This window comes from Nostoc sp., assembly GCF_036918245.1.
In the GTDB taxonomy this organism is placed as follows: domain Bacteria; phylum Cyanobacteriota; class Cyanobacteriia; order Cyanobacteriales; family Nostocaceae; genus Nostoc.
Genome location: NZ_JBALEF010000019.1, coordinates 1 through 52,769, shown reverse-complemented (window position 1 = coordinate 52,769; position 52,769 = coordinate 1). Strand labels below are relative to the sequence as shown.

Sequence of the window (52,769 nt, the reverse complement as noted above, 5' to 3'; positions counted from 1 at the left end):
GCAGGCAGCCAAACCCTACTTCAAAGACATCCTCGACTTCCTCAAAGATAAATCCGTTGAATCTACTGTTCGTTCCAGTGCAGCATCGGCATTGGGAAATCTGGGGCAGGCAGCCAAACCCTACTTCAAAGACATCCTCGACTTCCTCAAAGATAAATCCGTTGAATCTACTGTTCGTTCCAGTGCAGCATCGGCATTGGCAAATCTGGGGCAGGCAGCCAAACCTTACGTCAAAGACATCCTCGACTTCCTCAAGGATAAATCCGTTGACCCCTATGTTCGTTCCGGTGCAGCATCGGCATTGGCAAATCTGGGAGAGGCAGCCAAACCCTACGTCAAAGACATCCTCGACTTCCTCAAAGATAAATCCGTTGACCCCTCTGTTCGTTCCAGTGCAGCATCGGCATTGGCAAATCTGGGGCAGGCAGCCAAACCCTACGTCAAAGACATCCTCGACTTCCTCAAGGATAAATCTGTTGACGACTCTGTTCGTTACAGTGCAGCATCGGCATTGGGAAATCTGGGAGAGGCAGCCAAACCCTACGTTAAAGACATTGCTGACTTCCTCAAGGATAAATCCGTTGACCCCTCTGTTCGTTCCATTGCAGCACAGGCATTGGGAAATCTGGGGGATACAGCCAAACCCTACGTTAAAGACATCCTCGACATCCTCAAGGATAAAACCGTTGACAGTATAGTTCGTTTTGGTGTAGCAGAGGCATTGGGAAATCTGGGGGAGGCAGCCAAACCCTACGTTAAAGACATCCTCGACATCCTCAAGGATAAAACCGTTGACTCAAATGCTCGTTCCGTTGCAGCATCGGTATTGGGAAATCTGGGGGAGGCAGCCAAACCCTACGTCAAAGACATCCTCGACTTCCTCAAGGATAAAACCGTTGACTTCGGTATTCGTTCCGGTGCAGCATCGGCATTGGAAAAGATAGAACAACTCAACCTGAATAATATTGTTGTAATTCTGGATAGCATCTATTACGCAGGTCAATCAGAATTTGCACGGTGGCGATTTTTGACATATTTTCTGGGTGGCGGCACTAATGAAGTAAAAACACTGCTCACATGGCTAGGCAGACCGAAAACAATTCCTGATAAGCTGACACACGCTGAAGGTGTAAAAACACTAGATGTCTTTCGCCAAGCCTGGGAACCCAGCCAAGGACTAGATGAATTAAGAAAAGATTTAGCACAACAAATTTCCGAAGTTGCTGCCAACAAAAAAATTTTTTGGAAAGCCGAGGATATTAACTTACTGCAAAGTCATTACAGCAACCTCAAAAAAATTAACTCTACCCAAGCTGATACACTACAATCGGTAATTAATAATCTGGAATATTGGCAGTGGTTTTTCAAAGCCAGAAACATAATCTTCATTCACATCGTTTTTTGGCTTGCCCTCATCTTCGCTTATCCCAAATTTCCCCAAGTTCAAGCCATCTTCTTCTGGAACCCTTGGGTAAGGCGCATCTTAGGCGTGGGCTACGTCGGCTTTCTCCTCGCCTGGATTCCCTTTTTCCGCCGCAAGTTATTTGAACCCTTCAAGCCTTCCCTACTAGCCGATGCTGGGTTAGATAATTTTAATCCCCAAACATACTTTCCAGAATCTAAAGTGAAAGTTCCCAGTGCAGATGAACCCCAAGCAATTACCCAGGTGCTACCCAGTATCACAGGGCAAATAGTCTTAGAAGGTGATTCTGGCTTGGGTAAGTCGATGTTTCTCCGCCATTTGGTGAAAACCTCCCCGCGTATTGTGGTTTATTTACCCGCCCGCAAGTGTGACAAAGGGGTAATTGAAGCAATTCAAGCCAAGCTGCACGGGCAAGCACAAGATGCTGATTTTCTCAAGAATTTAATTTACAGTGGTGCATTAGATATCTGCATTGACGGACTCAACGAAGTCACAGCCGACACCAGGGCAAAAATCTGCCAGTTTGTCGAAAGCTATTTCCGGGGTAACATCATCATGACTACCCAGCCCCTAGAGTGGACACCACCCTCAACAGCCAAGATATATAAATTACAGTCCCTAGAGCAAGCCCAAATTCAGCAATTTTTGATTTCCCGTCAGCCACGACTGCCCAAAGATGCTAAAGTTCAGGGTAATAATTACGAGCAAGCCTGCACTAGCTATTTAGCAACAGCCCTCAGCAACCAGCAATCACCAGAGGAGTTAACTCCTAACCAAAGGGTTCTCTCTAACCCAATGGATTTAACTGTTGTGGCGTTAATGATCTCCCAAGGTGAATACCCCGATTTGTTTCACCTGCAACAACAGCAATATAATTTGATGGCAGCCGAATACCTGCAAGAGTGGAACCAGGAATTTCCCTTAAAAAAATTCTCGGATGCAGTCTATCAAATGCGGCTAAACGATGAACAGGCGTTACCTGGAGATGAATTTTACCAGGTAGTACAGTCTTTAAAAGATGAGAAATATAAAATGGTTGTCAGTCGTCAGTGGCAAAACGAAGAAGGTGCAGCCAAGAGAGAATGGCTTTTCCGCCACGATAAGATTATGGAATTCTTTTTGGTGCAGAACTTTCTCGGCGAGAAAGATGAAGCTAAAAATCGGCTGATTGACCACATCGGCGACCCCCGTTTTCGCGGTGTCTACTTTTTGCTAGTAAACTTACTGCCTTTAGATGCTGCCAAAGAACTGAAGGAAAAATTAATTCAATACGCCGCCGATACCAAAGACCATACTGTGAGTGATACCTTTGTGCAACTGTTGCGACCAAGGTCGTGATATTAATTCGTAATTGGTAATTGAGAAAGAGACTTCTAGACTGAGGGCAAATTTTTGATTTAATTAAAATCTGACTTTTCACGTCGTGTAGAAAAACTAACGCTAAACCTAATCCCTGAGCAAGCTTCCCTACTAGGGAATGGAAGCGAGGTTTTCTAGATAAGAGTGAAAAGTCAGATATTGGAATGAGTGGAAAAAGAGATTGTGTCTGTCCTACCGCCAAGTAGAATCAATGCTCAGTTCACCTAGAACCAAGCTTAATAAATCAAGGCGGAGGGATTAACCACGACCCCAGTTGCGATCGCGCTCATAGCGATGGTTATTGTCACGAATGTTGCGAAGGTTATTATCGCGCTCATAGCGGCGGTTATTTTCGCGCTCATAGCGATGGTTATTATCACGAATGTTGCGAAGGTTATTATCGCGCTCATAGCGACGGTTATTGTCACGCTCATAGCGACGGTTATTGTCACGCTCATAGCGACGGTTATTGTCACGCTCATAGCGGCGGTTATTTTCGCGCTCATAGCGACGATTATGATCGCGTTCATAGCGGCGGTTATTTTCGCGCTCATAACGACGATTATGATCGCGCTCATAGCGATCATTATTGTCACGAATGTTGCGAAGGTCGTTCTGGCGGTCATAATCACCATTTCTGTGGTGACGACTCTGAAGTTCGTAGTTACGATCATCGTTGTGTTGATAGCCGTAGCTATCTAACCCAGCAAGATAATCCACTGATGTATTAGCATCAGCTTTTGGAGAAATAGCCAAAGCTGACGCAGATGCTATCAAGCCGGCGAGCAAAATAGAGGCAAAGCGGTTCATGATGTCAGTCAAAAATTGTTGATAGTAATTTATGCAAGTCTAGTCTGTTTAGGAAGAGCAGATTCCACAAGTCTTTAAATCAATCCTATCAGTCTTGAATAACTCGAAAAGTTTTCTTGGGTGCGGTGATTCAGAAAAGTTTTGTTGTCTGTGATACTTTCTGACCTTCCAGATCCCGTGAAAATTTAAAATTAAAATGAGTATTTGAACTGGATGAATCCACCTTTGAACTCCGTTCACGAGTATTTGAACTGGATGAATCCACCTTTGAACTCCGTTCACGAGTATTTGAACTGGATGAATCCACCTTTGAACTCCGTTCACGAGTGTTTGAACTGGATGAATCCACCTCTGAACTCCGTTAACGAGTATTTGAACTGGATGAATCCACCTTTGAACTCCGTCAACGAGTATTTGAACTGGATGAATCCACCTTTGAACTCCGTTCACGAGTCTTTGATACTCGTGAATGAGTCTTTGAACTCCATTAATGAGTCCTTGAACTCCGTTAACGAGTCTAATACTCGTGAATAAGTCTTTGAACTCCATTAATGAGTCTTTGATATTAAATATGTTATGAGCGCACCTTTTCCAAAACCTACCAGCTAGCCAATGCTCTAATCTACTAAACAAAACGCACACCAATTATAATTAGTGTGCGTCTGCGGTTAGATTTTAGAAATTCTCGAACTTAGCGATCGCATCCTTCATTTTATCCACCACTTCATCGACAGGGATAACTCCCAATTCCCCAGAAGCGCGGGTACGGATACTCAAGGTGTTGGTTTCCACTTCTTTAGCTCCCACCACAGCCATCACGGGTATCTTTTCTTTCTCTGCATTGCGAATTTGTTTACCCAAGCGATCGCCACTGGTATCAACTTCTGCACGGATGCCTAACGCTCTCATCTTCGTCACCACATCTTTAGCAAAGTCTAGCTGGGTATCACCCACCGGCAGTAATCTAGCTTGCACTGGCGCTAACCACAAAGGGAAATCACCTGCATATTCTTCAATTAAGATCCCAATCAACCGTTCCAGCGAACCAAAAGGCGCACGGTGAATCATCACTGGGCGTTTGCGAACCCCATCTTCGGCGACGTATTCCAACTCAAAGCGTTCTGGCAAATTGTAATCTACCTGCACAGTTCCTAATTGCCACTCTCGATCTAGGGCATCACTAAAGATAAAGTCAAGTTTTGGCCCATAAAAAGCCGCTTCTCCAATCCCTTCAAAGTGTTCCATCCCCAAGGTTTCAACTGCACGGCGAATTGCACCTTCGGCTTTGTCCCAAACTTCATCAGAACCCATGTACTTATCACTAGCAGGATCGCGGAAACTGAGTCTAGCTTTAAAGTTCTTCAGTTGCAGCTTATTGAACACCGACAAAATCAAATCCACCACATTGAGGAATTCGCTATCTAGCTGTTCTGGGGTGACAAACAGGTGAGAATCATCCACAGTAAAACCGCGCACCCGCGTTAAACCGCCCAATTCCCCTGATTGTTCGTAGCGGTAAACAGTACCAAATTCCGCCAGTCGCATCGGTAGTTCCCGATAAGAGCGTAACTCACTCTTATATATTTGGATGTGGAAAGGGCAGTTCATCGGCTTCATAACGAAGCCCTGTTCCTGTGCAGCTGATTCCTGATCATCTGCCATTAAGGGGAACATATCTTCTTTATATTTCTGCCAATGTCCAGAGGTTTTAAATAAATCTACTCTGGCAATGTGAGGCGTTACTACAGATAAATAACCCCGTTTTACCTGTTCTTGCTTGAGGAAGTCTTCTAAAGTACTCCGTAACAGAGTGCCTTTGGGTGTCCACAAAGGTAAACCCGGCCCTACTAGATCGGAAAATATAAATAATCCCAGTTCTTTCCCAAGTTTCCGGTGATCTCGGCGTAGCGCTTCTTCTTTGCGCCGCTTATATTCAGCGAGTTGTTCTGGACTTTCCCAAGCGGTGGCATAGATGCGTTGTAGTTGGGCTTTGGTTTCATCCCCACGCCAATAAGCGCCAGCAACGCTTTCTAGTTCAATTGCTTTCGGGTTTAATTCACTAGTATTTTCCAGATGAGGCCCCGCACACAAATCCCACCATTCATTCCCCACGTGGTAAATTGTGATTGGTTCCTGTTTGATATCTCCCAGGATTTCTAGCTTGTAAGGTTCATTAATTCCTTGAATCCGGCGTTCGGCTTCTTCGCGGCTGACTTCTTCTTGAATTACTGGCAACTTGCGATTGATAATTTTCGCCATCTCTTTCTTGATGGCTTTGAGATCGTTTTCGCTAAATGGTTCTGGATTATCGAAGTCATAGTAAAAACCGTTTTCAATCCAAGGGCCGATTGTAACTTGTGCCTTGGGAAACAGCTTTTGTACTGCCATTGCCATAACATGGGAAGCAGTGTGGCGAATCTTTTTTAAATTCTCCGATTCGCTGGTACGCGGTAAATAAATTTTTTCAACTTGTTCTGACTGTTCGGACTGATTTGATGAATTTGGCGACATTGGCTGCTGAACCGTAGGCGAAGTGATTTACAAAAGTTGATTTATCTGAATCTGTAGGCTTATTCAACTATAACGACTTTGGTTTTTGCCAGTTAAGCTATCAAGAAAGAATTCAGAATGATATTGGAATCCGATGCTTATGAGCATTCGACTGAGCGCTCACGCCGAAGTCTTGTCGAAGTACTGGCGTAATGAATAAAGGGGTTTAAGACTCCGCTAAATATGTTTTCTTTAATGGTGTTTCTAGGTGGCGGGTTTGAATCCCCCACTATTTTGATTCTGAGTTCTGAATTTTGACTCCTGAATTCTTCTTCAATCCAAAGATAAAGATAAATTTTTGACTTGTTACCTGAGTGTCAAATTCAGGATCGCCCGCGATCGCTAAATTATCTTATGAATTGCAACTTGATGTCATATATACCTATAGATGCCTGTCCAAAGGCACTGTACAAACCGGATATCAAGACTCTATAATAAATTATGTGCCCTTTGTTACAAAATTTTACATCAATCAATTATGAGAGAAATCAAAAAAGTATTAAGAAACGTAAATAACGTTAATATTAGTAAGCAAGTTTGAAATATGCCTCTTATTTATGCCAGACTCAAATTTACCAGGGACAGAGTTGCTGAAAACGGTTTTAGATCCGCTGCTGGAAGATTTTCAGCATTGGTTTACGCGATCGCGCCATTTACTCGAAACTGAGGAATTATCATTTATGAGTCACCAAGAGCAATCTGACTTGCTCTTGCGGGTTAAGCAAGCGCAAGATGAACTAAATACGGCGAAGATGCTATTTAATGCAACTGATAAACAAGTCGGGATTGATATGGCAACGTTAATGCCTTGGCATGAATTAGTAACAGAATGCTGGAATGTCGCAATGCGCTTTCGTCAAGGACGTGAAGTCTAAGCGCTAAATTTCGGCAGACTACTTAGCGATGTCTCTTGACTTACCAAGCAAGCGTCTACGCAAGATGGTAAATCAGTCGTTAAAAAGATAGTAAAAAATTCTTAACAATTTCTTAACATTAACTGGATTAGCAAAATAATGTATCCTATGCTACCGTAAGTGGAATAACGGTTGACAAATAGCTCCATATAAATGTAAGCACATTGAAAAGTGCGTAGAATACTCGTCTTAACTGTGAGTCACAGTATCGGCGAAACAAAGCGTTACAAAATAAAGTTTTAAAAATTGCTGTTCTGGAGGAAAATCCAATGTTACATCTGCTTTACATTCTTGCTTTTACAATCCTTGCATTTATAGCTGTTGGCAACTTAATTCGTAACCTGATTATGTTCAGTTTTGATCGCGAGCGAACTTACCCGACAAATTCCTCGCCAATGAATAACCAAGGCAACTATGGTTATTATTCATCAAAAAAACAGTTTGTACCCCATCCAGAGTTATTAGATAGTGCTGGAAACTTAATAAAAGAGCCACTTTTGGTAATGCGTTCGATTAACGTTGAAGATGCGCGTCAACATCTCGATGCACTTTACGAAGCATCCCCAGGACATAAAAGAGAAAATTCAGAAGAAGCATAAAAGTTAGGAGTACAGACGCGATTAATCGCGTCTGTTATGACTTTGGGTGTAAATTATTGTTGTTTTTACATCCTTAAACCTTTTATTAGCAGAAATTTATTCCCATATCAATCCAGTGAATGTAGCTTTTTTGCATTTTGTTAAAAATACTCAATTGGTGGACGACCGAACTCATCGTTGCAAGGACTGCGATCGCAAGCCGCGTTAAATACTAAATACTCTGGTTTAAATTGCCCATAATATGGACTACGAGGATATAGAAAATCACATAGTTCGGATAGCAAATCAGATTGTCGTTTCATAAATATTTACAGTATTACAGGTTAGGAATTATCTAATTGGAAAATTTTAACAAAGCTTTCGCCGACCCTTTTGACAAGCATTACAGAAAGAAGTTTGAGGTTCAAAGTCAAGACAGCCGAACGCTTCCTCAGAACAAGCTTTAATTGGATGTACAGTACACTTAAGGCGATAGTCGTTAGTGAAATATTCACAAGCATGACAAGGAATTTCATGTAGCTTTTTTAAGTGATTTATCCCTTGTTTTAAGGTAAAGCAGATACTCAAAATAAAGAAAATCAAAGTAGCCCAAGCAAATGAAGCACAAAAAATTGTAGCCAGCATAAGTTATCCTCCTAAAGATTAGAAAAAAGTGCCCGCAGTCAACTGCTTTTAACCGCAGGCATGAAATATTATTTAGCTGGTGTTGAGTGAAACTAAATTAACTAAGTCAGTAGGTAGACATGAATCAATATTAAAGACGTAGAATGCTACGTCTTTACATCATGGGTACTAAATCACTAAATGATTAAATCGAGTTAATTGCGATCGCACCGAATAAAGCAATACTAGTTAACAGCAGATAAGCGAAGATTGCTCCACCAATTCCACCAATCAAAAAGCCCTCAGTAAATTGACTCCATTCGGCGACAGTATTGATGCTCTGTGGTACTTTGGCAACTGTTGCAACCGAAACCGATCGTGAATAGATTTGCTGTTGTCTTTCGTAGCTAGTAGTGCCATAAAGCGAAAAACCAATTGTCAGGATGATAATCAAACTGCCTGTGGCTAGTAAACCAACCAAGCTGCCCACATTAGAATTGCGTAATAAACCTAATGAACCTAATGTCGCAAAGGGGCCAACTAGCCAGTAACCATGAGCCATGCCAATTTCTAATCCCCGCCACAAAGCAGATATACCAGGGCGGTAAATTGGCAAGTATTTGAGAAACTTCAGCGTCAGATCAGCAGAATTGACTACGGTTACTTGATAACTCGTTTGGCGCTCTACACGTGGAGGCTGAACCATATCACCATTTTTAAAATCAAATCCGCCTGCGATCGCACGAGCGCGGAGAGCGTGCCAAATGTGACCTAACAGAAAGATGAGCGCTAGGACAAAATGGAAAGTTATCAACCAACCACGAGCAGAAACTATACCAGCAGAAGTTTCTATAGCTTTAACTGGGCCATAAAAAACTTCGGGATAGACAGTGTTATTGACTGATGCAAAATATGCTGCTAAAAAGCCCATGTATGCTACAGCACCAATGCTGTAAGATAAATACGCTTCCCCTGAGTAAATCAAAACTCGGCGTGCCCAAGCAAATGGCTTAGTCAAGATGTGGAAAATACCACCGCCAATTAACATCAAACCAACCCAGATGTGACCGCCAACAACATCTTCCAAGTTATCAACAGCAGCCATTCCGTCTGGTCCCCAAGCCCCAAATAGGTAGCCAAAGATGCGCAATGGGTTAAGTGTCGGATGATTGATTACCCTTACGTCTCCACCGCCAGCAGCCCAAGGGTCAAACAGTCCACCCCAAAACACCGCCTTGGCAACTAAAGTCAAAGCACCCAAACCTAAAAGCGTTAGGTGAATGCCCAAGATTGTAGTCATCTTGTCCTTATCTTTCCAGTCGTAGCCAAAAAATCCAGCCCAAGTAGGATTGTCTTCTAACACCTCTGGACCTAGCAGGGAGTGATAAATACCACCGGCTGCCAGAATCACTGAAGGTATCAGATGCAAGACGCTGATTACAAAGTAGGGATAGGTGCTAATAACTTGCCCACCAGCACCGACACCCAAACCTAGAGTCGCTAGATGAGGCAGTATGATTAACCCTTGCTCATACATTGGCTCATTAGGGTTGAAGCGCGACAATTCAAACAGCGTCATCCCTCCAGCCCATAACAAAATCAATGCAGAATGGGCAATATGAGCGCCTAGTAATTTTCCCGATAAATTAGTGAGACGAAAGTTACCAGCCCACCAACCAACATCAGGTATTTGTTGCTTATATGGGCTATCTTCAATTACTGCTGTCATTTCCAAAACTCCTTGAGAATATTTAGCAATATTGTTGAGGTTATGCTTCCAGGCAATTGCAAATCTATTGCATTAAATTGAATTTAGCTAATTGGTTGCGGAATTACCGCCTCCTGACTCACCCTACCTTTGCGAAAATCGAACCCACGCGCTCGCAAGGCGTGCCAGATATGACCTTGGAGAAAGAAGAAAGCTAACCAAAAATGGGCATTAGCTAACCAAGTCCGGGCAGTTACAAGGTCAGGGTCAGGTGATGAAAAGTACGGCACGATATTCTGTCTAACCACGAGCGCCGGTCCATAAAAAACTTCAGGATATACAGTGGTGTTTACTGATACAAACAGAGTTGCAATAAAGCCCATCAGTGCCAAAGCGCCCAGACTGTAAGAAAGGTAAGCTTCTCCAGACCAAACAAATAGTGGATGCGTCCAGGTAAAGGGCTTTGTCACAATGTGGAAAAGTCCACCGAAAATCAATATCGCACCAACCCAAATGTGTCCGCCAACCACGTCTTCTAGGTTGTCAACGCCAGCAATCCAGAATTTCCTAATTGCGCCAAACAGATAACCAAAAATGACGGCTGGGTTTAATGTCGGATTTGTAATTACCCGCACATTTTCAACATTTGGGTCGTATAAACCCCCAAAGTACATTGCTTTGGCGACTAACAAGAATGCACCACAACCCAGTAAAACCAGATCTATACCAAGGATTGTGGTCATTTTACCGGTGTCTGACCAGTCGTAGCCAAAGAAAGGAACTCTACCTTCCAATTTTTCCGGGCCACGCAGGGAATGAAAGATTCCTCCGAAACCCAAAAAGGCTGAAGAAATTAGATGCAAAGCTCCAATTACAAAGTAGGGATAAGTATCCACAACTGCACCATTTGCATTAACACCCCAACCTTCAGTAGCTAGATGAGGTAGCAAAATTAAGCCTTGCGAGTACATCGGTTCTGCTGGATTAAAGTGGGCTAGCTCAAATAAAGTCATAGCTCCTGCCCAGAAAACGATCAGACCAGAATGAGCGACGTGAGCGCCTAGTAATTTCCCTGATAAGCTGGTGAGTCTGGCGTTACCAGCCCACCAAGGCGAGTCAGTAAGGTCTTGCTCCACCGACAGCGGACTTGTAGAAGTTGTCATTTTACATCTGCCTTTTATTGAGAATTTTACTCAATAACTATTAAAAAAAGAGTCTACACTAAAATCTCAATTAATGAAAAAAAATCTCATTAATGATTTTGAATGCAAATGAAAAATTACTCACATCTCAATACGTTTGGTGTTGGTGATATTTGACTCTGGGAGATTCCCCCTAACCCATCCGTGAACCAACAAAATTATAAGTATTTTGTCAATGAGTATTAATACCCAAAAATATATGAAATAGAGGTATAAAACACAAATTTTCAACTGGCGATGCCAAAGGCAGGCCACTTCTCTACGAGACGCTTCGCGAATGCGTCTACGCGTCATATTAAAAGCACGATTCATTCTTAAAAAAAAATCAGTACCAAGCTTAATTTGATACTTCAATAATTAGTTTATTTAGAGCGCAATTACTATTGACCAAACTGATTTTGTCTTAACCTGTCATAAATGCGGGAGCGATCGCACCAAGCATATCAGCCTAAAATAGGGAGTGGTAAATTCCCTACTCCCTACTCTCTCTCTAAGCTTCAATAACTACCCGTAAATTACCCCGTTTTCTGGCAACGCGACAAGCAGTCGTAGTCCCAGAACGCTCGAATTCCAAATCGAGAATGGTGGGGCCGACTCGCAAATTATGAAATGACAGGCGATTAATCGATTCTGGCAAAGCAGGGTCGATTATTCGCAAGCAGTTATTTTGAGCATCAGGCACCAAGTTGACCATCATTTGCAGTAGTTGGAAAACACTACCCGTAGCCCAAGCTTGGGGAGTGCAAGCAACCGGATACTGCACAGGGGCATTATCACCATTCCGTTCGTAGCCGCAAAAAAGTTCTGGAGGACGTTGATAGGGTTGCTGCTGAGTCATATCGAATAAACCTTGGAATATTTCTAAGGCTTGATCGATAAGACCGAGCGATCGCAATCCCATTGCAATCAGAGCGTTATCATGGGGCCAAACCGAACCAATGTGATAACCCATCGGATTATAAGCGGGTGACAAACTACTTAGAGTCCGAATACCCCAACCATTAAACATATCTGGTGCCCGTAACCGTTCTGCTACACTATGAGCTTTTTCGTCTGTGAAGATTCCCAGATGCAGACAATGACCAGGATTTGAGGTAATACTGTCTACCGGCTTGCCTTCTCCATCCAAAGCCAGAGCGCAGAAACCCTGGTCTTCCACCCAAAAATCTCGATTGAAACGAATTTTAAGACTTCTGGCCTCTTCTTGCCAACGATCTGCCAAATCAAGCCGCTTTTTCATCCTAGCGATTTCTGCTAGGCGCATTTTTGCAGCATAAACGTAAGCTTGCACCTCACAGAGGGCAATTGGACCATTGGCTAATTCTCCCTTGCGGTCTACAATACAGTCGCCAGAATCTTTCCAACCTTGGTTAACAAGACCGCGTTTTGATTTACGGAAATAACTGAGGTAGCTGGTTTCTTTGGTATTGCGATCAATCCACTCCATTGCAGCTAGAGCATTGGGCCAAAGTTGCTCTAGGAGTTCTCGATCGTGAGTCCAAGCATAATGTTCGGCATAGAGCATCAGCCACAAGGGAGTGGCATCAACTGTACCGTAGTAGGGCGTATGGGGAATTTCTTGACAACGAGCCATTTCTCCCAAACGTAACTCGTGCAAAATCTTACCGGGTTCTTCTTCGCGCCATTCGTCATCGATTTTACCTTGGTATGTCGCCAGTAATATCAGGGTTTCTTTGGCGATTTGCGAGTTTAACATCAGGCTTTGGGAAGCTGTAATCAGCGAATCTCGCCCAAATAGTGTCGAAAACCAAGGTACCCCGGCAGAAACAGTCTTATGCTTCCCAAAAGACTGGCGCAACAAATACATATCTTGTTCAGCCCGCTCAATCACTCGATTGAAGGTACTCTTATCTGAGCTAATGCGGGTAATTTGTTGTACCCAGTGTTGCTCCTCCATCCACTCAGCGGCTTTCGCCTGTCCTAAGGTAGTGGCGGCGCTCACGGTTGAACTGGACTGGTTGTTCCTCAACATATTTACTCGGTAGCCTAGCTTTTGAGTTTCGTGAGAAGCCAACTCTAGCTGCCAAACCGCAGTGTAACCCTTGAAATAGTCTGGTTGCCGATGCTGGAATAAAATCCGGGATTCCATCACCAAGCCATCCAAACCTTGATAGGCGAGTGTCAAGGATTCTTCCCTAAAAGCGGATGGCTCTTTGGGTAGAGGTGAAACGCCATCGACCAGAGAAAATGTTCCTTCCTCAGCCGTCAGTTCCACTAAGCGTAAAAGCCTACCTCGTTTTTCTCTGTCATAGCCCCGAACCTCAAATAAATCAAGAAAATCCGCATCAAAGCTGATGCTTAGTTCAAAACTGACGGTTGTTGTGCTGTAGTTAGATACTTCTATTTCTTCAAATAGTGCCCCATTCAACACTATTTCGCGGCGAATTCCGACAGTCTCGGCTTTCAGGCGTTCGTCGATTCTGGGGTTAGTACACAAAACTGAGAGTGAAAACCCTTTCTCAGCAGTACTGCTGAGGAGTACAGGCGATCGCCCTTCAATTTGCAACTCCAAGCGATTGAGAAATCTCGTATCACAACAAAACAGTCCCAAACTGGGATTGCCATCGTTGAGGGAACAGCCAGAAATGTTCCCGATAGTATCTGTCACAAAAAATAAGTCATCATCTTTAACCGTCAGTGTCGGTTGTGGTCTTTCACTCACAACACAAGGCCACTCCGGGATCGGTAATTGTTCGGCAGGAATAAAAGTTTTTCCATCCAGAAAAATTTTTTCTGGGGTGATTAGCGTATCCGGTGTCATTAGACAAAGTTCCGTGTACAGGTCTATATTTTTGTGGTCTTTTGAGTAGAAGTCTCTTACCCAAGAGGCAGAGAGGCAGAGGGGAAAGAAGAAATACCCTCTTGCTTTGGGACAGAGCAACTAAATTTATTTAGGTCGAAAAAAGAAAGATTTGTGTCCAGACACGTAGTACAAACAAAGAACAGCGTATCGTAGAGAGACACAAGGTGCGAAGTTAGGTCAGTTATCTTGCCCTGCTTTTACAGTGCTTTTCAAGTAATTGAACTACACTACCCCCCACTCCCTACTCCCCGTCCCAGTCGTGGTCTAAATACCTGAAAATCGCTGTAAGTTATGGGGTTTTCCCTTGCCATCATCCTCTCTGCTTCTTCTTGATCCTCACAATTTCCGAAAAAAAGACGCTCTCTAAAACTCGTTTGAGCCATTCGAGCCAAAATAATCCTGACATATTGCTGACAAAATGGCAGCGCTCATATCCATATAAATAAAATAAATAAGTAAACCTTGATAAATTTATATTTTATTAAGTGTGAGGTCAAGACTGAAACTGAGGATTTAGAAATAATTTATCAGTAGTTGAACTTTCAAAGACACAAGATATATAATATACTCAGCAAAACTTGGAAATCTACACTCTTTGTTGGGCATAGAGAACATTTATTCTTTACTAGTATACGATTTTGTTTTAAATATGTTTGGTATTTGATTAGACTAATTTATGAGAATTAATTAATTAATTAAATTTAATCACTAATCATGGATTAAATTATGTGAATGTCGCAGTCATAATTTTTAGGTAAGAAAATTTCTTTAGTGAACATAAATCAATGTCGGCCAAATAGGCGATGTCTACGGCGGCCCACTTTGCCGACGCGCGGACTATCAATCAATAATCCGTGGTTATTAGTGAACACAGTAGTTAAAACAATACAATCATTAATGCTTTAGTACTTACTCTTGAAAGATTTTACCTGTGCAAGCAAAAGCATAAGTTGTCGAGAATGTATATTGGGCGTAATAGGTTGTCAATCAACAAATCAAATTGTACGCACGCCCCTTAGTTAGTAACAAAGTGTTGCGACTGCTTTGGCGAAAAGCGCTTTTTAGCGTTCTTTACATATTGCAACTGTCTATTTAACTTGAGAGTCCCTTGGAATTTGTACAATGCAGCTGTGACGTGGATCTGATCGAGGTTGAGCGTTTAACAATAATTCATGAGCATTTCGACTTTTGTGCTGAGTGATTTGCTGAAGTCCCTACCCTACTTGCGGCCCCAGCTATATTTTAAGGCTTCACTAACGGCGCTCTCCCACGCGATGGAAGATCAAGTTTTGGCTGCGACTTTAGCTAAACCCCTTGTAATTGCTAGTTTTCAGCGAGAGCGATTCTACCGCCAAGAAGCTCATCGCTACCAGCGACTTGCTTTGCGAAGTAATCAAATATACGTATTATCTGCTCCAGAAACGGATTTTACCAACAGTTCGTCGGAACACTATGAAAAAGTGGCTTTTGAGCCAACGGATGGCTTAAGTCAGGAGTGGCATTTGGTAGTGATTGCTGACAATTATGCTACTTGTCTGGTTTGCCGAGAAAACCTTGGTTCTCTTGCCAAAAACAAGGAAGTACCGGAACTAAGCCCTAATCTGGATATAGACACAGCGCGAAGATTTGAGGGAATTTGGACATCGGAAAGGGGAGTTAGTCTCAAAGCAGCCGAATTGCTGTTAGATAGGATTTTGGTTTATAGACCAGAACTGGCAAATAAAATTCAACAGGCACGTCAGAGATTTGGCATCGGCGAGCCGCGAAACCACTCTGGAGCAGAACAGGACAATGAATATGCCTGTGACATTGATACAGATCCCTTTGTGCAGCGTTTAGTAACTTACTTGCAAGCTAGTCAGTACAAATTGCACAAAGCCTACCGTTCTATTGCTGCCCAAGCACGAAAAGAACGATTAGTCAACTCGATTAGCACTGCCATTAGGCGATCGCTCGATCCTCACGAAGTTCTCCAGGTGGCGGCACAAGAATTAGGGCAACACCTAGAAGCTTGTCGGTGTTTAATTTACCGCGCTCAAGCCACAGATAGCCAAGCCATAATTGAACACGAGTTTTTGACCCCTGGTGTTTTATCTGTTTGTGGACAAACCTGGGAGTTAGAGAAAAATTCCCTATTTCGGGACATCGTGGAACAAGGCGAAGGTGTTTGTGTAAGTGATACGCTGAGTGACCCCCGTGTTACCAAATCGCCAGGACTTTCTACGATCGCCAAAAAGTTTGCCATTCGTTCTTGGCTGATGGAACCAGTATTCTATCAGGGGCGATTATTGGGGATTGTGGAGTTACATTACTGCCGGATGCCACCGCACGAGTGCCAACCTGGGGAATTGGATTTGGTAGAAGCGATCGCTACCCAAGTAGGAGCAGCTCTCATCCAAGCGGAAGCTTACGCTAATCTAGAAGAACTTAACCAGCAACTAGAAGCCCTAGACCGCACCCGCAGCAACCTCATAGCCATCACCGGACATGAACTGCGTACCCCCCTATCCACAATTCAAGTGTGCCTGGAAAGTCTTGCTAGCGAACCGGATATGCCCTTGGAGTTGCAGCAGGTGATGCTCAACACCGCTCTTTCCGACTCGGAACGGATGCGAAAACTGGTACAAGATTTCCTTACACTTTCCAACTTGGAAAGCGGCCGGGTGGAATGGCATCCAGAATCCCTCACCTTACAAGAGTGTGTGGATTTAGCACTCAGCCGAAATCGCACACGTTCTTCAACGGAAAAGCCGCCCCAAATTAAGACTCAAATTGCCGAAAACCTACCTCTGGTAAGAGCTGACGGTGATTGGCTAGTCGAGGTACTGGCAAAACTGATGGACAATGCTTTGAAATTTACGCCACCCCAAGGAGAAATCACGATTAAAGCGATTTACAACAGCCGTCAGATGGTCGAGGTGACTGTAGCTGACACTGGACGTGGCATTGAACCAAATCGTTTAGAAGTAGTTTTTGACCGCTTCTATCAAGAAGAGGGAGCGCTGCGCCGCACCACTGGCGGGACTGGACTTGGTTTAGCAATTTGCCGTCAAATTGTTAATGGCTGGGGTGGGGAAATTTGGGCAGAGTCAACTGGCAAAGACCAGGGTAGTCAGTTTCACTTCACTATCCCGATTGTTCGGACTAGTCAAGAGGAAAAGCGGACAAAAGTCAAGAGTAAATAGGGATTGAGGACTGGGGATTGGGCATTAGTTTTTAACAAATGACAAAGAACAAAGGACAAATGACTAAAAACTGTTACAGTCTATGACGCGATCGCAATATGATCCTGGTTGCGGTGTTAGGATTCCCTAAAAACGTTGAGAGAATCATCTTTATGGCAGAAACACTCTCTGGACAAACCCCGCTATTTGCTGGCAGCACTGGTGGCTTGCTAAACAAAGCAGTAGTTGAAGAAAAGTACGCTATCACTTGGACTAGCCCGAAAGAGCAAGTTTTTGAATTGCCTACAGGTGGTGCTGCTACTATGCGGCAAGGTGAAAACCTGCTGTATATAGCTCGTAAAGAATATGGCATCTTTTTGGGCGGTCAGCAACTTCGTAAACTCAAAATCACAGATTACAAAGTTTACCGGATTTTACCCAACGGAGAAACTACTTTAATTCACCCAGCCGATGGTGTATTCCCCGAAAAGGTAACTGAAGGCCGTGACAAAGTGCGTTATGTAGACCGCCGTATCGGACAAAACCCCAGCCCCTCTAAACTTAAGTTTAGCGGTGTTTATACCTACGACGCTCCATAACTAGCTGTTAGTAGCTAATGGGTAATTAGTAATGGGTAAATGGTAAGAAAAATAATTACCCATTACCCATTACCAATTACCAATTACTTTTGAAAAATAATGATTTTTCCGATTTTCTCCGAGTTTTCTACCCTAGCGCAACAAGGCAACTTCGTCCCGGTATATCAAGAATGGGTGGCGGACTTAGACACGCCCGTATCCGCTTGGTATAAAGTCTGTGCGGGTCAGCCTTATAGCTTTTTGTTGGAATCGATAGAAGGTGGGGAAAAGCTGGGACGCTATAGTTTAGTGGGCTGCGATCCGGTGTGGGTTTTGGAAGCAAGGGGCGATCGCACGACTCAGAAAAACCGCGATGGCTCGCAGGTGGTTTTTGCAGGCGACCCTTTTACAGCTTTAGCCGAATGTTTAGCACCTTATCACCCAGTGAAATTACCACAGCTACCGCCAGGAATTGGCGGTTTGTTTGGGTTTTGGGGCTATGAATTGATTCAGTGGATTGAGCCGCGTGTGCCCATTTATCCACCAGATGAGCGGAATATCCCTGATGGGTTGTGGATGCAGGTAGACCACTTGTTGATTTTTGACCAGGTGAAGCGGAAAATTTGGGCGCTCGCTTATGCTGATTTACGTGACCCGAAAGTAGATTTAAAAGCAGCATATCAACAAGCTAGCGATCGCGTCACCCAAATGCTCGAAAAGCTATCTCTACCTCTATCGCCACAAAAAACTCGATTGGAATGGAAACCGCCAGGGAGCAGAGGAGCAGAGGAGCAGGTGAGCAGAGGAGCAGAGGAGTATCAGAGTAATTTTACCCGCCCTGATTTTTGTGCCAGCGTTGAGAAGGCGAAAGGTTATATTAAAGCAGGTGATATTTTTCAAGTAGTAATTTCCCAGCGACTATCAACAGAATACACAGGCGACCCTTTTGCCCTTTATCGGTCGCTACGTCAGATAAATCCTTCGCCTTACATGGCTTACTTTAACTTCCAAGATTGGCAAATCATCGGTTCCAGTCCGGAAGTGATGGTGAAAGCCGAAATCGATTCAGATAGTGGAGTAATAGCAACGGTACGCCCAATTGCTGGGACGCGTCCACGGGGTAAAACCACCAAGGAAGATGCGGCCTTTGCTGAAGATTTACTCCAAGACCCCAAAGAAATTGCCGAACACGTGATGCTTGTAGATTTAGGGCGGAATGATTTGGGGCGTGTTTGTCAAAGTGGTAGCGTCAAAGTCGATGAATTAATGGTAGTTGAACGCTACTCCCATGTGATGCACATTGTTAGCAATGTTGTGGGTAAATTAGCAGTTGGTAAAACAGCATGGGATTTACTGAAAGCTTCCTTCCCAGCAGGTACGGTAAGCGGCGCACCCAAGATTAGGGCGATGGAAATTATCCACGAGTTAGAGTCTAGTCGTCGGGGTGTTTATTCCGGTGTGTATGGATATTACGATTTTGAAGGACAATTAAATACTGCGATCGCAATTCGCACAATGGTAGTGCATGATAGTACCGTCAGCGTACAAGCCGGTGCCGGTTTGGTAGCTGATTCTGAGCCAGAAAAAGAATACGAAGAGACGCTAAATAAAGCTAGAGGTCTATTAGAGGCGATTCGTTGTTTGCGTTGAAGTAGGGACTGAAGAAGGGAATAGGTACAGCTTAGAGGGTACAGATTATTCCCTGTAACCTGTCACCTCTCCCCTAACCCCAATCCCTTTTACTGTTTGTATAATTGCTTTCGCATACAATTAATTGCACACTGGTTTTTGTTGCTTAATTGTAAAATCGGGCTTGATATAAGTACAGTAACAGTTCGATCTGCGGTATGAGCATCCAGACCAGACTTTAAAAGTTGATGTACCAATACCCTCCGATTTTGAATTACATAGGTTTTACTTTGAACAGCAAAATGTTTGGAAACAATTTATGCTACTTCTAAGCCCACGTATTCACAATACCGTGACAAATTAGGAAGCTTTATAAATCCAATCAACATCAAACTTTTTCCAAAGCTAAACAGAGTTTTTTAAACTTATTGAAAATTTAAAAGAAGTCCTGGTATCCAAATCCAAGACCTCTGTTGAATTTACTACACACTAGAAATGAACAAACTTACTCATCCTAATTGGCTGAAGTAAATCGCCCAAAGAATTCCAGTTACTCCAACGGCAATTAAAAGGTTAGTGAAAAATCTGCCGAACTCAATTTCTTGTCCCAGTCTTTTGTCATCTTGACCGGCAGTAAAAAACAATGACCAGGCTTGATTTGCATTGATAGTTTCAAAGTTGTTGAAATCAAAGGCTAACGCCTTTCCTTCTCTACGAGAGGCTGCGCCAACGGAACGCTCCGCGTTCGCGTAGCGTCTCGTAGAGAAGGGAGAAGACCGCGCTAACTCACTACGAACTTGCTTACCCATCAATTTAAGCTTGACAGACTAGTAAGCCTAGCCCGTCGTAGACATCGCTACCTTACCACGCTTAAGCAAAAGAAACTGATAACAGCTTTTTTGGTATCTTCATGCTGCGATCGCTATTGAAAACAACCGATTCCATCAGCGATCTTTTAAAAGATTATTAAATAGTTTTCAGGTGAGTGCGGAGTTTTTTTTTAGTCTTATAATATACAAAATTATAATAAGTAGTATTTACTTCTAGAACCTTTCTCGCTCAAGAGCATCTCAACTATTCTTTACTTGTTTATATTTAAATAACAATATATCTTTGGATAGAGTAATAATTTATTCATCTACCAAGAGTAATAGATTATCAATGACTTTTTTCAATTCCGGTGCAGTCGGAATGGTAAGTTTAACTTGGTTTTGGGCAACTGTAGAACAGCTATGCTGGGTTGTTTATAGCTGGGCGATTTTAATCATAATGGGTTTAATCTTGACCGATCTGAGCATTTTTTTGGGATGGGGAGAGGTCTTGATGCGTCTGTGTCCACTGTGGTTAGGATTAAGTGCCATCAGCTACTTTTGCACCGGGGTAGGAATGCGTTCACGCACATTTATTCTAATGGGGTTTATTCATTTGCTGGGAATCTTAGTTTTACCGTACTGCGGTGTTATGCAGTTTCTCTCAACGGGGCTAATTATGACTGTTAGCTTATTGTTACTAGCAGAATTACAATGGGATATGCAATCTTCAAGTGATTACAACTAATTAACACCACAACAAAAGCAGTTTAACCAAGCACAGTCCCAACGACGTAAAATGAGTAGCTAAAGTTATAAAGAATTAAAATCTTACTTTAGACACGTTTGTATAAACAATATAGCTATGTCTCTTGGCTAACTAGTGTTTATACTTTGGAGAGAGAGTTTTTCATCCAACTGTTAGCTATTCTATATTTATGAAAACAAACAACACTGTATGGGTGTTATACCGCTGTGACCCAGTATTGAACATCGAAGGAGAGCGATCGCAGATGTTTGAGCAGTGTAAATTAAATGCGTTGACGGTGTGGAGTTTTCGTCGCTTCCTCCACTTCATTATCACCAAGGGAAGGTTAAATTCTTCATCAGAGCGGTCTGAGGTGATAAACGTCTTGTGTTTTTTACATTACAACTTCATTTTGGCACTTCAATCTCCTTAATTCATTTTGAACTAAGGATATTGGTGTGTCACGGCTAATGCAACTATCTGTTAACTGGCGTTTGTTTGTCAAAATATTCACGCCAACGACTAATTTGACTATCCTTGAAATCTACAACAATTACGTCATCAGCTTTATTACGAAGACCTGTTGCCTTTTCTGTATCTTCGTAGTACCACTCTACTGCTGCCTGATTTGCTCCAATGATAATCCGCTGGATGTCTATTTTGATATCTGAATACTGTTGTTTAAAATTGGTAAGTCCTTCTTGAATTCCTTCTTGCCCCCGCCAGCATTGACCAGGCACGATTAGTTCTCCATCAACCGTAAACAATTGTGCAAGAGCATCGACATCTTGAGCAACCCATGCATCTTTAGCTTTTTCTATTAATATCTGCATATCTTGTTGGTTCATAGACTGACTGGCAAATAAAGGTGTGTTAAAAGTTAAGCTAACAAATATAGTTCCTAACACTAGCCATTGAGATAACCAAAGCATCTAGATTTTCTTTCCTCTAAAGTATTAAGCTATAGAGCATTAGTAATATTTAACCAGAAGTTGTTTTGATTGCGATCGCTCCTGCAAAAAGTAATGTTTTGATTGGATGCAGAATGTCTGTAGCGTTGATATTAATTCTACAACCAAAACTGGCGATCGCCTTCCATCTGGCTAGGACGAATACCTTGCAAACGCAGATAAGCCATGCGGTCAGATCCATATAATGGCATCGGTAGGCGAGGTTCTTTTAAAGCTCCATGATGCAATAATGTCAGTTTTAGAGTAGTTTCTAGAACACTTTCAATTGATATTTGGTGTCCTTTCTCATGAATTGTTAAACGTATAGGACGAGCCAAACCAACTTTATCAGGAACTTTGGTTGTTACGAGAATTGCTTCACGAGATGATAAACGAAGTCCTAAGCCTTGTGAAGGTGCTATAACAGCTTTATGCTTTAAGTTATACAGTCGGGGAATACCAGACTTTTTACATTCCACTAAAATAAACTTAGCTCCTATTGCCTTAGCTCTATTTACTAAATAATCAGCTTCATTCCCAGCAAAGGAACCATCACGATAAATTAAGACTGTTTTGTTTGCTAATTCAGCACCAGGTAATAATCGCTCTAATAGTTTAGCTGGTATTTCTTCACCATCAATTAAATCATCTTCTAATTGATAACGAATAAACTCTCCTTGTTTGCCATAGAGACGTATACTAGCACAGGCATTTCTTGTACCTGCTTGCCTTTTTTTGGAAATTCTAGAAACATCCAAGCCAATAAAATAATCAGCATCTTTTAAGTCTTCAGCTAGAACAAAAGGCAAATTGCCTAACTTTGCTAGAATTCCTGGAATTACTTGATTCAAGATATACTGGTAATTTCCAGGTTTATTCAAAGTATCTTCATAGATCATTTGGCTAGCAATTTGACGACGGAGCAATAAAGAGTATACTTGATGGTAAAAACTTCCCTCATTTGTATCATCATCATGACGATCGCTTTCAGGTAAAAAAGTTACAATAATGTCGTGTGGTATCTCAATTAATTCATTAACTTTCTTCTCAACTTCTGCTCTTGCCTCAGTCTTAGTCAGATTATTCAGTGACAAAGCTTGCTTAGTAATAACTTCACTTTTAAATCCATATAGTTCCAGACGCTGCTTAAGTAAATTCAGAAATGGATCTACTTTTAAATCACAAAGCTTTAGTGCTGCAATGTGAATCACTTTGGATTTATCTTTAAAATCAATGTGACGGCGATAAACTCCACCTTTTTTAAGACCATTTAAAACATCATTTCTTTTGGTTATAAAGTTATTACCAAAAATTAGAGTAGTTTCCTCTATCGGAAATTCAGGTTTCCAGAATAAATTTGGATATTCAATGCTATTGATACTACGTTCTAGTTTAATTCCATAAGCAGTTAAAGCATCTCCTGCGATTTTTTTATAGGATGCCAAGAGACTTGTTCTGTCTTGATGCGAAATTTTAGTAGCCTTAAGTAGCTTTCCGTATTCAACTTCAAATTGAGCAGATGTGGCAGATGTTACACGGGGACGTAAAGCTGCCATAGCATAGTGGAACTGTTTTGTATCTTTACCGAACTGTATAGCAACAACAGGTTGATCGTCTGGGGCATCTCGTAGTGCTTGTTTACTAGTTGAACCGGTAGCTTTTGCTAATAGTTCATCTCGATGCTCTTCAATAGTTCCAATAATACCGACAATTGTTGCATTACTACCTCGTTCAATTTCTTGAACTTTTAAACCAATTAAAAGCTGTTCTGAGTTTTGTCGTTGAGGATGGTTTTCGTAGAAATTAGCCAAATTATCACGAAACACAATGCTACTGCACACTGTCAAACTAAGAGCAGACTGGAACTCACCTTGTAATTCGATAATTTCTGACCAAAAATCTGGTTCTCTCTTGACCATAACTCCATTATCAGACATAACAATTGGAGAATCAAATTTGGTTTTATTCAAAACCTGAATAGCTAACATAGAATAAATAAAAGGTGTGGGTTGAGGCTGGCGTACTGATTGGAAACCGAATAAACGTTCCTTCAAATCTTCTACTTCATTTTGAATACTTTTCAGTGCCTCTTGTAATTCTTCTTTGCTAGGTAAATCCTTATGAAATGCTGCCAAAACCCAAAAATAAGGCTTGTACCATATAATAACAGTCTCAGGTAATTTTCGACTAAAATGATAGCTCAATCGGTTGCCATCTTTTTTATCAATCTCAGGTGTTAGCCGAAAACACATTAACTTAAGTTGCGAAATTTTGATTGGAAAAACTTCGCTAAAAGAGGTAGAAATTTGGGGAGATGCAATAGCAATAGTCATGCAGAAACCTCCAATAAATTAAATTGACAAATCGATGTGAATTGACAATTTCGACAGGGTATTCCAGGATTAGCAGGAAATATTTCAGCAAATGTAGATGGATTTTGCTTGTAACGACGCAATTCTTTTTGATGTTCTTGGGCTATTTGGGCGAATTTAGCTTGAATTGCCTTGAGTTGAGTATCTGTGGCGGTAATAGGCTCAGACCATTTCTTAGTTTCTAAGTTATAAAATGAGGCAACAGCTTTTTGTCCAGGGTAAATATAACTAGCTGCCAACAGGTAGACAAATGCTTGTCGTCTATCAAAATTAGATGTGCCTGTTTTGAAATCTAAAATGTGCAGTCTGCTGTCTGATTCAATAAAAATGCAGTCAATAGCTACAAACAAGTTAAAAAAATAATTACTTTGCTGAATTAGAATTGGTTCTGGAATTCCCTCATCACCTCGACTAAGTTTAAGGATATTCTTTCCAGAAAGAATCGGTTCCTGATAGTAGTTTGTCAAAATTTTAATAATTCGCTGTTTAACTTCGACAGCCTCTTGGTCTAATTTCAGCTTCTCTGCTACTATCTGTACACCATTCAATTGGTTCAAAAGTTGAATATTTTGGTGAAATTCGTAAATACCTTTCTGTGCCTGCAAACCGATATGTTGAGGAATAGTGTCTTGCTCCAACAGTGCTTTAACTAATAATTCTTTTTTTCGCGCTCTGGAAAAACCTCGTTTCATATCACAGTGCCAATATTCTTGTCCAACAGATGAAGCGAACTGTGACCAAATGTTAAAACTCACATACGGTTGCCACACCATAATTTATATCCTTATTAGCTATGTTGATTTTTTATTCAACTCCACCCTAACGTGTATTGATTTTTTAGTCAACACTCTGTTATCATGTTTAGTTAAGTAGGAAAAAAAGTGAATCAAAGTTTTGGTCAGCTTATCCGTGAAGCCCGCAAAGATAAGGGATTTAGTCAGCGTGAGCTAGCAAAACTAATAAAGCTAGATTTCACTTATCTGTCTAAATTGGAGAATGATCGCGCGGACTATCCTCCAAAAGAAGATGTCATTCGTTCTTTGGCACAGCATCTGGATTTAAATGAGGAAGAGTTAATTTTTTCGGCTGGTCGTATACCCCAGCGTGATGAGGATTTTCTCAAGCAACATTACAAGACAATGCCTGCTTTGTTCCGTCGAATGCAGGAGAATCCTGATTTTGCCAAAAGAGTCTTTCGAGAAGCTACACAATCAGAAAATGAGGAGAAGCAAGGTTGAGTATCATTAAGCGGTATCGCTATATTCCTGATAGCGAAATTGAGACTAGGGCTAATAATATTCTCAAGCGTATGCAGGAAACACCTAAATATATTCCCAAGTGGCCTTTAGATGCAACTCGTGTGGCAGAGTTTTTAGGGTTGAATGTTGTTTGGGATAGGATACCGCCTGATGCTGAAGGACAAATAGCAGCGAGGATTTTGCCATTGGAGCATTTAATTGAAATCAATGAAGATATTTTGAAACTTCCCAAAGGGTTTGAAGAATCAACGTTAGCTCATGAACTGGGACACTGGGAACTACATATTGACCAAAAGACGGCTGGCCACTTTGAAGAACTAATAAAGCAGGGTGGTAAAGGTGAAATAGATATGCAGCCTTTTTTATGCCGTGCTGTTAATGGTCAACTACAAAAGATAGAGTGGCAAGCTCAACGTTTTGCGAGTTATTTACTGATGCCTCATTATGTTTTAGAACAAATGGCAGCAGAACACGATTTAACAAAATGGTCTCACCTTTATGCGATGCAAAAGGATTTGGGTGTAACAATAACTAATCTTAAAGTTCGTCTAATACAGCTAAATTGGATTATTCTTCCTCCAAGTGACAACACAATTTACTTGGGTAAAGCTGCGCCTATTCGGAAAAAATAAAGATTGAAATAAAGTGCGATCGCTCTCCATCATCTCCTGGCAGCGATCGCACCCCACACAGCACTACACTAGAAAGTAAGATGCTCACAATAGCCTATGAACGCCACGACAACCACTCTACCTTCTACACTCAAATTGAAAATTGACTTGACTGATGAGCAATTCTTCCAGATGTGTCAGAAAAACCGCGATTATCGATTTGAGCGTACAGCATCAGGGGAATTATTAATTATGCCACCTACAGGTAGTGATACTGGCAACCGTAACTTTGATATGGTTGTTGAATTAGGAATCTGGAATAAACAGACTAAATTAGGCAAAGGTTTTGACTCTTCAACTGGCTTCACCCTACCTAATGGTGCAGAACGTTCTCCTGATGCTTCTTGGGTGAAAATTGAGCGATGGAATGCTTTAACACCAGAACAACAAGAAAAATTTGCCCCCATTTGTCCTGATTTTGTAGTAGAGTTGCGTTCTCGTACTGATTCCTTGAAAGAATTGCAAGAGAAAATGCAGGAGTATATCGAAAATGGCACTCAATTAGGCTGGTTAATTGACCGGAAAAATAAGCGAGTGGAAATTTATCGTCCAGGTAAAGATGTAGAGATATTAGACAATCCTACTAGTTTATCTGGAGAAAATGTACTACCTGGGTTTGTGTTAGATTTACAGCAGATTATGTAATTTTATCGATTAGGATAAATATAGCGCATTTCAAAGCGACTTTGTTCCCAAAGTGGTAGTAAAGCCTGTTTAGCAGCATTTAACTGAGCTTGTGAAAAAGAGATTTTCCCATTTTCTATAATCCAAATAAATGTCCGAGTGATTAAATCAGCCTTTAAACTATTCTCGTATTCACTATTATTTATTCTTACTACTTGCTGATCTAAGCAATATATAGCATATTTAAAAGTCAAGTTTTTCCAATCTGTGGAATTCCGATAATTTTCTTCTGGCGTATTTTTCCATTCAACTCGCCGCAAATTTCCAAAAATATAGTCTATGCCTGTTATGGAAGAATCTGTATTACGCACTAAATTTGTATAGGCTTGGTAATATGGTTTAAATAGCGAAGCTGCAATATTTTCCACATAGATATGTAGCCAGGATTGTATGTCGCGAAGATAAGGTACTAAATTTCTGATATTATCAATTTCTTTAATCAGCGCATGTTCACTTCTGTAATTTGTTATCTTTGCTAGCAATTCAGCTTCAGATAATTGAGACTTTTCTGAATAGTAATTAATCACCTTGGGAATATATTTATCTAATAACCACTGTTTGGTATATCTAGCTGTCCAAGTTCCTCGTACTCCAATATTTTGCTGCCATAAGCTAAATTTAGCTGTTTCAATAGATTGTAAATTAATATTATTTAGCTCGTAGATTACATTAACTTGATTGCTAGGTAATAAAGATAAATTTCTGTCAAATTTTGGGAATACAAATGCGTGATCGCGAATTCCTCGACTGACTCGAATTGATATATTTTCTCTATGAAATAGATGCCATTCTGACTTGCCTTTTTTATAATCAAATTCATTAGCGAACTGCTGCATCAACTCCCATAATTCTTGTCTTACAGAAAAAAGGATAAAACCGCGAATTTCTGAAAAGTTTACGAATTCAAAATCCCATGTTTCTAGAGCATTCTCAAATTCAATTATTAAATTTTGATATTCTTGACAAATTTCATCAACACACAAACACAAGTCTGTTGCTTCTAGCTTTGATAAAATGACTGTTATTTGACCCAAATTTACTGTAAAATTATCTTTATTTAATTCTTTCAAAAAACGACGACAACCCCAATCAGGCTGGGTGTGTAATCCAGTCATTAATTGACCTAAAATATCTTGATGATTTAAGCGAATTTTTAGACCTTTAAAAAGAATACTACTGAATTCTATTTGACAATTACCTTCTCCAAAAGCTTTGGGTAAATTACAGGCGATCACTACTTTTGGTTTCACAACAACTAAGTGGCAGCCTTCCCGCATTATAGAAGGCTCAAAATCACATTTTTCTAAAAAATACTGTAAATCTGGATTGCGTACGATTAATTTTTCTATTAAGTTACATTTAGTATACGTAAAAATATCGGCTGTATTTTTATCGATATTTTTAACTAAATCAAAATTGAGTTTATTATAAAATTTTGAGGCGACATCGTTATTTTTTAAGGTATCTATATTTAGATCAAATACTAATTCTTCTTGATTGTAATGCAGACGCTGAAAAAGCTTGATTTCATATCCATTAGTGACAATAAAAAATAGTGTTTTAAAATGATTACTATAAAATTTAGCTTGCTCAATAGCCTCATTTAACTGAGTTTTCTGCGGTTCTATCGCTTCCACAAAAATCAGTGATGTATTTGTATTTTGTTTCTTAAAATCATCTGTTGCAAAATAAATCTGAGCAATTTCTGGATTTTTGGCGTAGTTTTCTGATTGATATGTTTTCAAAGAGTATTCACGATGACACATCTCTGGATAGCAGAGATAGTGAAACATTGGCAAAATCAACTTTTCTTTTACATCATCTTCATTTCGTAAAACATGATGATCAAAACCTTGTATCCATGTAATGAATTTTTTAATTGACTCTGGAATAGTCATCAGATAATCTACCTGCTTGTATAAATTTGCTATGCCTTATTTTGTTCGTGTAATTAGCAATTTATCAAGTCAGTTTGGATTATGTCGTGATTGTAGATACTAGAATAGAACGATTCGGCTGAAACTTAACCTTGGCAAAACCTACACCAATAAAAGTTACTGCCGTTAGAATTAAAAATCTGGTGAAAATCAGGTAGGCAAAATTAATGAATTGTGTATAACAAGAATTTTGGGCAACGCATAATAAATTGCTGGGGATGTCTATTAGACAAGAAGGAGTTTGCAGTTAAGAGCCAGAATATAGAGTTTCCGTTAATTCTGGCTGCTAGTGTTGTTAAAATGGTTGGTGAATTTGAAGCAGGCGATTTTAATCGATGGAAAGATGTTAACCTGGGTCAAAACATCTTGAAGTATTGAGATAAACAGTATTTATACTTGTTATCTTTGGGTAGCGATCGCTAGCCTTGCACCCTTCACCTGACGTACTTGATCCATTATCCCCACTATCTCACCGTGCAAGACTTTTTGATCGGCATTAATAATCACCAATGTATCTTGGTTAGAACCAACTAAAGTCCGCACTCGCGCTGCTAAATCATTAACTGCTATTGGATCGCGATTTAGGCTTACCTGACCTTTTTCATCTACCGTGATGGTAACTTTAGTGGGAATTTGCTGTTCCTTCGCCGTGGCTGCCTTCGGTAGATTTACTGGCAACCCTTCCGATCGTGTTAAAAACAGCGTTGACATAATAAAAAATGTCAAAAGGGCAAACATTACATCAATCAGAGGTACTACATTTATAAATGGTGGTAAATCTGGTTCATTATCATCTAGATCCATAGGACTTCTCCTGTTGTTCGTAGCGATCGAGTTGGTCATAGCGGTCAAGGAACAGTATTTCTAGCTGTCCGCCGTACTCTTGAATCATTGTTATCTGCCGCTGGTATAGTCCCCGGAAGATGCTGGCTCCTAAAAGCACAAAGATAGCCACAACCAATCCTGAGGCGGTAGCAACTAAAGCTTCACTAATACCACTAGTGACTGCACTAGTTTTAGTACCTCCGACATCACCAATATTCAGTCCAGCAAATGAACGAATTAATCCTAAAATTGTGCCGAGCAGTCCCAACAGAGGCGCTAAACCGATAATCGTGTCAAATACAGCTTGAAACCGCTTGAGCATAGGGATTTCTGCTTGCGCCTCGCTTTTCAAAGCCAAACGAAATTTTTCTGGAGTCGGTCTTTCTAGCTGTAGTCCAGCCAGAAAAATGCGTGCTATAGGTAAATCTACGTTTTTTTGCAGCTTATCCACAGCACTAACGACATTATCAAGTCGATAAAGATTTAAAACCTCTCGCACCACCCGGTTTTGACGCTTACCAATCTGTATCCAAAACTTCGCCCGCTCAATCATTAATGCCCCTGCCAACACCGAAAACGCCAGCAGGGGCAACATGACCACACCGCCTGCTTCAAACAAATTCTGAATTCCCATGTAGTGCCTCTAAACGTCATCAACAATACAAAATCAGACTACCAGAATCTAGCTAAAAAATGAAACTTTTTCTCAATAGAGTTTAAGATATAATGATAATTTTTTCAAATTACCTTATCATTAAATTTATTTAATGTTTTTGTAATTTCTATAAATTAATTTAATTAATAGATAACACAAAAATTAATTTTATCTAGAAATTGTCATAATCAACAGTATTCTTCAAAGATATTTTTATTATTAAGTATGCTGTTCGTAACACTGCCCGAAATAATTTTAATTTTTTACTTGATATTTGCAACCATGCATTCTAAGATGACTAAATTAGTGAGAATAGGTAGCAATAGCTATGAGCTTTTCCGGCACTACTGTCGAGCAACGTTCCAAAGAAGTTGAGGCTCTCAAGTCTTTTCTGACTTACAGTCTAATAGGTTCACTGGCGCTGCATATCGGCGTACTGTCCTCAGGCATAAGTAATTATTTGACGAGAGTGCCCACAGGAGAAGAAGAACCAATAGAGGTGGCGATCGTTGATGCTCCGACTGCGGAACCAGAAAAACCAATCGCAGAGATTCCAGAAGAAATAAAAAAAGAACCAGAAGTTGTCCAAAAACAGCCTATAGAAACCCCACCAGTAGAAAAAATTCAGCAGCAAGAACAGATTACAGCAGTTGCTCAGAAGCCACAGCCGATAAATACGCCGCCAAAAGCAATTGCTACCAAGCCAGAAGTTGCTGTGAAATCTGCATCCGTTCCACGATCATCTCTGTCTGAAGATTCCAAAGCAAGTTCGGCAGGTGGCGGTGGTGGTGGTGGTGGTGGCGGCGGCTCTGGTGTTGGTTTAGGCTCAGGTAGTGGTATTGCTGTAGGTACAAGCAGCGGTACTGGCCCTGGTGGAGGTACTGGTACTGGCACTGGCGGTGGCATTGGCAGTGGGACTGGCAGTGGCACTGGTAGCGGCACTGGTAGCGGCCTTGGCAGTGGCACTGGCAGTGGAATTGGCAGTGGCACTGGCAGTGGAATTGGTAGCGGCACTGGCAGTGGAATTGGCAGTGGCACTGGCAGTGGTATAGGCAATGGAGTAGGAAACCGTCCGACAGTAGCAACAGCACCAACAGCGCCAACACCTCCAAAAATTAACAGTTCAGGTAATGCTAATGGTCGTGCAGCCTGCCGCGAATGTAATGCCAAGTATCCTGATGCAGCAAGACGGCGAGGAGTCGAAGGCAGAGTAGAAGTAGCTGTTGATACTGATGCACAAGGCAATGTTACCAATGTGCGAATTGCTCGCTCCAGTGGAAACCGCGATTTAGATGAAGAAACAGCTAGACAAGCGCGTGAGTGGAAATTAAAACCCGCAGAAGGTGGTAGACAAGGGGTATCTATAGCGACTGAATTTGCTATCAAAGGTTCACGACGATCGCGCCAAGTTCAAGAACGGCAAGCACAAAGACAAGCACAAGAGAGAACCCAGCAGACAGCAGCTGCTAACTCCACACCAGAAAATCCAAGACGTAGGCGACGAGAGTTTACACCACCCTCATCTAATGAAGCTAGAGCCACAAAACCAGCAATATCTGGATTTAGTCGGCGACTGGAACCTCAAAGAACGGAAAGTCCTGCTAGCTCATCATCTGGAGCTAGGACAACTCGCACTCAAGGAACTGCAAGAGAGTCCCTACGCCGCGTCCGACGTGAGCGAGCGGCTACCGATTCATCACAAAAGCCACAAGCAACTACAAATCGGCGGCGAAGAGATAACACTAGCCAGAATAAATTGCGGGACTCTTTGCGCCGTTTACGCCAACAACCTCAATCACAACCTGCTGCTCCCAGTCAGCAGTAGTCTGTCAAGTTGAAATTGATGGGTTAGTAATCAGCGCTTGAGCGCTTAACAAAGGACTAAAGTCCTGACTACGAACTTATTGACCCAGCAGAAGTTGACTTGACATACTACTAGTAGAGGGATAAAACTTATTAGAATCATACTTTGATTAACAACGATCGCCGCCTCCTGTTTTTAGGAGGCGGTTGTTTTTTAGGTAGAAATGGCTTCATTAACCATTACCCATCTACCATGAGGAAGAGGGGTTAGGAGTGCGGTAATTTTATGATGGGCAATTAGATAGGCTAGCGATCGCTTGATTTGCCAGTCAATAGTAGTGGAAGTAAATAATTCTGCACTTTCCCCTACCAACTTTTCTGATGAGGGCCATGTAAATCGCTGCGCCTAAAGAATGATAGTAGTGTTTGCTGATCACCAATTATATGCTGAGAGATATAGTCAATGGCTAACTTTCAATTTGCTCATCTGCACTTGACGCTAGGCGTCAGATTCACTGATTTGAATAAAACTTCTACACAAACACACACTGATGCCGTTTGATTTGCTTGAATAGCTATATTGATAAGACATTGATCCGACGGCAATTCACAATTCCTGATTATGGCAAGTAAATTCATTGATGTTAGAGAATATACTGTCAGGGCGCACAAAAGACAGATTCATACTCGTGTTTTCCAGTTTGTCTGTAAAGAGTGTAACGATCTGACAAAACGCGAGACTTTCGGCCCTCGACCTTTATATTGTGAGAGATGTCGCCCTCCCCAACCGCCTAAGAAATCCCAGCCAGCATCTCACAAAGCAAAACCCAGAGCAATGTCTTATAAAAGTGATATCGATTTAAATTGATTAAAGCCCTATGACTCAAAATGGACAATTAGAACCACCTCCAGAAACCTTTTTCTCACCACTGTTGGAATTACGAGACTATTATGCTCGCCTTACAGAAGAGTATGAACGCCTCTTTGTGCAGGCGCGATCGCAGCTCGATCATGTAGAAGCGTTGTTGTCTAACTGGTCTTTTTCTGATACCAATAAGCAGATATCAAGATTAACGGCGACTGATGAAACCTCAAATCTTTCTGGGGAAAGTTCTCTGCGGTTTTTATCACCCCTTGATGACATCGAGGAAATCAACTTGGTGGAGTCTTTAGAGTCAGTAGGAAAAGACTCAGATCGAGTTGAGATAAATAATTCTTTTTCTGCTGCTGTTGATACAAAAGAGAGTCAATCTCTAACGACATCAACAGATCCAAAGACCGCCCCAGAGAACAACGATAGTTCAACGAAGGTAGTGGAAATCCCGATGCTACCTCAGTATCAGCACGCTATCTCGCGAATGGAAGCCATAAAACAGCTATTGCAAGAACAGATAGGTACTGTTTGTCATATCGATTTTATCGTGCGATCGCTCTATGGAGAGTTAGATTCCCATCTATTCAAAGTAGTTAAAGGTAGGGTGCAATCTTCCCTCACCCAAGGCAGAGAAAGGAATTACTGGGTAACTATTCCCGATGAGCCAGGTTGTTATACTCTGGATTTAAGTTTGGTATCCCCAAGTAATCGCAATGGTGCTTCTAGGAGTATCAAAAACAAAAACAAGAAGCCTTTCGTACCCCCGACAAAAACAGTACCGATGCTCAAAGCCTTTGAGGGTCAATTCTTAATTGATGCCCTCACCTCTCTGTTGGAAGAAAATCCAGGTAAAGTTTTCAGCGTTGCTGAAGTCATCACCGGAATTTATGGAGAACTAGATTCTCAGCAAACTAGAGAGATCAAAAATAAAGTGCTGAATGAACTATCTAGAGGCTATCGGACAGGTAGATTCGCTAGGGTTCCTAATCAAATCGGCTTCTATACTTGGGACTCAAATCTGATATTGAAGGGGAGTTCTCGTTAAATTGGGCATTGGGCATTGGGCATTGGGCATTGTTATACTGCTCCTCTGCTCCTCTGCCCCTCTGCCTCTTCCCCACTCCCCACCTATCCCAAAAACAGCTTGTATGCTGGATTCTTATTCTCATCCCAATAGCGATAGCCGAGGTGATCGAGAAAAGCTTGCCACTCTTCCATCTCGTGGGGGGGAACCTGAATACCGACAACGATTCGTCCGTAGTCTGCACCGTTGTTGCGGTAGTGAAAAAGACTAATATTCCAGTCGGGACTCATGGAAGTCACAAACTTCATCAATGCGCCGGGACGTTCGGGAAACTCAAAACGGTAGAGCAATTCATTGTTAGCTAGGGGAGAGTGCCCACCTACCATGTGCCGCAGATGTAGTTTAGTTAGTTCGTCGTCCGTTAAATCAAGGGTTTCAAATCCATGAGCTTCAAAGGTTTCTACCATCTTGACAGCATCGGCACGGTTTTGAATTTGCACACCGACAAAAATATGGGCTGTTTTTTCATCGGCAATACGATAATTAAACTCGGTCAGATTACGGTTGCCAATACATTCACAAAACTGGCGAATACTTCCCCGTTGCTCTGGAATTGTGACTGCAAAGATCGCTTCGCGGCGTTCACCCAACTCTGCGCGTTCTGCTACAAAGCGGAGGCGATCGAAATTCATGTTTGCACCACAGGCGACAGCAATTAGGGTTTGTCCCTCGATTTGTTCTCTTTCGGCGTAAGCTTTGGCAGCTGCGATCGCTAATGCACCAGCTGGTTCTAAAATGGATCGCGTATCCTCAAACACGTCTTTAATCGCAGCACAAGTATCGTCTGTACCCACCAAAATAATTTCATCTACATACTGCTGACATAAACGGAAGGTTTCTTCACCTACTTCCCGCACCGCCACGCCATCAGCAAATAACCCCACTTGGGACAAGCGCACCCGATGTCCGGCTTTGAGTGATTGAGACATCGCATCAGCATCTACTGGTTCAACACCAATAATCTTGATTTCGGGACGCAACCGTTTCACATAAGCCCCAATCCCAGAAATTAATCCGCCGCCTCCAATCGCGACAAAAATTGCATGAATGGGTTGCTGATATTGCCGTAAAATTTCCATCCCAATTGTTCCCTGTCCAGCAATTACATGGGGATCGTCAAAGGGATGAATAAAGGTTAATCCTTTTTCTACTTCTAATTCACGCGCATAGCTATAAGCATCGTCGTAAGTGTTTCCATATAACACTACTGCTCCGCCCCTCATTCTCACCGCATCCACCTTGACTTGGGGTGTGGTTACTGGCATGACGATAATCGCTTTGGTTCCCAAACGATTGGCTGCAAGGGCGACTCCCTGAGCATGATTCCCAGCAGACGCAGCAATTACACCCTTTGCCAATATATCTGGTGGCAGTTGCACCATCTTGTTATAAGCACCCCGCAGTTTAAAGGAAAATACTGACTGCATATCCTCACGTTTCAACAGGAGTTGATTATTCAGCCGCGCAGACAAATTTGGAGCATACTCCAGTGGTGTTTCCTGGGCAACATCATATACACGGGCAGTCAGGATTTGGATGAGGTAGTCGCAAAACATGGGCGTCAAGCTGTTAGCAAATGCTGGATGGAGATTAATTTTACGTTACAAGCGATCGCACTGCTTTTATTGATTTGCTCTCTCTCGAAATTTTGATTGAACTAAAATTTAAAAATTACTAATTAATACTCTTTGAAGAGAAATAAGTTCAGTTATGGAAATTTTTTGATTGCTGCAAATTTAATGCGATCGCTGGTAGGTTGATTTTAAACAAGTTTTGCCAACTATCCGAGTATTTAGATCGACAGATTAAGTATACTCTTGCTTAAGAACATAACTTCTCAATTTATGTTAAAGTATGCGTGGAAGATGAAATTCGGCTGTACAGTTTGTTTTTATATATACTTGTATTACAGACCTCTCCGGATCTAAATCTCTACATCCTCTGATTCTGGAGACATTCTATGTCAATTTACGTCGGCAATCTATCTTATGAGGTTAAAGAAGATGACCTCCGGCAAGTCTTTGCAGAATATGGAACTGTAAAAAACGTTCAATTGCCTATCGACCGAGAAACAGGCCGGATGAGAGGTTTCGGCTTTGTGGAATTGGAATCAGACGAACAAGAACAAGCGGCGATTGATGCCCTTGATAATGCTGAATGGATGGGTCGAAGCTTAAAAGTTAATAAAGCCAAGCCCAAGACAGACGGCGGTTCCTCTGGTGGTAGACGAGGAAGCTATGGTGGTGGTGGTGGTGGCCGTTATTAACGGTCTAAAACCAAAAATTTAACTCTAAGGTCTTAAGGGCAGACACAGGGTCTGCCTTTTTTGTGCTTCGGTTAAACGAAGAAAGGCAGTCCCGATAAAACAAGTTTCAAAAGCCTTGGATGAAAGAATGACTGGGGACTAGTATTTTGACTCAGTACTGGCTCAACCTTAGCTATCCGCTAACAGCACTCAGCACTTTCAAGTCAGAGGGCAGGATGCAGGAGGTTTTAGGAAATAATTCTTATGAAGCCATGCGTTAGGGTAGCTTACCGCAGGTATCGTTTTTGTAATAGGTATAGCAACCATGAACCCAGAAGCTAAACATATTGTTAACGAACTAAGGCATAAGTTCTACTCTAACTTTGCTACTGCTATGAATATGCCGGTGATCGTAACTGGTACATCTTATAGTAGTAATTCACCGATCGCATCTTGGATGGATCGTAGGCAGAGACTAAACTATATAAATGTATACGCTTATACAGCACCCGATGAATTTGTCCCATTCCGCCCATTCATTCTGCGAGTGGCTATTAACAAAAGTGCTGGTAGAGTGACAGTGACCAGAAAAGGACAAGTCTGCCGAGGTCTGAATTTGTTGTGGGATTTTGAGTTAACTGTACTACCAAAAGAAATCTTAGACTTTCTTCCCTGGATAGTTAACTTAGTTGAGGCCCATGATAAAGGTTCGCCCTTGTTGCTAGAATCACCACCCCATTCATTTGAATTAAAAGTGTCAGAGGTGGGGTTATTTAATAACGCCTGGACTGAAAAAGCTTGGCTTTTGGCAAATCCAAGCATATTCCCTAATAGTAGTCTGTTAACTTGAAATTGATCAATTAGGACTACACGGTAGTTATAACTATCTCAAATTTTCACGAATGATTTCGGACTGCTATATAGCGGTTCCCATTTAGATGCGGTACAACATTATATCGTCGGGTGTAGGGGCACGGCAGTGCCTATTAGTGTCAACTTAAGGTAAAAGCTAGGTAAGAGAAAGCGTTCTAGAGTTGCCCTCATCCCCTAACCCCTTCTCCCATGTTGGGATTCGGGGAATTGGAGAATTATGCTCCCCTCTCCCAAATTGGGAGAGGGGCTGGGGGTGAGGGCAAAACTCATGCAGTCAGGAGATTTCAGCTTAAGTTGACACGTATGGGCAGTGCCGTGCCCCTACGGGTGTACCTCACGCAAACGAGAAGCGCTATATATGCCTGATAATTAATAAGGCAATCTACAAACAGCAAAGATGCAGACTCTCCAAAAACTCTCACTCCCAAGCATGGGCTGCGGCACTTGGGCCTGGGGCAACCAACTGCTTTGGGGATATGACGAAAGTATGGATGAGCAGTTGCAAGCCGTCTTTAACCTTTGTGTAAGCAACGGTGTAACTTTATTTGATACAGGCGATTCTTACGGAACTGGGAGATTGAATGGTCGGAGTGAGTTACTTCTGGGACGATTCAACCGAGAATATGTAGGTTCAGGCAAAGAAAATATTTGTATTGCAACTAAGCTTGCTGCTTACCCGTGGAGATGGACACGTCAATCAATGGTAAAGGCTTGCCAGTCATCTGCCCAACGCCTGGGAAGAAATGTCGATTTGGTACAGATGCACTGGTCAACAGCAAACTATGCTCCTTGGCAAGAAGAAGGACTTTTAGATGGTCTTGCCGATTTGTATGAGCAAAGACTGGTCAAGGGAGTGGGATTATCCAATTATGGGCCGAAACGGCTGAAGCAAGTGCAGAAAAAGTTCGCTGAACGAGGCGTTCCGATTACAACTCTGCAAGTTCAATATTCTCTATTGTCTACATATCCTGTCACCCAACTGAAGCTCAAAGACCTTTGTGATGAGTTGGACATTAAATTGATTGCCTACAGCCCTCTAGCTTTAGGACTATTGACAGGAAAATACTCTGAGCAAGGCCCTTTGCCTAAAGGCATTCGAGGTCTATTATTTAAGCAAATATTATCAGGAATGCACAGAGGCGTTCGCGCAGCGTCTCGTAGAGAAGCAGCTTTTGCTAGCAAATCGCTTTTGGAATGTTTGCGAGAGGTGGCACAGTTCAGAAACAAAACCATGTCACAGGTAGCAATTAATTGGTGTATCTGTAAAGGAACTATTCCCATCCCTGGAGCAAAGAGCGTGGAACAAGCGAGGGAGAATCTTGGTGCATTGGGTTGGCAATTAGACGCTGGTGAGATTGCAGAGTTGGATCTGGCGGCGGCGAATACAGACAAAAAAATGGTACAAAATATCTTTCAAACTAAGTGATTCAAGGTCGCTGAATTAGAATATGAATCATTGCAAACAGGTGTTTTGACTACGACTGAGATGGGAATGGTGTAGTTCGATTATTTGAAAAGCGCTGTCAAATCAAGACTTTTGTTAAGAGTCTAATGATGATATTATGCAGTTTGGGTATTATTATTATAAACTTCATCTGTACTAGCTTTTAATCGATTGACTAAGCTTTTGCGGACGCGATCACTTTTGCGAACACCACCCGCCATTTCATATTCATGGCTGTCTTTGCCGTACTTAAAAGCAACTCCCAGGAGCATTTTTTCAGTCAGATCGCTCAAACTTTTTTCCAACTCTTTCATCTCATTTGTATAAGAGTCAATCACAGCCAGAGTCGTATTATAAGCATCTATTTTGCTACGGTACTGCTGAATTATTTGTGTAAGATTTTGCAAGTTCCGAGCATCCCCAAAATCCATGCCAGGATCAATTGCTTTGAGTCCGGCGATTCTCAACTCAGCTTTTTCTAGAACGCGATATGTACGCTTTTGCCGAGGCATAATTATCTTCTTTTTATGTGTTCTAGAGCTAGCTTGCCCTACTAAAGCCTAATTTTGGTTGGGTAAAATCCACAAATATTGGTATCGAGTGTAACGATAGACTCCGCAATATCAACGAGAATAATCCTGTTTGTAACGAAAATCGTCGTGGTGGTAACTAAACTCGTAACATTGTAACGAAAATAATGATGTTTGTAACAAAAATCGTAGCGGTGGTAACTAAACTCGTTATTTCAGTAACAAACTCGTAATATTGTAACGAAAATAATGATGTTTGTAACAAAAATCGTACTGGTGATAACTAAACTCGTTATTTTAGTAACTTAAAACGCGATGTTAGTGGCAATGTTAGTAACGGCAACTGGTTTCAATTCCAAACACCTAGATATCACAGGCAATGAATTGAGCAAGTAATGCTGAACTCTGGAAAACCTGTAACACTGAGTGAAATCGAGGGTTTTTTAACTTAGCTGCGGAATTTAGAACAAAAGCGGTGTGTTAATAAGTAAATAAAATACACATAGTCAAGGCAGGATTATGATACTTGAAACTGCGGCGATCGCTGTTGGCACTATAATAGCTACCAAAGCCTTAGAAAAAACAACCGAAAAGGTAACAGAAACTTTATTAGATAAGACTGGTAAGTTTCTCGTCACCCTCAAAAAACAGTCTCCCCATACTGTAGTTGCAATAGAGAAAGCACCAGAGCAACCACTCGATTATGGCAAGGCTGTACTAGAGGTAGAATCGGCTGCTAAAGCTAATGCGGAAGTGGCTCAAGCTATGCAGGAATTGGCCGCAGCAGCTAAAGCAGAACCAAATCCTAAATTGGCTGAAATTCTGGCTATGTCTAATTTAGAGAAATTGGCAGATAAAATTGGTCAGGTTGTCATGCCAGGTGGGACAGGAAATATTCAAAATCAATCCTTTTAAGTCATTTATCGTGTTACCTAACCCCCAGCCCCTTCCCTACTAGCGTTGGGGAGTAAGATTCAAAGCCTCTCTCCGTTTCGACTACGGTGTACACACATCTTGGTAATGAAGCCCAAATCCTGGATTTACCCCCCTTAATCCCCCCTTGGCAAGGGGGGAAATATCCTGTTCTCCCCCTTGGCAAGGGGGAGTTAGAGGGGGTCAAAAGGACTTGTGTGTACGCGTAGCCGTTTCGGAGAGAGGTCTTTCAGTTTTCGTGAACAGCAAGATTTAACTATGTATGCCTGAAGACTCTGGCAAGTTTGCCGAAAAAATTGGTGCTTTTGCTGCCCCTGGTTCTCAAGTTAACATTGGCACTCAAATTCTTAACGGGCAGAAACAGCTAACTCCCACAAAATATATCCCTTATCGCGGTTCTGTTCATTTCGTCGGGCGAGAAACGGAACTGACAATGCTGCATAAAGACTTGCAGCGCAAAGACTATGTAGCAATAGCGGGAATGGGTGGCGTGGGCAAAACTGAATTAGCTACCCAATATGCCAGACGATATCAAAGCGATATTAATTTTACCGTTTTACCTGCTGTGGCGATTGGTTAAAAAATTAATTCGTAATTAAAAGAGCGAGTCTAGGCGATAGAGTTTGCAATCGAGTAGTTTTGAGCGTTCGTCGAAGACGTTGCCGAAGGCATCGCTATTTTCTCATCAACCAAGGTGCGATCGTTAAACATTTTCTCAAAGACAACGCCTAACAACCTTGATAAGATGGAAAAAATAGTTCAACCTCACTGCCAAGGTTATGAGTAACATTAATATTTCCTTACCTGAGTCGATGAAAGCCTTTGTTGAAGAACAAGTTGCTCAAGGTGGCTACGGTTCAGTTAGCGAATATCTACAAGAATTAATTACTCAAGACCAAAAACGCAAGATGCAAGAACATATAGAAGAACTTTTAATTGCAGGACTTGAAAGTGGAGAGACAATAGAAGTTAATGATGAATGGTGGCAGCAAAAACGCACACATTTGATAAATCAGCTGCATCAAGAGAAACAATGACAAAGCGGATAGTCATTACACCAAAAGCCAGTTTAGATATTGATGAGTATTTTGTTTACATTGCCCAACAAAACCCCGACACGGCTCTTTTGTTTTTTGACTCTGTAAGACTTGTCCTGAGCGCAGTCGAAGGAGAAACTTTTGCACAGTTAGCAAGAATGCCTGGAATGGGTAGCCGTTATCCTCTGGATAATCTTCGTTTACAAGGTTTACGTAAATGGGCTGTTAAGGGATTTAGAAAGTATCTAATTTTTTACTTTGAGCGAGATGAAAGCATTCAAGTTGTGCGGATTCTCTACGCAGGGCAAGATATAGAAAGGATTTTAGAACAGGAATAATATTGATTAGCGATCGCTTTTATAATTGCGTTGGTGGAGCGATCGCTATTCTCTCATCAACGAAGGTGCGTAAGTGTAGCCCGTCTTAGGCGATCGCATTTTAAAATTGGAGTATTAATTGTATTTACGTCTATGAACTTTCCTCCTCAACTCCAACAAAAGATTGAAAAATGGGCAAACAGTCAGGGAATTTCGACTGAGCAGTTTGTTTTGCAAGCTATTGCAGAAAAAATTGCCACGCTGAGTCAGCAAGTCACTGAAGAACATACTCAACAAAACTCTGAGATGACCAATATACTGCCCCTTAACCAACCAAACATTTATCGAAAAGAAGGGATTTTAGTTGTAGAGGCAGAATTACCAGAAAACTTTGATGTTAATACCTTTATAGATGAGTTGAGAGAAGAACGCATTCAGGATCAAATAACTTAATGAAAGTCTTGTTTGATACTTCTGTCTTAGTTCCTGCATTCATTGTCAATCACCCCCAACATTCTGTTTGTTTTTCCAAGATTAAAGCTGCAAAATCTGGGCAAATCCAAGGGTTTATCTCAACTCACAGTTTAGCTGAAACATATTCTGTGATTACACGCTTACCCATTCAGCCGCGCATTAGTCCCCAACAAGCTGAGATGATTATTGTAGATATGTCACAGTATTTAGAGGGAGTTCCACTGCTTTTCAATGACTATCAAGCTGCGATCGCTCAAATGGTAAGCTTAAATCTTCCAGGTGGCGGTATTTTTGATGCTTTAATTGCTCAAGCTGCTTTAAAAGCACAGGTAGACGCTTTGTTAACCCTGAATCCAAATCACTTTACTCGTTTGGGAAATGCAATCGCTCATATTGTGCAAGTCCCCGATTAAATGTGTAGACGCTTCTTTGGCTTGTCGTCAGGCGCTATTCTCTCATCAACACAAATGCTATATGTCTTCTGAGTTCTACGTTTCTATCTCAGATACATTCAAACCTGTTAACCTCGATACCTGTTCTACTGTCATCCCAGACTCAAGTAAGTTGCGTGCAGTTTGTAATAACTGCAATTCTGCCTTGTCTGCCCTTTGGCGTTCTTGTTCTGTCCTTTGGCGTTCTTGTTCTGTCCTTTGGCTTTCTTGTTCTGCCCTTTGACGTTCCTTTTCTTCAGGAGTTGGCAGCAATTCCCCTGCCAAATTTGCCCAGCGTAACCAAGTAGCATCAATACCTTTATAATTTCCCTGCCACAACTGCAATCCTAACCCTAAAGATTGACTCACCAACTGATTTTGAGCATTTACTACAATAGGTTGATAAGCTGCTTTTTCATTAGAAAAACCAGCTAAATCATTAGGGTTAAAAGGGTCATACCAGAAATATTCTGGCACACGCATTTGATTTTGATAAATTAGCTTTTTCTCATTTTTGTCTGCTTGGGCTGTGCTGTCAGAAAGCAACTCAATAACTACATCTGGTGTTTTACCTTCTTCCCAAACCACCCAACTGCGACGTTCTCCTTTCGGGACTCCCAACACAGCAAAAAAGTCTGGCCCTTTAAAGTCTTTGTTTCGCACCTGGGCCAGACTGTAGTAAACAAACATATTACCGCCGATAAACCCATCCTCTCGTTCTTCCAACCAAGGTATCAGAGCATCTATCAGCAAATCCATCTGGGCTTTGTGTCGCGGGCTTTCCATCGGAATACCGTCATCGTCTGGTAATTCTGCTTGAGTGGGTGGGAGTTGAATATCTGGTGCAGCTAGGGTAGTTTCTGACATAGCTTTTCACCTTGTGGGGAGGCGTGGCGGGTATTTTTATATTAAGCGATCGCAGAAACTTCAGTTAATTTGCTTTCGACAGTTTTTCAATTTGTCCAGTAAAATATGCTTCTTCATGTTTGAGTTGTTGCGCCAGTTTTAACCCTTGTTGAAAAGCTGTTAGTGCTTGAGGAAATTCTTTACGTTCTAGATACAATTGCCCAATTTGGTCATAAGCTTGCATCATTCCGTAAAAGTTGGCGGCTTGCGCCTGTATCTGCACCAGAATTTGGCTAGCCTGCAAAGCCTCCTCTGTTTGTCCTTGCGAACGATACAGCGCAATTAACTTCTGCAAAGCATCACCAGCACGAACGTACTCCTTTAATTGCCAAGCAGTGGTATAAGCTTCTTGATAATTTTTAAAAGCTTCTAGCAGTAAGTTAGGATCTTTCTTGGCTAGAGATTCGTAATCTGAAGCGATCGCTAGTTTTAATTCTGGTATTTCCGTAAGCTTATTTTCATTGACATAAATTTCTGCTAGTTTGTTAAGTACATTCAATGACTGCTGCGGTTGGTTTGTCTGTTCGTAAATATCAGCCAGCTGTTGCAGATATGTTACCTCGCTTATACGATCGCCAAGAGATGTAGCGAAACTCAACAATTCCTCGTAGATTGGCGCAGCTTTGCGATAATCAAACCAACTCAAATGCAGTTCTCCAAGTGTTTTGAGGGTTTCTAATACCGCTGTTTGATCTTTTTGTTGTCGCACTACTAGCAAAACTTGGTCGTAAGCTTCTATAGCCAGTTTAGACGATCGCACATTTTTGTAAGCTTCACCTAGTGATCGCCACAATTCTAGCTCGATTGGGGCAGTTTTTTTCTGAGATTGGGCTTGCTTTTGAATTGCTTGCAATCGTTGCGTAATATATTGTACTTCTGGTGCGTCATTTAGCTTCCAAGCGATCGCCCCAACTCGTGATAATGCTTGTACCTCTGCTAATGAACCTAAAAAGCGCCGCAAACGCAATTCTCGGTTCCAAATTTCAAACGCCGCAACCGGTTCCCCTGCTTGCAGTTTCGCCGCCGCTTCTTGATTTAACGCATCTAACGCTGGTTCTAACTTTTGCCGTTCTTGGAGAGTTAGCGGTTGTTTATCCTTGGGCGAACGTGGTGACAGTGGATCGGGTGTGGTAATCTCTAAAGGGCTGGGAGGAAATTTATCAGGTGGTTTCGGCTGTTTACTCTTTGCCAGTGCGAAGGAATTGCTAAAGAGTATAGTGGCAGTAGCGATCGCAATTAAGTGCCTGAGCATGGGTACTTTACTTTGCCTTAAGTGATTTGCATGAGATAATTAGCGATTATCCCCATCCCCTATTATTGACTAACTATTCTCCAGCTTTACAAGAAAAGCCAACCTGAGAGCTATGTGGCTTCAGTACACAGATGAAAGGTAGTGTGCGGATTTTGCAAAAATAAATGCCTAACGAGTTCTAGTTATTAGGTACAAGATGTAAGCAGTTTAACTTGTACTGAAGCAGCCTAATTTTCTCCAGTCAAAGCATCCATCGTAGATATAATTTAAAAATTGCGATCGTAATTAGGATTTTTGAGTCTAGGGAGTGTCAAAATAATCCTAGATAATATTCAAGCAACTAGTCGATCGTTTTGTAATGACTCATTCTACCGATATCGCCACTTTAGCCCGCTGGATGGCAGCTGACTTTAGCAATCAAGAACAAGCTTTTGAAAATCCGCCTTTTTATGCCCATATCCGCGTCTGTATCCGTCCCCTTCCCTTAGAGTTATTCTCAGGGGTAAGTTTGTTTCTCGAACAAGCTTATGATTTTATGCTCAATCAACCCTACCGGATGCGGGTAATGAAGTTGATTCCGGCAGAAAACCACATTGCGATTGAACACTACACGGTTAAAGAAGAACAAAAATTTTACGGTGCATCTCGTGAACCCGAACGCCTCAAAGAGTTGTCTGTTGACCAATTGGAAAAAATGTCAGGTTGCAACATGATTGTAGAGTGGACAGGTAATAGCTTCAAAGGCAGAGTTGAACCTGGTAAAGGCTGCATAGTGGTTCGTGACGGCAAAAATACTTATCTGGATAACGAATTTGAGATTGACGCTAAAGAATTTTTCAGCCTCGACCGGGGAAGGGATTTAGACACCGATGAACGTCTGTGGGGTTCTATCGCCGGTCCATTTCACTTTGTCCGTTGGAGTAATTTTGCCGATGAAGTTAAAGGTGTAACAAGTCAGGAATGAAGAATCACAACTCTCTTAAATCCGCTAAAAGTTGTCTGTAGTGTGGTCAACCTGTAATCGTGACTTTTTAGCGATCGCCTAAAGACTACCAGAAACATCCAGTTCACCTACTATCTCTACCTCAGAATCCTATGCTATCATGGTTTAACTAGCGCCCTATGGCTACTATATGGCTATTAAGATACCTTAGTAACATTCAAGTAGTTCAGGGAATTTTGCTGTGGCGGCATAGCCAAGTGGTAAGGCAGAGGTCTGCAAAACCTCCACCCCCGGTTCAAATCCGGGTGCCGCCTTTAAGGCTTTCAGCCTTTTAAAATAATCAAAAATCACATAAAAGGCTTTTTTGATAGCCAAACTGATATTCAAAGTCCAAGCCTACTGCCTTCTAACCTGTAAGATGTCTTAGATTGCACTACCCAACTTGACTATATATAGATATCACTGTGTATCTAAAACAATGACCAAAGCTAAGACTACCCAAGAAACCTAGCCCTTTCAAAGTGACTAATGAAGATACGTTGTTTCCGTGCTACCATCTGGAATCCTCCGCTCAGATTTGGGGATTTTTGAAGGTTGAAATAACCAATTTTTGTTCCGAATTTCACCACCTTGAAAGGGTTAATATTAAGACTTACGAGCTTTACAAAGCTCCCATAATATGCATTATTAATCAATGTATACATTTCAGGTGCTGACTGCAACTCTTATTTAGTCGTATATTTACTCTTTTGGGTGTTAGACACAACTAAAAGCCCAAAGTTAGTATAGTACATATGTATGATGCGTAAATCCTAATTATTTTCTTAAATACTAGATTTATGGATTCTTCTCAAATTGAAACAGGTGCGCCTCTTTCTATAGAAATTGCTCAGATTGCCTCACCATCAACAACACTCTCTCCTACCTCAACATTCAGCCCTCGTATTTCTAAAGATGCGATTCGCACCAGTTTGAGGGCTTCTACTGCCGATGGTGTTTTCGCAGCAGTTTTCTCTATTGGTACTGGCGGAATTTTGCTAGGTAATTTCTTAGTGGGGTTGGATGCCAGTCCAGTGGTATTTGGCATGGTGAGTTCTATCCCCATGTTGGCGAATCTCTTTCAGCCGATGGGTGCTTATTTGTCTGAACGCAGCACTAGCCGCTTTCAGTATTCCCTTCGCACTCATGGGATTGGTCGGCTACTATGGCTGATTTTATTAATTGGCATTGTTAGCTTTAGTTGGGGAGGGCTGAATTCCAACCAATTAGTGATATTGTCGCTTTTGATTCTCGTATGCAGCCACCTTTTGGGAGGACTAGGAGCCGCATCTTGGTTGAGTTGGATAGCAATGTTAGTCCCACGGCAATTACGAGGTAGATATTTTGGGCTACGCAATAGCCTTGCCAACTTAACCGAGTTGGTCGGTTTGCCAATAGCTGGTCTAGCTGTATCACATTGGTACGGGGGGTCTATCCAAGGTTACGGGGTGATTTTGCTCTTAGGCATTATCTTTGGAATTGTGAGCTTGGGGTGTCAGTATTTCCAGGTAGATATAAATCCTCAATTACAAAATACTTATTATGCTAACTCATCTAAAACCAGTGAGATTCAGTCAGACTTGGCACCAAATGAACCTGGTGAGATATCTGAACCAATCTCTCTGCCGCAAATGCCAACTCCTCAAAACCAGATAGATAGCAGCATTTGGAAAAACTCTAATTTTTTGGTGTTTCTACTTTATTTCGGCTCATGGACGTTTGCTGTTAATCTGAGTGCCCCGTTTTTTAACCTCTACTTGCTAGATACGCTGAACTTGGATGTGAGTTGGGTAACTTTCTACAACAGTCTGCGAGCAGGAGCACACATGCTAATGCTCATCGTGTGGGGAAGATTAGCAGATAAAATAGGCAATCGTCCGATTCTAATTTCTACTGGAATTCTAATTGCAGTCATACCCTGGCTGTGGCTGAAGATGGGTTCTAGTCCTCTCGATCTCTGGCTATGGTTGCCGCTGTTACACATTTTTATTGGAGCTAATTGGGGAGGAGTTGACTTGTGTAACAACAATCTCCAGATAGAGATTGCACCAGTAAAAAATCAGTCTATCTATTTTGCAACAGCAGCAGCTGTTGCTGGGGCAAGTGGTGCTTTAGGAGCAACTATCGGTGGTTTCATCGCTCAATTTGCTGGGTCTTTTGGGATAGCGGAAGTATTTATTGTATCTGGTGTATTACGATTAGCATCACTTGTCCCACTCATTGTTAAAAAAGATTTGGGTAGCTAAGATGAAATTTCTTTGTTACGGATATGAACAAAGAATGTTGTACTCAACCTGGAGATTTATCCACCTATAGGAAGAACTGCTAACTTACATCTTTACTCTACAGTAAAAAAGATTTATAACATAGTGACCAAGTTAATATCAGTAAAACAGATTTCTATAATCTGTTATTAGATAAATCTGACTTTATTCATTTTTTCATAATGCTCAAGGTAGACACATCAAAAATCACCACCCAACAAGTTGAAGCTTTCGAGCGAGACGGTGTTATCTGCATCAAAAATGTTTTGGATGACATCTGGGTAAAACGGATGCGAACAGCCGTTGACAAGAATATATTAATCGCTGGCCCTTTAGAAGTTAAGGGCATCCCCAGACCAGAAGGTCGTGTGGAACATACCAGTAGCTTATGGCTTACTGATGCTGATTTCCGTGCTTTGGCTTTTGAATCTCCGCTAGCAACGCTCGCGGCTCAAGTCTTGAAATCAGAAAAACTGAACTTTTTGGCTGACGGTTTTTTTGTTAAAAAGCCGAAAGCAAACAGCCGTGTCGGCTGGCATAACGACCTACCTTACTGGCCCATACAAGGTTGGCAGTGTTGTAAAATTTGGTTGGCTTTAGATAGTGCGAATCAAGAGAATGGTCGATTAGAGTATATCAAAGCCTCTCATCGATGGGGCAAAGAGTTACGTGAAGGATCAAACCCCTCCTGGTTTACAGAACCAGAGCCTCACGAAATTTTGTCCTGGGATATGGAGCCTGGAGATTGCTTGGTTCATCATTTTCTGACAATTCATCATTCAGTAACCAACATATCTTCCACACAACGACGTGCAGTAGTCACTAATTGGACTGGCGATGATGTTACTTACTGTCACCGCCCGAAAGCATGGCCTTTCAGACCTGTTGAAGAAATTGATCTCCCAGAATTGAATTCATTCAAAGCTAAAAAACCTGGTGAGCCGATAGACTGCGATATATTTCCTAGAGTTGAACTGCATCGCTAGTTGGAAACCGCTACTACTGTATCAAGTTTAAATTGATCGATAAGCAAGTTTGTAGTAAGGACTTTAGTGCTTATTTTTTCAACACTAAAGTGGTTACTACAAACTTTTCATTACTAGCTTGATAAAATTTAAAGTCTCTCTCCTTCTAGGAGAGAGATTTTTCAGATACCGTGAAAAGTCAGCTAGGATGTAATTCTATCAAGTTCATTAAGAATATTGCTATCTATATCAATGTCAAATTTTCGAGCAAAATGAGCAGATGATGCGAGTAAATTTGGCAAGTCTTCCATAAGCAATGTTTTGGGATGACAGCCTCCATTTGACCAATCGATATAGCGTCGTCGGTCGTTTTGCAGCTTCAGATGAGATGCATTAGCAAGTACAGTTTGAAAATACGACTCATCTGTATACTTAAGCTTACTGTAGTACAAGGTTAATGCATTTTTATTGCTGTGAAAATCGATAATGTACTTAGCAGCTTTGCTATTGGCACAAAACCATTGACTTCCACTGAAACAAGCAAGTTTTTTGGAAAAAGGAAGGAATGGTTTTGTTAATAGCGGATGTTCCAAGCATATCTCTAGATTTAGATGGGCTAAGTATTTTTTTGAGTAATGGATAGAAAACGACTTTGTACAGTATCGTTGATAAGAATTTTTCAGCCACAACATATTTGGTCTGACATCAGATTTATAAGTTTTATATGTGATTTGCTCGTATTGAAGATAAGCATCATATTGACTTGAGGCAAGATCGTCCAATATTTGCTTTGCAGTTTTAATGGGATAGTCTGCGCCACTGAGTAATACAAACCAATCCGGTGGATTTGGAACCTCATACATTAATCGAAGTGCTTGGATTGTGGCTTCTACTAAAGTAAAATCTGCCCACTTGGTTTGTAGATAAGGGTGTACTAATAAAACATTCTTTGACAGAGCATCTACAGATAAATCACATTTTGAAAAATCATGATGACACACAATTCGAGGATAGTTAAACATACTGTTTAACTTATTTATTAGTCTATAAATTTGTAGAGGTTTTGCATGAGTTAGTAAAATAAAACCTATCGGATTTCTGGGGAAGTTAGACATTTGTTTAAGTTGTATATCTTGAAAATATTTTAAAATATGTATGTTTTTATCAAGAAATATTTTTTATTAGTTAAATAAGGGTTTAGCCATATTCAAATAGCGATTGGAGAGTGATCGCCCTTGGCGTTGGCGTACCCCTACAGCTACGCACAGCGTTTCGTAGAGAAGCGATCGCAGTCTCAACCGACTCTTAATTAGCGATCGCTCTCCTACCCACTACAAGCAGAAAAATTTATGCCGAGAAATTCACGATCAATTCTGCAACACCTTTTGATTACTGCCCAACGTTTCATTGATAGCCATGATTAATAACTCATTTAGAGGGATTCTGGCTGCTTTCGCCATAGAGGAAATCACACTTTTGGGGGAAAAAGAACAATACAACCCTGCTTCTAAAAACCAAGGTTGTCCCTTTGGGTCGATGCGGAAGTCAAATAAACTGTAGTGGCGACAACCCAGAGCCTGATGACACTTCTTAGCCACTTGCTGAACCGTTTGGGTGATCGAGTCGTTCGGGTCTACAATCCAAGACTTCTTATTATCTTTAGCGGCGAAACCCAAGTTGCCATCGTCTGTTTGTTGGAGTTTATCAGCATGCCTGCGGATGGGTTTGGAGTGGGGGTCTAACAGATACTCTTCAAGGGGTAAACCCACTAGCTCACCGTCTTTAACAATGATGCCGCATCTGACTTCTCGACCGAGTTCAATGAATTCTTCTACGATGACCTCATCTGAATATTCAAATGCTTGCTTCAGAGCAGCGTCATAGTCAGTAGCCTCTTTAACTAAGGCCATCCCTAAAGAGTTATCAGAACTTACGGGTTTGACGATCGCTGGAGGTGTAATTGTCGGCGTATCTCCTTGGCGGAGCAGTTCTCCACGAGGCACTTTTACTCCTGCTGCTTCGACAATTGCTTTGGTTCTGGCTTTGTGCGCCGTTATTGCCATGATATCTGGAGTATTGCCTATGTAAGGGATCTTCAGCAGGTCAAATAGGGCACGGTAGTGAGTCATTCCAGGAATACAAAACATTTGTGGTAACATGAGGTCAATGTTTTGCGTTGTTATAAATTCTATGGCATCAAACAGAGTCATCGCTTTGGTGTCAGCAATATCTTCTTGATTGAGGGAAGGAGGAAATCGCCAGTGGCCATCGGGTGTGATGTATGCAATCTGAAAGTCATAGTGCGATCGCTCTACTGTTGCTGCTAGACAGTCTTGGGCGTAAAGGCGTGACAAATCACAGTAAAAATCATTGTGTGCAGACCCAACTAAATGAAGGATACGAAGTACTGGCATGATTTATCTTCCTTATATATTGTTATAATTTATATAGCGGTTCTCGGTTGAGTGAGGTACAAGAACCCCACCTCCAACCCCCTCCCCGCAAGCGAGGAGAGGGCTATGATTTACCTCTGTGATTAGTAAAGGCTACATATAGCAGTTCTGTATCTAAAAGTGTTTAATTAGGAATTACGAATTATTTAATCGCCACCTAATTCCACCAGTTTACCAATGTTGAAGTCTATTTTTACCCATCCTTTGAGTTGTTGGAGATTCTTCAGTAAAAGTAAAGGAATTTGCCAATGATGCAAAGTCAAAAATGGTATAGGGTCATCAAGACTGTAAATGGTATCAGTGCCCCGTACTAGAGTAGTAACCGATGTTTGCAATTGTTTCCAGGAACGGATACCAGTTAGTCGCCAGATTTCGTGATATATGAAGTAGGTGGGCTTGCTAGTTGCTAGGGGTTCCAGAGGTGCATCTAGAGGAGTTTTACCAAGATAGGCGTCTGCAACACCGGGGTGATTGTAGAACATTGTAATTGCCGAATGGGTACGGGGATTGCATTCAATCGCGTAAACTGTACCGTCTTCAGCTTGGATAAAGTCGAAAGAAACTTGCCCAGTCAGTGCCAAACTCTTGACGAAGTGTTGCACCCATTCACGGATTTGGGTATTTTCGACGTTTTCATAGTTAATTTGAAACGCAGAAGAGTTTGAACAGCAATGTAATCTTAATTCCCCATCCCGCACTGTACTATGTGTGCAGAATTCCTTACCAGGAATAAACTCTTGCATAATCCAAGGTTTTTCTGGACTGATGGGTAAACTATTGACAAAGGCTGCTGTCTCTTCTGGAGTGTCGCAGGGAAGTTTGGTTAAATTTAAGCGGCGAACGGAGTCGTAATCAATACTTTTTAAAATATATTTGCGAGTTTCTTGACTAAAATCGAAATTGATAACTTGTTGAGGATTTGTGATTTTAAAAGATTTGGGGACAGATAAACCAAGCGATCGCGCCCGATCACTAAAGGCAAATTTATCATCCAACATTTTGGTTATATCTGGAGCAAAATGGAAAACTTCGCAGTATTCTGATAATGCAGGCTTTGCTAAAGAGTCATAATAGCTAGCAACAGGACTGCATACAGGTACATAAAGGTCAACCTTTTCTTTTTTAACGATTTCTACTAGCGCCTGGATATAGCCTTCTGGGTCTGATTGCGGAGCCGAAACTGTATAAAAACGACTTACCGCTTTTGAGAATTTATGCCCAGACAACCAGTATTTATGACCTTCAATCAAAATAACTCTGTGTCCTGCGGCATGGAAGGAGCGGGCAAGTTGCAATGCTTTAGTCATCTTGGCTCCACTCACCAAGATCGTCTGAGGATGGGCAGCTACGACAACTTTTTTCGTAAACGGCGAACGCACAATGCCCCACAACAAAGAAATCAACACTATCAAAGCATTGAACGGCAAGGCTATTAGTAATAATGTCAGAGTACCGAAAGTCTTAAAGAAAGCTACTACCTTTACCTTAACACCCGTTGATAACGTTGGAGATTGAGGCAGAGATAAAGAAATTGGGCGTTGCATAATAGGGTATGAACATAGGGTGCTAAAACATGAATTGTCCTGACTGTGGCTCTAAAAACATCCGTAAGAATGGGATAAAAAGAGG

The 52,769-nt window shown here is 41.6% G+C and carries 48 protein-coding genes, 1 tRNA gene and 1 pseudogene; 28 read left to right on the top strand and 22 right to left on the bottom strand.

Going from position 1 to position 52,769, the window contains the following annotated elements; genetic code table 11:
* A partial coding sequence (locus V7L12_RS04610) for a HEAT repeat domain-containing protein (protein ID WP_335082526.1) occupies positions 1-2,761 on the top strand: 2,761 nt, incomplete at its 5' end.
* Positions 2,762-3,040: 279 nt separating this feature from the next.
* On the opposite strand, the gene V7L12_RS04605 is transcribed toward V7L12_RS04610, so the two are convergent.
* Positions 3,041-3,604 carry a hypothetical protein gene (locus V7L12_RS04605; RefSeq protein ID WP_335082524.1) on the bottom strand — a complete coding sequence of 188 codons (564 nt, stop codon included), beginning with the start codon at positions 3,602-3,604 and terminating at the stop codon, positions 3,041-3,043.
* A gap of 201 nt (positions 3,605-3,805) precedes the next feature.
* Here V7L12_RS04605 and V7L12_RS04600 point away from each other — a divergent pair, with 201 nt between their 5' ends.
* Complete coding sequence (locus tag V7L12_RS04600) at positions 3,806-4,126, top strand: hypothetical protein (RefSeq protein ID WP_335082522.1); 321 nt, start codon at positions 3,806-3,808, stop codon at positions 4,124-4,126.
* A 141-nt stretch (positions 4,127-4,267) separates the two neighbouring features.
* Here V7L12_RS04600 and thrS read toward each other — a convergent pair whose 3' ends face one another.
* Entirely contained in the window at positions 4,268-6,103 is a 1,836-nt protein-coding gene (gene thrS, locus V7L12_RS04595; RefSeq protein WP_335082520.1) for a threonine--tRNA ligase, read from the bottom strand.
* Positions 6,104-6,699: 596 nt separating this feature from the next.
* Here thrS and V7L12_RS04590 point away from each other — a divergent pair.
* Both V7L12_RS04590 and V7L12_RS04585 read left to right on the top strand, forming a co-directional pair.
* Positions 6,700-7,017 (top strand): DUF2605 domain-containing protein, encoded by a 318-nt coding sequence (locus tag V7L12_RS04590; protein WP_104905414.1) that lies wholly within the window; start codon positions 6,700-6,702, stop codon positions 7,015-7,017.
* A 308-nt stretch (positions 7,018-7,325) separates the two neighbouring features.
* Positions 7,326-7,655: a DUF2973 domain-containing protein gene (locus V7L12_RS04585; protein WP_104905415.1), complete on the top strand. Its 330-nt coding sequence runs from the start codon at positions 7,326-7,328 to the stop codon at positions 7,653-7,655.
* A 200-nt stretch (positions 7,656-7,855) separates the two neighbouring features.
* Here V7L12_RS04585 and V7L12_RS33100 read toward each other — a convergent pair.
* The 5 genes and pseudogenes from V7L12_RS33100 to V7L12_RS04560 all read right to left on the bottom strand — a co-directional run.
* Positions 7,856-7,957 (bottom strand): annotated as a pseudogene (locus V7L12_RS33100) (DUF7219 family protein); the annotation flags it as partial.
* A 46-nt stretch (positions 7,958-8,003) separates the two neighbouring features.
* Positions 8,004-8,279, bottom strand: coding sequence for a hypothetical protein (locus V7L12_RS04575; RefSeq protein WP_335082519.1), 276 nt, complete (start codon positions 8,277-8,279; stop codon positions 8,004-8,006).
* A 184-nt stretch (positions 8,280-8,463) separates the two neighbouring features.
* Positions 8,464-9,987, bottom strand: a complete 1,524-nt coding sequence (locus V7L12_RS04570; RefSeq protein WP_335082517.1) for a chlorophyll a/b binding light-harvesting protein — start codon at positions 9,985-9,987, stop codon at positions 8,464-8,466.
* Between the two features lie 83 nt (positions 9,988-10,070).
* A complete protein-coding gene (locus tag V7L12_RS04565) occupies positions 10,071-11,129 on the bottom strand; it encodes a chlorophyll a/b binding light-harvesting protein (RefSeq protein WP_335082515.1) in 1,059 nt (352 codons plus the stop codon).
* Between the two features lie 529 nt (positions 11,130-11,658).
* Complete coding sequence (locus tag V7L12_RS04560; RefSeq protein WP_335082513.1) at positions 11,659-13,950, bottom strand: amylo-alpha-1,6-glucosidase; 2,292 nt, start codon at positions 13,948-13,950, stop codon at positions 11,659-11,661.
* 1,214 nt (positions 13,951-15,164) lie between these two features.
* Here V7L12_RS04560 and V7L12_RS04555 point away from each other — a divergent pair.
* The 3 genes from V7L12_RS04555 to trpE all read left to right on the top strand — a co-directional run bounded on the left by V7L12_RS04555 (position 15,165) and on the right by trpE (position 19,384).
* Positions 15,165-17,177, top strand: coding sequence for a DICT sensory domain-containing protein (locus tag V7L12_RS04555; protein ID WP_335082511.1), 2,013 nt, complete (start codon positions 15,165-15,167; stop codon positions 17,175-17,177).
* A 152-nt stretch (positions 17,178-17,329) separates the two neighbouring features.
* Positions 17,330-17,755 carry a photosystem I reaction center subunit II PsaD gene (locus tag V7L12_RS04550; protein ID WP_334816293.1) on the top strand — a complete coding sequence of 142 codons (426 nt, stop codon included), beginning with the start codon at positions 17,330-17,332 and terminating at the stop codon, positions 17,753-17,755.
* Positions 17,756-17,854: 99 nt separating this feature from the next.
* Positions 17,855-19,384: an anthranilate synthase component I gene (gene trpE, locus V7L12_RS04545; protein WP_335082509.1), complete on the top strand. Its 1,530-nt coding sequence runs from the start codon at positions 17,855-17,857 to the stop codon at positions 19,382-19,384.
* A 488-nt stretch (positions 19,385-19,872) separates the two neighbouring features.
* On the opposite strand, the gene V7L12_RS04540 is transcribed toward trpE, so the two are convergent.
* Entirely contained in the window at positions 19,873-20,172 is a 300-nt protein-coding gene (locus V7L12_RS04540; protein ID WP_335082507.1) for a hypothetical protein, read from the bottom strand.
* 352 nt (positions 20,173-20,524) lie between these two features.
* On the opposite strand from V7L12_RS04540, the gene V7L12_RS04535 reads away from it, so the two are divergent.
* Positions 20,525-20,920, top strand: coding sequence for a hypothetical protein (locus tag V7L12_RS04535; protein WP_335082505.1), 396 nt, complete (start codon positions 20,525-20,527; stop codon positions 20,918-20,920).
* A gap of 190 nt (positions 20,921-21,110) precedes the next feature.
* Entirely contained in the window at positions 21,111-21,353 is a 243-nt protein-coding gene (locus V7L12_RS04530; protein WP_335082503.1) for a hypothetical protein, read from the top strand.
* A gap of 43 nt (positions 21,354-21,396) precedes the next feature.
* Here V7L12_RS04530 and V7L12_RS04525 read toward each other — a convergent pair whose 3' ends face one another.
* The 3 genes from V7L12_RS04525 to V7L12_RS04515 form a co-directional block, all read right to left on the bottom strand.
* Complete coding sequence (locus V7L12_RS04525; protein ID WP_335082501.1) at positions 21,397-21,852, bottom strand: nuclear transport factor 2 family protein; 456 nt, start codon at positions 21,850-21,852, stop codon at positions 21,397-21,399.
* A 137-nt stretch (positions 21,853-21,989) separates the two neighbouring features.
* Positions 21,990-24,203, bottom strand: a complete 2,214-nt coding sequence (locus tag V7L12_RS04520) for a Piwi domain-containing protein (RefSeq protein WP_335082499.1) — start codon at positions 24,201-24,203, stop codon at positions 21,990-21,992.
* Complete coding sequence (locus tag V7L12_RS04515) at positions 24,200-25,015, bottom strand: PD-(D/E)XK nuclease family protein (RefSeq protein WP_335082497.1); 816 nt, start codon at positions 25,013-25,015, stop codon at positions 24,200-24,202. Before V7L12_RS04515 ends, V7L12_RS04520 begins: the two co-directional genes overlap by 4 nt.
* A gap of 108 nt (positions 25,016-25,123) precedes the next feature.
* On the opposite strand from V7L12_RS04515, the gene V7L12_RS04510 reads away from it, so the two are divergent.
* The 3 genes from V7L12_RS04510 (at position 25,124) to V7L12_RS04500 (ending at position 26,817) form a co-directional block, all read left to right on the top strand.
* The gene (locus tag V7L12_RS04510) at positions 25,124-25,480 is read left to right on the top strand and encodes a helix-turn-helix domain-containing protein (protein ID WP_335082495.1); all 357 of its coding nucleotides are present in this window, start codon (positions 25,124-25,126) and stop codon (positions 25,478-25,480) included.
* The gene (locus V7L12_RS04505) at positions 25,477-26,133 is read left to right on the top strand and encodes an ImmA/IrrE family metallo-endopeptidase (RefSeq protein WP_335082493.1); all 657 of its coding nucleotides are present in this window, start codon (positions 25,477-25,479) and stop codon (positions 26,131-26,133) included. The genes V7L12_RS04510 and V7L12_RS04505 overlap by 4 nt, the downstream gene beginning before the upstream one ends.
* Positions 26,134-26,229: 96 nt before the next feature.
* Entirely contained in the window at positions 26,230-26,817 is a 588-nt protein-coding gene (locus V7L12_RS04500; protein WP_335082491.1) for a Uma2 family endonuclease, read from the top strand.
* A gap of 2 nt (positions 26,818-26,819) precedes the next feature.
* Here the strand turns inward: V7L12_RS04500 and V7L12_RS04495 are convergent, their stop codons facing one another.
* The 3 genes from V7L12_RS04495 to V7L12_RS04485 all read right to left on the bottom strand — a co-directional run bounded on the left by V7L12_RS04495 (position 26,820) and on the right by V7L12_RS04485 (position 30,252).
* On the bottom strand, positions 26,820-28,754 hold the full coding sequence (locus V7L12_RS04495) for a hypothetical protein (RefSeq protein WP_335082489.1): 1,935 nt from the start codon (positions 28,752-28,754) through the stop codon (positions 26,820-26,822).
* Positions 28,755-29,192: 438 nt separating this feature from the next.
* On the bottom strand, positions 29,193-29,597 hold the full coding sequence (locus V7L12_RS04490; protein WP_334816312.1) for an ExbD/TolR family protein: 405 nt from the start codon (positions 29,595-29,597) through the stop codon (positions 29,193-29,195).
* The gene (locus V7L12_RS04485; protein WP_334816314.1) at positions 29,584-30,252 is read right to left on the bottom strand and encodes a MotA/TolQ/ExbB proton channel family protein; all 669 of its coding nucleotides are present in this window, start codon (positions 30,250-30,252) and stop codon (positions 29,584-29,586) included. The genes V7L12_RS04490 and V7L12_RS04485 overlap by 14 nt, the downstream gene beginning before the upstream one ends.
* 349 nt (positions 30,253-30,601) lie before the next feature.
* On the opposite strand from V7L12_RS04485, the gene V7L12_RS04480 reads away from it, so the two are divergent.
* The gene (locus V7L12_RS04480) at positions 30,602-32,098 is read left to right on the top strand and encodes a TonB family protein (RefSeq protein ID WP_335082487.1); all 1,497 of its coding nucleotides are present in this window, start codon (positions 30,602-30,604) and stop codon (positions 32,096-32,098) included.
* 192 nt (positions 32,099-32,290) lie between these two features.
* On the opposite strand, the gene V7L12_RS04475 is transcribed toward V7L12_RS04480, so the two are convergent.
* On the bottom strand, positions 32,291-32,449 hold the full coding sequence (locus V7L12_RS04475) for a hypothetical protein (protein WP_335082485.1): 159 nt from the start codon (positions 32,447-32,449) through the stop codon (positions 32,291-32,293).
* Positions 32,450-32,698: 249 nt separating this feature from the next.
* Between V7L12_RS04475 and V7L12_RS04470 the strand changes: the two genes are divergently transcribed.
* On the top strand, positions 32,699-32,944 hold the full coding sequence (locus V7L12_RS04470; RefSeq protein ID WP_099099597.1) for a hypothetical protein: 246 nt from the start codon (positions 32,699-32,701) through the stop codon (positions 32,942-32,944).
* 10 nt (positions 32,945-32,954) lie between these two features.
* Entirely contained in the window at positions 32,955-33,995 is a 1,041-nt protein-coding gene (locus V7L12_RS04465; RefSeq protein WP_335082483.1) for a hypothetical protein, read from the top strand.
* 83 nt (positions 33,996-34,078) lie between these two features.
* On the opposite strand, the gene ilvA is transcribed toward V7L12_RS04465, so the two are convergent.
* Entirely contained in the window at positions 34,079-35,590 is a 1,512-nt protein-coding gene (gene ilvA / locus V7L12_RS04460; RefSeq protein WP_335082481.1) for a threonine ammonia-lyase, biosynthetic, read from the bottom strand.
* 404 nt (positions 35,591-35,994) lie between these two features.
* Between ilvA and V7L12_RS04455 the strand changes: the two genes are divergently transcribed.
* From V7L12_RS04455 to V7L12_RS04445, 3 genes are all read left to right on the top strand, one after another.
* Entirely contained in the window at positions 35,995-36,300 is a 306-nt protein-coding gene (locus tag V7L12_RS04455) for an RNA recognition motif domain-containing protein (RefSeq protein WP_335082480.1), read from the top strand.
* A gap of 304 nt (positions 36,301-36,604) precedes the next feature.
* Positions 36,605-37,129, top strand: coding sequence for a hypothetical protein (locus tag V7L12_RS04450; protein ID WP_335082479.1), 525 nt, complete (start codon positions 36,605-36,607; stop codon positions 37,127-37,129).
* 420 nt (positions 37,130-37,549) lie between these two features.
* On the top strand, positions 37,550-38,578 hold the full coding sequence (locus tag V7L12_RS04445) for an aldo/keto reductase (RefSeq protein ID WP_335082477.1): 1,029 nt from the start codon (positions 37,550-37,552) through the stop codon (positions 38,576-38,578).
* A gap of 134 nt (positions 38,579-38,712) precedes the next feature.
* Here V7L12_RS04445 and V7L12_RS04440 read toward each other — a convergent pair whose 3' ends face one another.
* Positions 38,713-39,108, bottom strand: a complete 396-nt coding sequence (locus V7L12_RS04440) for a hypothetical protein (protein WP_335082475.1) — start codon at positions 39,106-39,108, stop codon at positions 38,713-38,715.
* Between the two features lie 537 nt (positions 39,109-39,645).
* Here V7L12_RS04440 and V7L12_RS04435 point away from each other — a divergent pair.
* The 6 genes from V7L12_RS04435 (at position 39,646) to V7L12_RS04410 (ending at position 42,300) form a co-directional block, all read left to right on the top strand.
* Complete coding sequence (locus tag V7L12_RS04435; RefSeq protein WP_442947867.1) at positions 39,646-40,041, top strand: hypothetical protein; 396 nt, start codon at positions 39,646-39,648, stop codon at positions 40,039-40,041.
* Between the two features lie 280 nt (positions 40,042-40,321).
* Positions 40,322-40,639, top strand: coding sequence for a hypothetical protein (locus V7L12_RS04430; protein WP_335082473.1), 318 nt, complete (start codon positions 40,322-40,324; stop codon positions 40,637-40,639).
* Positions 40,640-40,838: 199 nt separating this feature from the next.
* Complete coding sequence (locus V7L12_RS04425; protein WP_335082471.1) at positions 40,839-41,096, top strand: type II toxin-antitoxin system ParD family antitoxin; 258 nt, start codon at positions 40,839-40,841, stop codon at positions 41,094-41,096.
* Positions 41,093-41,434, top strand: coding sequence for a type II toxin-antitoxin system RelE/ParE family toxin (locus V7L12_RS04420; RefSeq protein WP_335082469.1), 342 nt, complete (start codon positions 41,093-41,095; stop codon positions 41,432-41,434). The genes V7L12_RS04425 and V7L12_RS04420 overlap by 4 nt, the downstream gene beginning before the upstream one ends.
* Positions 41,435-41,566: 132 nt before the next feature.
* Positions 41,567-41,866, top strand: a complete 300-nt coding sequence (locus tag V7L12_RS04415; RefSeq protein ID WP_335082467.1) for a hypothetical protein — start codon at positions 41,567-41,569, stop codon at positions 41,864-41,866.
* Entirely contained in the window at positions 41,866-42,300 is a 435-nt protein-coding gene (locus V7L12_RS04410; RefSeq protein ID WP_335082465.1) for a type II toxin-antitoxin system VapC family toxin, read from the top strand. The genes V7L12_RS04415 and V7L12_RS04410 overlap by 1 nt, the downstream gene beginning before the upstream one ends.
* A gap of 75 nt (positions 42,301-42,375) precedes the next feature.
* Here the strand turns inward: V7L12_RS04410 and V7L12_RS04405 are convergent, their stop codons facing one another.
* Both V7L12_RS04405 and V7L12_RS04400 read right to left on the bottom strand, forming a co-directional pair.
* Positions 42,376-43,185, bottom strand: a complete 810-nt coding sequence (locus V7L12_RS04405; protein WP_335082463.1) for a Uma2 family endonuclease — start codon at positions 43,183-43,185, stop codon at positions 42,376-42,378.
* A 64-nt stretch (positions 43,186-43,249) separates the two neighbouring features.
* The gene (locus V7L12_RS04400) at positions 43,250-44,476 is read right to left on the bottom strand and encodes a tetratricopeptide repeat protein (RefSeq protein ID WP_335082461.1); all 1,227 of its coding nucleotides are present in this window, start codon (positions 44,474-44,476) and stop codon (positions 43,250-43,252) included.
* Positions 44,477-44,834: 358 nt separating this feature from the next.
* Here V7L12_RS04400 and V7L12_RS04395 point away from each other — a divergent pair, with 358 nt between their 5' ends.
* The 4 genes from V7L12_RS04395 (at position 44,835) to V7L12_RS04380 (ending at position 48,708) form a co-directional block, all read left to right on the top strand.
* Positions 44,835-45,440 (top strand): chromophore lyase CpcT/CpeT, encoded by a 606-nt coding sequence (locus tag V7L12_RS04395; protein ID WP_335082459.1) that lies wholly within the window; start codon positions 44,835-44,837, stop codon positions 45,438-45,440.
* A gap of 222 nt (positions 45,441-45,662) precedes the next feature.
* Positions 45,663-45,733 (top strand) — tRNA-Cys (locus tag V7L12_RS04390).
* 525 nt (positions 45,734-46,258) lie between these two features.
* Positions 46,259-47,704, top strand: a complete 1,446-nt coding sequence (locus tag V7L12_RS04385; protein ID WP_335082457.1) for an MFS transporter — start codon at positions 46,259-46,261, stop codon at positions 47,702-47,704.
* A 200-nt stretch (positions 47,705-47,904) separates the two neighbouring features.
* Entirely contained in the window at positions 47,905-48,708 is an 804-nt protein-coding gene (locus V7L12_RS04380) for a phytanoyl-CoA dioxygenase family protein (protein WP_335082455.1), read from the top strand.
* Between the two features lie 182 nt (positions 48,709-48,890).
* On the opposite strand, the gene V7L12_RS04375 is transcribed toward V7L12_RS04380, so the two are convergent.
* The 3 genes from V7L12_RS04375 to V7L12_RS04365 form a co-directional block, all read right to left on the bottom strand.
* Entirely contained in the window at positions 48,891-49,709 is an 819-nt protein-coding gene (locus tag V7L12_RS04375) for a beta-1,6-N-acetylglucosaminyltransferase (protein WP_335082453.1), read from the bottom strand.
* Positions 49,710-50,054: 345 nt separating this feature from the next.
* Entirely contained in the window at positions 50,055-51,101 is a 1,047-nt protein-coding gene (locus tag V7L12_RS04370) for a D-alanine--D-alanine ligase family protein (RefSeq protein WP_335082451.1), read from the bottom strand.
* Positions 51,102-51,286: 185 nt separating this feature from the next.
* Complete coding sequence (locus V7L12_RS04365; RefSeq protein ID WP_335082449.1) at positions 51,287-52,684, bottom strand: ATP-grasp domain-containing protein; 1,398 nt, start codon at positions 52,682-52,684, stop codon at positions 51,287-51,289.
* Between the last annotated feature and the right edge of the window lie 85 nt (positions 52,685-52,769).

What these genes read in the sequence shown, in the direction of transcription:
- V7L12_RS04450 (WP_335082479.1), top strand. Translation starts at nt 36,605, where the DNA reads ATGAACCCAGAAGCTAAACATATTGTTAACGAACTAAGGCATAAGTTC.
- V7L12_RS04375 (WP_335082453.1), bottom strand. Translation starts at nt 49,709, where the DNA reads ATGTTTAACTATCCTCGAATTGTGTGTCATCATGATTTTTCAAAATGT.
- V7L12_RS04395 (WP_335082459.1), top strand. Translation starts at nt 44,835, where the DNA reads ATGACTCATTCTACCGATATCGCCACTTTAGCCCGCTGGATGGCAGCT.
- V7L12_RS04525 (WP_335082501.1), bottom strand. Translation starts at nt 21,852, where the DNA reads ATGCTTTGGTTATCTCAATGGCTAGTGTTAGGAACTATATTTGTTAGC.
- V7L12_RS04560 (WP_335082513.1), bottom strand. Translation starts at nt 13,950, where the DNA reads ATGACACCGGATACGCTAATCACCCCAGAAAAAATTTTTCTGGATGGA.
- V7L12_RS04425 (WP_335082471.1), top strand. Translation starts at nt 40,839, where the DNA reads ATGAGTAACATTAATATTTCCTTACCTGAGTCGATGAAAGCCTTTGTT.
- V7L12_RS04435 (WP_442947867.1), top strand. Translation starts at nt 39,646, where the DNA reads ATGATACTTGAAACTGCGGCGATCGCTGTTGGCACTATAATAGCTACC.
- V7L12_RS04530 (WP_335082503.1), top strand. Translation starts at nt 21,111, where the DNA reads ATGAAAACAAACAACACTGTATGGGTGTTATACCGCTGTGACCCAGTA.
- trpE (WP_335082509.1), top strand. Translation starts at nt 17,855, where the DNA reads ATGATTTTTCCGATTTTCTCCGAGTTTTCTACCCTAGCGCAACAAGGC.
- V7L12_RS04500 (WP_335082491.1), top strand. Translation starts at nt 26,230, where the DNA reads ATGAACGCCACGACAACCACTCTACCTTCTACACTCAAATTGAAAATT.
- V7L12_RS04455 (WP_335082480.1), top strand. Translation starts at nt 35,995, where the DNA reads ATGTCAATTTACGTCGGCAATCTATCTTATGAGGTTAAAGAAGATGAC.
- V7L12_RS04415 (WP_335082467.1), top strand. Translation starts at nt 41,567, where the DNA reads ATGAACTTTCCTCCTCAACTCCAACAAAAGATTGAAAAATGGGCAAAC.
- V7L12_RS04385 (WP_335082457.1), top strand. Translation starts at nt 46,259, where the DNA reads ATGGATTCTTCTCAAATTGAAACAGGTGCGCCTCTTTCTATAGAAATT.
- V7L12_RS04520 (WP_335082499.1), bottom strand. Translation starts at nt 24,203, where the DNA reads ATGACTATTGCTATTGCATCTCCCCAAATTTCTACCTCTTTTAGCGAA.
- V7L12_RS04420 (WP_335082469.1), top strand. Translation starts at nt 41,093, where the DNA reads ATGACAAAGCGGATAGTCATTACACCAAAAGCCAGTTTAGATATTGAT.
- V7L12_RS04555 (WP_335082511.1), top strand. Translation starts at nt 15,165, where the DNA reads ATGAGCATTTCGACTTTTGTGCTGAGTGATTTGCTGAAGTCCCTACCC.
- V7L12_RS04400 (WP_335082461.1), bottom strand. Translation starts at nt 44,476, where the DNA reads ATGCTCAGGCACTTAATTGCGATCGCTACTGCCACTATACTCTTTAGC.
- V7L12_RS04470 (WP_099099597.1), top strand. Translation starts at nt 32,699, where the DNA reads ATGGCAAGTAAATTCATTGATGTTAGAGAATATACTGTCAGGGCGCAC.
- V7L12_RS04535 (WP_335082505.1), top strand. Translation starts at nt 20,525, where the DNA reads ATGACTTTTTTCAATTCCGGTGCAGTCGGAATGGTAAGTTTAACTTGG.
- V7L12_RS04550 (WP_334816293.1), top strand. Translation starts at nt 17,330, where the DNA reads ATGGCAGAAACACTCTCTGGACAAACCCCGCTATTTGCTGGCAGCACT.
- V7L12_RS04565 (WP_335082515.1), bottom strand. Translation starts at nt 11,129, where the DNA reads ATGACAACTTCTACAAGTCCGCTGTCGGTGGAGCAAGACCTTACTGAC.
- V7L12_RS04515 (WP_335082497.1), bottom strand. Translation starts at nt 25,015, where the DNA reads ATGGTGTGGCAACCGTATGTGAGTTTTAACATTTGGTCACAGTTCGCT.
- V7L12_RS04465 (WP_335082483.1), top strand. Translation starts at nt 32,955, where the DNA reads ATGACTCAAAATGGACAATTAGAACCACCTCCAGAAACCTTTTTCTCA.
- V7L12_RS04365 (WP_335082449.1), bottom strand. Translation starts at nt 52,684, where the DNA reads ATGCAACGCCCAATTTCTTTATCTCTGCCTCAATCTCCAACGTTATCA.
- V7L12_RS04405 (WP_335082463.1), bottom strand. Translation starts at nt 43,185, where the DNA reads ATGTCAGAAACTACCCTAGCTGCACCAGATATTCAACTCCCACCCACT.
- V7L12_RS04600 (WP_335082522.1), top strand. Translation starts at nt 3,806, where the DNA reads ATGAATCCACCTTTGAACTCCGTTCACGAGTATTTGAACTGGATGAAT.
- V7L12_RS04575 (WP_335082519.1), bottom strand. Translation starts at nt 8,279, where the DNA reads ATGCTGGCTACAATTTTTTGTGCTTCATTTGCTTGGGCTACTTTGATT.
- V7L12_RS04570 (WP_335082517.1), bottom strand. Translation starts at nt 9,987, where the DNA reads ATGACAGCAGTAATTGAAGATAGCCCATATAAGCAACAAATACCTGAT.
- V7L12_RS04380 (WP_335082455.1), top strand. Translation starts at nt 47,905, where the DNA reads ATGCTCAAGGTAGACACATCAAAAATCACCACCCAACAAGTTGAAGCT.
- V7L12_RS04410 (WP_335082465.1), top strand. Translation starts at nt 41,866, where the DNA reads ATGAAAGTCTTGTTTGATACTTCTGTCTTAGTTCCTGCATTCATTGTC.
- V7L12_RS04480 (WP_335082487.1), top strand. Translation starts at nt 30,602, where the DNA reads ATGAGCTTTTCCGGCACTACTGTCGAGCAACGTTCCAAAGAAGTTGAG.
- V7L12_RS04540 (WP_335082507.1), bottom strand. Translation starts at nt 20,172, where the DNA reads ATGGGTAAGCAAGTTCGTAGTGAGTTAGCGCGGTCTTCTCCCTTCTCT.
- V7L12_RS04370 (WP_335082451.1), bottom strand. Translation starts at nt 51,101, where the DNA reads ATGCCAGTACTTCGTATCCTTCATTTAGTTGGGTCTGCACACAATGAT.
- V7L12_RS04590 (WP_104905414.1), top strand. Translation starts at nt 6,700, where the DNA reads ATGCCAGACTCAAATTTACCAGGGACAGAGTTGCTGAAAACGGTTTTA.
- V7L12_RS04430 (WP_335082473.1), top strand. Translation starts at nt 40,322, where the DNA reads ATGCCTGAAGACTCTGGCAAGTTTGCCGAAAAAATTGGTGCTTTTGCT.
- V7L12_RS04490 (WP_334816312.1), bottom strand. Translation starts at nt 29,597, where the DNA reads ATGGATCTAGATGATAATGAACCAGATTTACCACCATTTATAAATGTA.
- V7L12_RS04440 (WP_335082475.1), bottom strand. Translation starts at nt 39,108, where the DNA reads ATGCCTCGGCAAAAGCGTACATATCGCGTTCTAGAAAAAGCTGAGTTG.
- ilvA (WP_335082481.1), bottom strand. Translation starts at nt 35,590, where the DNA reads ATGTTTTGCGACTACCTCATCCAAATCCTGACTGCCCGTGTATATGAT.
- V7L12_RS04445 (WP_335082477.1), top strand. Translation starts at nt 37,550, where the DNA reads ATGCAGACTCTCCAAAAACTCTCACTCCCAAGCATGGGCTGCGGCACT.
- V7L12_RS04585 (WP_104905415.1), top strand. Translation starts at nt 7,326, where the DNA reads ATGTTACATCTGCTTTACATTCTTGCTTTTACAATCCTTGCATTTATA.
- V7L12_RS04485 (WP_334816314.1), bottom strand. Translation starts at nt 30,252, where the DNA reads ATGGGAATTCAGAATTTGTTTGAAGCAGGCGGTGTGGTCATGTTGCCC.
- V7L12_RS04495 (WP_335082489.1), bottom strand. Translation starts at nt 28,754, where the DNA reads ATGACTATTCCAGAGTCAATTAAAAAATTCATTACATGGATACAAGGT.
- thrS (WP_335082520.1), bottom strand. Translation starts at nt 6,103, where the DNA reads ATGTCGCCAAATTCATCAAATCAGTCCGAACAGTCAGAACAAGTTGAA.